Genomic DNA, 56948 nt, shown 5'->3' with positions numbered 1-56948 from the left:
TTATATTTGATGCCGGCCTCTTTGAGTTGCTCTTCGGTTTTCCCGATCGTTGCAATCTCCGGATTGGTATAGACCACGCCAGGGACGAGGTCATAATCAACATGACCAGCTTTGCCGGCGATCAGCTCAGCGACCGCTGCGCCATCATCTTCGGCTTTGTGCGCCAGCATCGGCCCAGCAATACAGTCGCCAATCGCCCAGACGCCCGGCGCCACTTTGAAATGTTCCGTGGTTTCGATCACACCGCGCTTGTCGGTTTTGCCGCCAACATTTTCGAGGCCGAGTCCTTCGGTATAAGGACGGCGGCCAACAGCAACGATGACAATGTCTGCATCCACGCTCTCGGCGTCACCGCCAGCGGCTGGTTCCATAGTCAGTTTGAGCTTGGTTTTTAGCTTTTCAACGCTGGTCACTTTGGTGCCGAGCTTAAAGGTCAGGCCTTGCTTCTTGAACGTACGCTGGGCTTCTTTGGCCACCTCATTGTCCATGCCAGGCAGGATCCGGTCGAGATACTCAACCACAGTCACTTCTGAGCCAAGGCGCGACCAAACGCTGCCCATTTCAAGACCGATTACACCGGCGCCGATCAGGACGAGCTTTTTCGGGATCGCTTTCAGGCCGAGCGCGCCAACATTCGACACGACCCGCTCTTCATCAATGTCGATGCCGGGAAGCGTGGACGGCTCAGAGCCCGTCGCGATGACGATATTCTTGGCCGACACGGTTTGGACTTTTCCATCCTTGCCAGTGACTTCGACTTGGCCTGGGCCAGCGATCCGGCCTTTGCCCTGGATATGGTCGACTTTGTTTTTCTTCAAAAGGAAAGCGACGCCTTTGGTCAGACCGTCCACGGCATCTGCCTTTTGCGCCATCATTTGCGGCAAATCGATTTCGAGTTTGCCGGTCTTGATGCCCATATCAGCAAAGTCATTCTTCGCTGCGGCGTAGAATTCAGACGCGTGGAGCAGCGCCTTAGACGGGATGCAGCCGACGTTCAAACACGTGCCGCCGAGCGTATCTTCCTTTTCAATACAGGCTGTTTTCAGCCCCAATTGTCCTGCACGGATTGCGCAATTGTAGCCGCCTGGGCCACCGCCGATAATTACGACGTCATAGGTGTCTGCCATGGGATGTTTTGCCTGCTTCAGCTCGCCAGTAGAATCTGGCGGCAACCTAGTGTCGTCGTCGGCAAATGCAATCTAAGAAACGCCCTAAGCGCGGCGGAATGTCAGAATAAGAACAGACAGTGTGATTGCAGCGAGGCCGAAGATCACTTCATCAAGCCACAGTCCAGAGTCTGTTCCCGACGCCGCCATCAAGCCGCCGAGGATAGCAAACAGCACCGATCCAATTGTCGCGGTGGTTCCGCCAGCCTTGAGATTGAATACAACCAATGCCCCGCCAATCGCCATAATCGATGCGCTGACGATCCGGATGATGCTGGTTGGCGGGTTAAATAGCGCATTAGACAGATCGCTGCCGCGCTCAACAATCGTCATCACCGGGTGCACACCCTCCCAGCCAAGCCATAGGCCAAGCCCGAGCATCACAATTCCTGCAAGTCTTCTCAGCATATGAAATCTCCGCGCGACTCTAATTGTGACGGATTTGTCATCCAATTGCAAACAAAGGGACAACTGGACAAGACGTTTTAGAGGCGGCTTTGTGGCAGATTATTGGCGACGCTGTCGGGCGCGCATTTTTCGGCCCTCTGCGGCGAAGTGTGCACGCTGTCTTGCGATGGCGGCTGGAACCGGGCGGCGATAATGAATTTGCCGTTCCTTTATTTGCGTAGGATCCACAGGCGCTTGAACATAGATCACTTGTTGGCCGGCTTGAGTTTCCATGGGCGACGCGGTCGGTTGAGCGCGCTTTTTGCAAAGTTCCCAAACCGCAATGCCAAGCAGGACAGCACCGGCTGCAGCGCCAGCAACCGCGCCTTCTCCAGCGCTTGGATCTTGCCACCAGCCAGGTTCAAAATCGACGAGAAAAACGCACGGAAATCCAGCAGCGACGCCCATAAAATACCAAAGCCGCGCGGCCCGCTGTTTATTGCCCAGGCTGAGCGCGGAGGCGTAGAGGCATAGCGCCGCCAAAAAGTATGGCGCACCATAGACGATCCCGAGCTCTCGCCAGTCGATCCCGGTCAGGCCAGACATCGCATCATCTTCGAGCATAAAGCCGGCAAGCATCATGAGACTCGGCCATCGGATCGCTGCCATTGCACCAAAGGCAAAGGCAATTGCGTATAACGCGATTAAAAGAGCAGTCAGTCGTCGTGGCATATTTTCTTAATAGGCCGGTAAAATTGATATGCGATGAATATTGTCGAAGGGATTTGAGCAATGTTCCGACAAAGTCCACCTCAAGTGCCGATGGCGCTCATGTTTGGCGGAGTTATTCCGTTTGCGTCTTCGGCTGGCGCGATGTTCGTGTTTCGAACTGATCTCGCCTTGATGAACCTCGCGGCCCTATGGTTGCTGGTTTATTCGGCGATTATTCTAAGCTTCTTAGGCGGTGTCCGCTGGGGAGCAGAGATCGCTAAACGCGAACGACCGCGATTTGCAGAGCTTGGCCCATCTGTGCTCGGCGCTTTGGTCGGCTGGGGCATGGTTATGGCCGGCTTCCAGCACGGCATGCAAACTTGGCTATTTGCCGGAATGGGCGCGGCTTTTGTGCTGCATTATCTTTATGACACGATCTCGCCAGAACTGCCGATCTGGTATCGCCGCATGCGCCTGTGGCCGACGCTTGGCGCCGTGTTCTCTCTGGCGTTTGCTTATTTCCTACTTACTCAGCAGGGATAGCGATTTTCGATTTTGGCAGGCTGATCCCAGCGGCGCGAAAACTCAGCGCGGCAAGGGCGAGCGAGATCACAGCGTTCCAACCGGCCATTGAAAGGCCGTAGCGCCCCTTCCATGGGTCATCCGTGCAGGAGGGTGCTCCCTGGCGCTCATTCAAGTTGGAGAGATCGATGGCATTCATATCAACAAGATTTGCAGTGCAGCCGCTGGGCGCTGGCCAATATTTATACTCGACCCCGGCATGATAGGCGGCAACCACGGCGCCGGTCAGGAAGACGAGCCCGAGCATTATATTGAACGCCAAGATAAAGCGCGGGTTCTGACGAATTTGCCATAGCAGAAGCGCTGTCACCGTCATCGCCACAACTGCCCAATAGACCTCTCGCTGACGCAAGCACAATGGACAGGGGAGGAGATAAGCGAAACTTTCAAAGGCGTGCGCGGCTCCGAGCATGGCCAGCGACACGCCAAGCGCAATTAGCGGCCAACGCCAGGTTTGCAGAAATGGATCAATCCGCGCCAACATGACTACTAAAATCAGCTGTCGACGCTAAAAAGTCCATGCGGCAACGGAGCACGGGGCTTTACGATTTTGTTATCTTCAAACCTAGGCGCGACCGAGCAATGTGCGGATCAAATCGGTTGCCGCATCAAAGCCAAAGGCCGCTGCCGTCACGAGCAGGCTGACCCAAGCCATGCCGATCAGCATGCCAAGAATGACCAGCCGCCCATCGCGCGACATCAATCCGAAGGCGACAATCGCGACCCCAATGCCGGGCACCGTGTTTGTGCTTGGCAGCGGCACAAGAATAGAGGCGCAGAAGACGGTCAGAAATAGCGCGATCACCCGCTCGCTCTTCTTGCCGGTGAGCCAGGTTAAGCTCGGTCTTGAGATCCGTTCGAGCCAGCCAAACCATTTGCGGCCAAATCCTGACATCCGGGTCAGTCCCGCTTTGTCGATTTTTCGGGCGCCAAATTTTTCCGGGAGCCACGGCTCACTCCGCCCTGCCAACATTTGCAGCGTCAGCGCCATCATTGGCAGTGAAACGATTTGCGGCACCAAATACAAAAAAGGGATCGCACAGGGCAAGGCCAGCAGAAACAGTGCCGCGCCAAAGGCGCGCTCGTCCAATCGGTCGAGAATATAATGCAGGCTGAAGCCGTCTTCAGGGGCTTCGGCGGCCATCGCTTCGAGCGATTGCAAGAAAGTGCGCTGCGGCTGGGGTGTCTCGTTCATACCCGTCTCCGTAGCGAGGTTCATGCCAACCGCAAAGTGGTGATTGACGACAAAGCTCGCCTGCGGCAGTTAAGCGGCCTGCCTAATCTGAGAGCCTCCCTGGCGGAATTGGTAGACGCGACGGATTCAAAATCCGTTTCTGGCAACAGAGTGCCGGTTCGAGTCCGGCGGGAGGTACCATTTTGGGTTGCGAGGCCGGCGTAACTGCGCAGCCTTAAACTTTGTCTGCGTCCCCGATGTCCCAAAAGCGTCAACGGCTAGTCGACCAAGCGCCCGTGATTTCAACAAGCGCTTGGTCTGTTTTTTATTCGCCGAGTTCGGTCGGGTAGGGCGGCGCCTCAGTTGGCACCGTGCTTGGATTTGTTTCAAGCTGACGGAGAATCTCAGCAATCGCAGCCTCTAGTTGGGAATCACGATCTTGATTGGTGAGCGTCGGATCGAGAGCGACTTCGATATCCGGAGCCACTCCTTCATTTTCGACTGACCATTCATAGTCGCGATCAAAGAATCGGAAGTAGGGAACTACCAGGAAGCCGCCATCGACCAATCCAGGATTGGCTGAAATTCCGATCAAACCGCCCCAAGTCCGTGTCCCCATAAGCGTTCCGATGCCCATTTCGCGGAAACTATAGGGCAGGAAGTCGCCGCCACTGCCAGCATCCTGATCAATCAGCATGAGCTTCGGTCCAAACATCGCACCGGCAGGTGTGTTGAACACCAGGCCGTCGCGATCTTTCCAGCCGGAAAGATATGTTCGGCTGAGAACATCGGTAATGTAGTTCGCTGCCTGTCCGCCACCATTTGAACGCTCATCAATAATCATTGCGTCTTTGTCTGTTTGCGAGAAGAACATCCGGTTGAAGAACGTATATCCGGCCCCCGCGGTATTGGGCAGGTATACATATCCAACCCGCCCATCGGTCGCTTCGTCGACCTGTTTGCGATTGGCTTCCACCCAAGCCCGGAGGCGGATGGCGAATTCAGTACCAATAGGCTCCACCACGACGTCTTTGGCATTTCTTCCATTCGCCCGGGATGAAATGGTCAGCACGATCTGTTTTCCAACCGTGCCGCCCAAATGTTCAAAAATATTATCCGTCGCAGAAAGGTTTTTGCCGTTGATCGCGATGATGTAATCGCCTTCGGATACACCGAGTCCCGGCATCGCGAGCGGGCCTTGGAGATAAGGATTCCAATGCTCTCCCGTATAGATTTTAGAAATCTGGTGCCGCCCATTGCGAACTGCGAAATCTGCACCCAGTAAACCGATTTCTGGACCGGAGGGTCGGATAATATCGCCGCCGCCCACGCGATTGTGTCCGACCTGCAATTCAGCGATCATCTCGGTCATTAAGCGGTTCAGGTCTTCGCGACGACCGACATGGTCAAGCAACGGAGCGTAACGATCGTAAATGGCCTGCCAATCAATGCCGTGCAGACTCGGATCGTAGAAAAACTCCTCTTGCATCCGCCAGACATCATCAAAGATTTGACGCCATTCTTTTCGCGGATCGATCCAGAGTTGCAGATTGCTGGTATCCAAAGGCTCTGGTTCAAACTTCTCGCCCAGCGCGCCAAAGGCGAGTGAGCCGTTTGATTTCTGGATCAGGGCCTGTTTGCGATCAGAGCTAAGCGACAGTCCGGTGACGTCTGATCCGATGGAAGCGGCACTTCGGTCTTCGAAATCGAAGCTGATCAGTTCTGAAGATGCTTGCAGCCGTTGCCCGGGCGGCGTGATTTCCGTGCCTGGTTGAACCGCCTTTACGTAATATAGATTACCCGAGTCACCGACTGCGAGGTCAGAGTATTGAGCTTGCTCAACGGGCAATCCTTGAATGCGATTCTTCGCGCCTTCGAGATCATAGACAAGGGTTTCGGTTTCGGTCTCTTCCTCGTCATCCTCGCCCTCATCTTGGGCGGGTTCTTCACCGCTCTTGGGGGCTAAAGGCGACGTCCCATCGGCTGTAAGGATCGAGACATATATCCCCGCACGATAGGGGCGCTCTTGCGTCGACATGTCCAGGCCAACATGGGTCGGGCCCGCATTGGTCGAGGCGGTGAAGAAGAGCAGTTTGCCATCGGCGCTAAATGCCGGTGCGCCAGCATCTGCCATGCCATCGGTGAGCGCAACACTCTGCTTTGATGCGAAGTTATAGAGGTATATGTTGCGGTTAAAGTTCGCTTCTTCGCGCGTATATGCTAGCCATTCTCCGTTAGGAGATGTTGATACTTCGGTCCCTCCAAAGCCCCATTGCCGCATCGTATCTTCAGATATTTGCGTGCGTTCACCGCTATCTGCATTGAGCGAAAACAGGCGCAAATGATTGTCACGGTAGATAATATGCTGACCTTCGCCTCCCCAATCTAAGAGCGAATAGAAATGCGAACCAAGTTCAAACGTGGTCGGTTCTGAGAGGCCGTCTTGGGCTTCAATTACCAGATGCTGCTTGCGGTCTTTTTCGATGATGTAAGCTAGCTTTTGACTGTCGGGTGACCAAGTCGCATCATAAGCGCGGACGCCAGAACTATCGGAAATATTGCGTATAGATCCGTCCTTGGTCGGAACGCTAAACACCTCGCCGCGAGCGGTTACGAGTACGCGTTTCGCCGATTTGGAAAGATCTGCGGCTGTGATCTGACCGGCAACATTTGTCCATTTCGCCTGAAGTTGTGGCAAGTCGGGAGCGACGGACACAGACACATCACTGACAACATTCGTCTCAGTGTTGAGGATTTTCAGAACGCCCCCAGTCTCAAACACAATATTTGAGCCAAAGGCATCCATCGACCGAATATCCCAAACGGCTTCATTCGTGACTTTTGTGATTCCCCCCGTGGCGGGATCGAAACGGTGAATGTTGAAAATTTCCGCGTCACGGTCGGAGAGAAAATAAACACTCTCTCCAACCCAAACAGGTTCTAGATCATTCACGCGGTCGCCAGGAATGTAGGTGACGCGATCGCGGCGTGTATCCATGATTTGGATTGATGGAGTCGAGCCGCCTCGATAGCCCTTCCAACCGGCGCTTCCGCCATAGAGCGCGTTATATCCAGGTCCGAATGGGATCGCCGCGAACTGGCTTCCATTACTATTGTAGGTCCCGCGAAAAATCCGCGCCTGCATTTGTAGCTCAGGCAGTCCGCCGTCGGTCGAGACATGAAATAATTGCGCCGAGCGTCCGTGCAGCCGCTGCCGGGGAGAAACAAAGGCTATTTCAGATCCATCTTGCGACCAATCAACAGCGATATCATTGCCAGGATGGAAGGTATGCCGAGTTGGCTGGCCCCCGTTCACAGCGATTGAATAGACATCCGTGTTGCCTTGATAATTTGCGGTAAATGCGATCCGCGTGCCATCCGGCGAGAAGATCGGACCTGTCTCGTCCGCGACATGCGTTGTTAGACGATATGGGGCGCTTCCATCCCTGTTCGCCGTGTAAATATCTCCGGCATAAACAAATGCGATTTTGTCGCCATAAATCGCCGGATCGCTGAGCAGTTTCGTTTGCGCGGACGCTGAGTAAGTCCCTAGCGCCGCGGTGGCAGCAAGAATTGCCGTGCAGCCAATTTTTTTCATTATTGTGTCTCCACCATCATTTTTTCCAGACTGCCCGGCGGTTCCGCTCGAGTCCATAGCGCACACAAAATCGGGCCGGAGACTGTTCGTCGCGCTTGTTAAAAACTGATCTGACTTAAATAAGCGGGCAAAGGATGTTCTAATGCCTGATACGATGACTACACCCAATTCCACACCTGGCGCCTTAGGCCCATTGCCCAGCAACCATCCAGAGGTGGTGCAAGGGAAAATTGGCGTGCTCCTGGTGAATTTGGGAACGCCGGATGGCACCGATTATTGGTCGATGCGGCGCTATTTATCAGAGTTTCTATCCGATCCACGCGTGATCGAAGTGCCGCAGCCGATTTGGCAATTTATTCTACAAGGGCCCATTCTGACCTTCCGGCCGAGCAAGTCTGGACGAGCCTATCAGAAGATCTGGACCGATGAGGGGTCGCCGCTTTTGGTCTATACCAAACGGCAAGCGGAAAAACTGAACGCCCGAATTGGCGGTGAGCGTTTGATCGTCGATTTTGCCATGAATTATGGCAATCCCAGCATCGCTTCAAAGATCGCGACGCTTAAGGCGCAGGGCTGTGATCGCATTTGCGTCGTGCCACTCTATCCGCAATATTCGGCGACAACCACTGCCAGCGTTTGCGATCGAACTTTCAAAGCGCTCGGCCAAATGCGCTGGCAACCCGCGGTTCGAACCGCTGCCAGCTTTCATGATCAGCCCGTCTATATCGATGCACTTGCGTCAACGATTACTCAGCATCTCGAAACGCTCGATTTTACGCCTGACAAAGTGCTGATGTCCTATCATGGCGTTCCGAAAGCCTATTTCGACAAGGGCGATCCGTATCATTGTCATTGTCATAAAACGACCCGGCTGGTGTCTGAGCGCCTTGGCTGGACTGAAGGCTTCGCAATGACCACATTTCAGAGCCGGTTCGGACCTACTGAGTGGTTGCAGCCCTATACCGACAAAACCCTTGAAGCCTTGCCGGAGCAGGGCGCCAAAAAAATCGTCGTGGTCTCGCCGGCCTTTATCTCAGATTGCCTCGAAACATTGGAGGAGCTCGCCATGGAGGGCCGGGATGAATTTATGGAAGCCGGCGGCGAAGCCTATTCCGTCGTGCCTTGCCTTAATGATAGCGAAGCGGCGATTGACGTGATCGAAGATATTGTCCGGCGCGAAACCGCCGGTTGGATCGCCTAAGCGTGGATGACTGGATCAAAAACGGAAAAGTCCGAGGTCGGATTACTGAAGATGGTGCACTTGAAGTGCGGTGCTTTGGCCTAACCACTCAGGCCAAATATTATAAGCAATTGTTCCGTGAGTTTTTTCGCAAAGATTTTCAGAGGTTGCGTCCAGGTTATGGCGATTACGATGTTCATATCGTGATGGAATATACCGGAGATGCACCCTGGATGGACCTCGACAATCTCGCCAAAGCTCTGCTGGACAGCCTAACCGGAAACGCGTTCGAAGATGATCACCAAGTGGCGCGCCTCTTGGTTGAACGGCGAGTTGGTGAGCGGGAGGGGATCTATATGCGCGTCGCTGAGATGAGCGCATGAGCGCTGCAGGGTCATCAAGAGCGGGGGTTGCAGCTTTTCTGATCGCCATATTCGCAAGCGGTGAGACGCGCCTCGCGGGCCCCTTGAGGGTCCGCTTGCCCGCCAATCCCAAGCTCTAAGTCTTCGGCATACCAGGCGCAGCCAATGTCGTGGCCGATCTCACAAGCGCGTTTAATATAAGTTCGGATCTGCGTCGCGCGATCCTCACCGGCCTCCATATTGATCAATAGGAAGTCGGCGGCTGAGACGCAGAGGTCAGGATTCTGAGCGCCGGCGTCTGGGCAGGCCATGGCAACCGCTTCTAAGGCAAGCTGATTATCCGCTTCACCGCCCACACCGCGGACATAGAGATCAGCGAGTTCGCGACACGATTCGCGTCGACCCAAATTGCAAGAGCGTCGTAAGGCTGAGCGGGCAAATTCGAGATTCTGATCATGCGTCCGACCTTCGATATGATCGCTTGCAAGCGTGGCACACGCGCCAGCATCTCCGAGGTCGCAGGCCTGTCCTGTAAAGGCGACACCGCGCTCATACGCGCCCGTCGTGTTCGCGGCGCGAAGATAGAGCGCCATATTGTGGCACCCTTGAATATAACCGAAGCCGCAAAGCTCTTCCGAGAACGTGAGATAGGTGGAGCCTGAAATCGGTTCCCGACCCTGTCGCGTATTGACCTCATAAACATCCAAGAGCGTGTCGCAGGCGATAGAAGATTGGGTCGTTGAGACATCGAAAAGACAAGCGTCCCGCAATAAGGGGATAGCACGGTCAACGTCGCCGGACGCCATGGATGCCGCCGCGGTGTCGAGCCGGGCGCGCGCTTGTTCCGCGGTTAGATCGGAGGTTTTGATCGCTTGGGGTGTTTGACCGTCTTCAAAACCCGCAGCCGAGTCCGAGAGAAAAGTTGCAGTGTCGGAATCGATCTCTTCTGCCATTTCTTCGGGTTCGGGTGCGTCTGCCTCCGCGGCTTCACTTTCGTTCTCTGGGCTTGTGTTTTCCAGATTTGGATCGATGTCTGCTTGCTCTGCCTCAATTTCGATCTCAGGCTCAGTTTCAAGCGTGGGCGCCTCACGGCACTCTAGTTTGATTTCCGCCCAGACTGCCATGCTCTCGCTTGGTGTCACAGGTAAGGTTTGATAAAACGCTGGCGTCTCCAAAGGGGTCGTCGACACCAATTCCGTCAATTGAGCGTCTATCGCGTTGTCATCGTCTGCGCCGCAGCCCTGGTCGCGAAAACAGTTCTGGATTTGCGCTACAGCATCCTCATCATCTTCGAGGGCATCAAGACCGATCCGCTGCCATTTCATGATGACGATCGCCGCGTAGCGATCTTCCAGTTCAACCAATTGAGGTCCTGAAATCGAACCCCGCAATGCTGTGAGAGCGTCCTGTGTGGTTTCAGCATACCGTTCTAAAGACTCAGGCTCCGGACATTGTGCCGAAGCAGCTGTCGCCGCTGCAAACGCGGACAGAGCTATGATGGACCCTCGTATCAAACGATGACTCTGGCTCAAATCTAAATGTCCCCGAACGTTTCGTGTACGCAACGTATCACAGCGCCAAAACCACAACAAGTTCAAGGGGGATTCTGTGGACATTTTCGCCGCACGGGAATTTTGTTGGATTAGCTCAATCGCTTGAACGGCATAGGAATCGCCGTTGCTGTCGCTTTGGCCACTAATTTTCCATTATTATCAAAGCATTCCGCTTCCATGAAGGCGGCGGACCGACCCCATTTGAGAATGCGGGCTTCGACATGTGCGTCCCCTGGCATCAACCGACGGAGGTAAGAGGTTTTCATTTCCAGCGTCGGCGCCGTCATCGTGACGTTAGACGCGATGATGCAGCATGTGCTCATCGCTTCATCCATCATCGCCGCAATGAAGCCGCCTTGGACAGCGCCGGTTGGGTTGGCGAACATGGCGGGCACGTCAAAATCCATGCGAACGCGCTGAGCCTCTTGGTCAACTTCGGTCAACCGCATGCCAAGCGTATCGGAGCAGGGGGGGCGTTTGCTGCTGTTTTGAAATCGCGCCAGCATCTCGGCGTCTGAAACGCGCGGTTTCTCGTCTTGCTCAGGTTTGGACATGACTATTTGCGGCGGAACGCGTCGAGGCTCACAACGGTATCGCCGCTCTCTTCGCCGGCTTCATCGCTGCTATCAGTTACCGCTTCGCTTTGCTCAGGTGCCGGATCAACAACGCTTGTGTCATCGCCAGCAGCCGCTTTTTCGAAACTGACACCAAAGTTCACCGCTGGGTCAACGAACCGGGTCATTGCAACATAAGGAATCGAAAGATGCTGCGGCACGCGATTGAACTTGAGCACAATCTCGAAATGGCCGTCATGCACTTCGAGGTCCCAATATTGGTGTTGAATGACAATCGTCATCTCGTCCGGGAACTGCTCGATCAAATGGTCCGGGATTTTGACGCCAGGCGCCTTGGTCCGAAACGTGACATAGAAATGGTGATCACCGGGAGGTGCAGAGCCTTTCGCGGCTTGGCGCATGGCTTCACGAACGACGCCGCGCATGGCGGCCTGTGTCAGTGCTTCGTAGCCGATATAGTCGGTCATTATCCGCTCCCCAGTTGAAGGAGACGATTATCTCCTCTGTGCCAAGCCTGCAATCCTGTTCATGCGTGAGGCGAGCCACTTTCTGTGTCTTCCCCAGATGGGAAGTTTGCTGCTTTGGTTAAGCGCCTTCTGCAATGCTTATTACACAAAGCGAAACTCTACGAATTTAAAGTGGAGGCTTCTGTTGCCAGGCGCCTCCGGGCCCCGCCTAAGGCGCTGATGCCCTAGGAGTTAAAGCGGTTTTCCACGCACTGCGTTACGCAGCGAGCAGTTCACCTTCAGCAAAGTTGTCATTAGCAACTATTGTTGAGTGAGCTTCTAACGCAGCTCATGCGGGTGAAAGCATCGTCTTTACACGTCCGTCGATCCTATTTCGCCCCCAAATAACCCGCTGAAGGTGGGTCTTTGGTGGAGGCGCCGGGTACCGCCCCCGGGTCCGAACCGCTTATTACACGCGCGTTTATCACCATAGTTCAAACGAACGGGACCAATATAGTCCGGGTTCGCCTAAGATAAAAGAGACTAGTCCAGCGGTTCGACAATTACTTCGATAACGCCTTCTGTTCGTTCAAGCGTGGCAAGTTCTGCCTGAAGCGCACTCGAATGGATCTCTCGAGTCGTCCGAGCCACCGCGCCGGTTGCGTCTGCGGTTAGGATAGTGAGCCGCAACATCCGTTCTGTGCCGTCTAATACTCCATCTGCCGCGCGCACAGTCAGCTTGCCGACTTGATAGACGCCTTTGCCGGTCAAATAGACGGTCTTCCCTGCGAGCTTCGCGCCATTGACGAGCAGACCAGCGGTTGATGTGACGATGCAGCCGGACAAAAGAACCGCTAGCATGGGGGCGATGATCAAGCCTTTTCGCACGACCTCTCCTTCGAGTGTTTTGCTATCGCGTTTGATCCATTTGTTCTAATCGCGCGCGCCTTAATAGGCGACGAGTGCAGTTACGACATAAATGTTAGAATCTCTTGCTCCCTCGCCCAAAAGCTGCTTTTTGCCGATTATCGATAAAACGGCATTGGGAGACCTGTTATCATGAAAACGACATTGACGGCACTTGCCACAATTTTCGCGCTCGCAGCTTGCGATCAAGTCAGAACGCCAGGCCAGAGCGAAACTGAAGTTACACAGCCAGAAGTCGCCGAAGCGCCAGCCACGGCTGAAGAGATTGCTGCCGAAACAGCACGCCTCAATGATTGGTTCGAAGCTAAGTTTGAAGCTGAACTGCTAGAGAGTCCGATCCAGCTCACGTTTCTTGGCCGCGACGAACGCCAAGGCGAGATCGATGATTTCTCCGAAGCGGCGCTCGATGCGCAACTGGCGCGCACGCGGGCCAATGTGGCAGAACTTCAGGCAGAGTTTGATTATAACAAGCTCAGCCCGGACGCCAAAATCTCTTACGATATTTGGGTCTATCAGGCGGAACGCGCGGAAGCGGCAGATGAGTTCCGTTACAACACATATGTGTTTGACCAAATGCAAGCCATTCACACATTCTTCCCACAGCTTTTGATCGCCTTTCACCGCGTGACCGATGCCGAAGACATGGACAATTACTTGCTGCGCATTTCAGGAAGCGCCGGTGCGATTGATCAACTGATCACGTCATCGAAGACTGTCGCAGAGCGCGGCGTCCGCCCACCTTATTTCGCATTCGACTCTGTCATCGAAGAATCTCGGAAAATTATTTCTGGCGCGCCATTTGATGATAGCGGCGAGGACAGTGATCTTTGGGCAGATGCGCAAGCTAAAATCGCCAATCTGCTCGAGCAAGGCGAGATTGATCAAGCCAAAGCCGATCAGCTGACCGCCGATATTCGGACCGCTTTGGTCGATGAATTGAAGCCTGCGTATGAGCGCCTGATTGCGTGGCAGGAAGAGGATAAAGTCAACGCCTCGCCAGAGGCCCAAGGTGTGAGCGCGTTACCGCTTGGCGTGGCCTATTATAATGAGCGTCTCGCCAATCAGACCACAACCGCGCTGACCGCGGATGAGATCCACGAGATCGGCCTGTCTGAAGTGGCGCGCTTGCGAGCAGAAATGGAAACCATCCAGGCTGATTTTGGCTTTGAAGGCAGCTTGCAAGAGTTCTTCGCGTTTCTGCGTGACACCAAAGATGATGAGCGGCTTTATTATCCAAACACGGATGAAGGCCGCCAAGGCTATATCGATGACGCAACCGCCGCGATTGATGGTATCAAAGCGGTCCTGCCGGACTATTTCGGCATCCTGCCGAAAGCTGACATGGAAGTGAAACGCGTGGAGCCGTTCCGCGAACAGGATGGCGCTGCGCAGCACTATTTCCCATCGACCCCAGACGGCTCACGCCCTGGTGTTTATTACGCCCACTTGTCAGACATGACTGCAATGCCGAAGCGTGAGCTGGAAGTCATCGCCTATCATGAAGGGCTGCCGGGTCACCATATGCAAATTGCCATTCAGCAAGAGCTGGAAGGGGTGCCAACCTTCCGCACGCAAGCGGGCTTCACGGCCTATAGCGAGGGCTGGGGACTGTATTCTGAATGGCTAGCGATCGAAATGCCAAACACCTATCAGGACCCGCTGTCACGCTTTGGGCGCGCCGGATCTGAGATTTGGCGGGCGATCCGTTTGGTCGTCGACACTGGTCTTCACGCCAAAGGTTGGACCGAAGAACAGGCCGTGGCCTATTTCATGGAAAACTCTGCGATCACCGAAGCGCAGGCCCGCTCAGAAGTGCGTCGCTATTTGGTGCTGCCTGGGCAAGCGACCAGCTACAAAGTCGGCATGCTGAAGATCCAAGAGCTGCGCCGTGATGCGGAAGCGGAACTAGGCGATGCGTTCGATATTCGCGCCTTCCATGACACGGTTCTGGGCGGCGGCGCGATGCCGCTGGCGATTCTCGAGCGCCGTGTCGACGAATGGGTCGCGAGCGTAAAAGCGGGTTAAGTCGAGCCTTCAAGGGCCTCGGCCTCGGCCGGGGTCCTTAACTTCCCACATTCTCCAAAGCGCTGAGCGCGGCTTGCACATGTTCGACGAACAGTCGCGCTTTGCCGCGCAATTTGCCGCCGGTCCAAACCACAGAAAGTGGTAGGTCGGCGCCGCGCCATTCGGGCATGATCCGGACCAGCGCCCCTGATTTGACGTGCGGGCAGACCAGCCAATCCGGCCCAATAAAAATCCCAAGCCCGTCTACAGCGCCTTGCAAAAGCGTGTCGCCGGATGATCCTCTAAAGCGGCCATCCATCATGATGCGGTGCTCTTCGCCCGATTCGACATGTTTGAGCGTCCATTGTTGGCCTTGCAAGGATTGACGGAAGACCAGGCCATTATGGTCTTTGAGGCTCTCTGGACAGACTGGGGCACCAAATTTCTCGATATAGCTCGGCGCCGCCCAGATGCCGCGATAGGCCACTAGTAAGCGTTTCGCCATCAGGGCGCTATCGGTGAGTTCGCCCAAGCGAAACGCGACATCGACCCCTTCCGTGACCAAGTCGGTGTAGGTGTCGTCCGTCATCAGATCCATGCGGATATGCGGATACTTTTCTAAGAAGGGGGCAATGGTCGGTGTGATGACGATTTGTGAGAGTGAGTGGGGCGCGCTGACGCGCAACATCCCGACGGGTTCTTGATCAAGTCCGCGGGCTTCGGCTTCTGCGTCGTCGAATTCTGAGAGGATGTCTTGCGCCCGGCCGTAAAATTTCTGACCGGCTTCCGTCAGCGACAAAGCACGCGTGGTGCGGTGGAACAGCTCAGCACCGATTTGATGTTCCAAATCTTGAATGCGGCGCGAGACCGTGGGCTGGCCAATCGACAGATCGGCGGCGGCCCTTGAAAAACTGCCCGCATCAGCGACCCGCAAAAACAGTCTCATTGCGTCTATCCGGTCCATACCCATCAGCTCCTATGCGAAAAATGCATGGGCTATATGGAGGCGCTCTAACTTCTTCAACAAGGGGGGATGCGCCATTTTACGTTCAACGCCGGTCAAAAAGGCCTGCTGACCCTGAAAACCTCCCAAGGAGCCTCAAATGGCTAAATTCACTCTCCACACCTCAAGCACAGCGCCAGAAGGCGCGCGTGACTTTATCGCTGGCGTCGAAAAGAAAATGGGCTTCGTTCCCTCTCTTTACGCTGTCTTTGCGGAAAACCCGACGGTGCTGACCGCTTATACCCAGCTATCTGAGCAGCTCGCGAAATCTGGTTTGACACCGCTTGAGCAGCAGATCGTGACGATCACCGCAAGCGTTGAAAATGAATGCCATTTCTGTGTCGCGGCGCACACGACGATTTCCGAAGGTCAGGGCCTGGATCTGACCGTCATTGATGCGGTTCGCGAAGATCGCGCAATCGCAGATCCAAAACTGGAAGCCCTGCGGATCTTCACCAAAAAAACCGTCATTGATCGAGGCTTTGTTTCAGACACGGATGTCGATGCTTTCATCGCCGCCGGATATGATCGCGCGGCGGTGCTCGCCGTCATTCTCGGCGTCTCGCTGAAAGTGATTTCAAACTACACCAACCATGTCGCCGAAACGCCGGTCAATGAGGCGTTTCAAAAGCATGCTTGGACGCCAAAAACCAAGCGAGAAACCGTCGCGGCTTAACCACTCCCAACCCCATGAATACTGGGCTGCAGAGCATTCTGCAGCCCTTTTTTTTACCGCTGGTTTGAGGGCGCTCACAGATCGCTCACACCGACGTGACTGAGGCTCACACACACGTGGTTCGCAAGTGATGATGCGGCTTCGTAAATAGGGGGCATAGCAAGGAGGACGCAATGACGACCCTGAACGAAACACTCACACCGCAAGTCCAGAACACGGGGCTGGTGTCTAAACTCAAAACTTATGCACCTCACGCGATCGCGGGCATCGCATCCTTGGTGTTTCTCGACAGCCTCCGGTTCAAGTTTACCAATGCGCCAGAAACCCAAGTGATTTTCGGCAAGCTTAATGACTGGGCTGCAAGCTTCGGTGCAGACGGGCTGTTCGCCCAGACCGGTTTGTTTAGCCAATATGTTATCGGCACGGCCGAACTGGTCGCCGCTTCTTTGCTGCTGATCGGCATTCTCCCTGCCTTCCGGCGCTTGCAAGCGATTGGAGCATTGATCGCTTTTGCTGTGATGAGCGGTGCGGTCAACTTCCACCTTTGGACACCGCTCGGGATTGACCCGAACAATGATGGTGGAGGCCTCTTCTTCATGGCGGTCGTGGTTTGGATCACATCCGCGGGCCTAGCCTTCATTCGTCGCAAAGAGCTTGCCGCAATTTTCTCAGGGCTGAAAACGACTTTGTTCCCAGCCCGTTCATAATCCTCGCCCTACCTTCCATATCCTCAGTTTCAGAAAGACAAAACCATGAAACTTCGCACAATCCTCGCCGCCGCCATGATCGTTGCCGGTCCTGTCGCAATCTCAGCGCCCGCTGCCTTTGCCGACAAAGACCCAATCTACACGGCCAAACGCTCAAACCTAGCATTGCAAGGCTATGACACGGTCGCCTATTTCACCGTCGGCGAACCGACCAAAGGCTCGACGGAATACACAACCACTTATCAAGGCGCAGAATTCCGCTTTGCCAGCGAAGACAATCTCAACCTGTTCTTGGCGGATCCAGCTAAATACGCGCCTCAATATGGCGGCTATTGCGCCTGGGCGGTTGCTCAAGGTCAGACAGCCAAAGGTGACGCGCGTCGTTGGGCGGTTGTCGATGGCAAGCTCTACCTGAACTACAATAAAGGCATCCAGAAGAAGTGGGATAAAGACCGCGCGGGCTTCATCGCGAGCGCGGAACAGAATTGGCCGACCGTGCTAAACGATTAGCGTTTCTCCCTGCATAAACCGTCCGTTCTCGGCGCGGTGCCAATCATCCCCCGCGTGGTTCCCCTCCCACGCGGGGGTTTTTAGTGGCCTGAGACCGCGAGAGCCAGGGCACAGCCTTGGTTAATGTGGTTTTCGAAATCATGACGAAGACTTCACCCCATTGAAACGCAAATTCTGCTTGAAGACGCTTTAAGCGGCTTATCTCCGCTCGTTTTTAGGAGGACGAAATGAGAAAATTTGCAGCAATCGCGCTCGGTCTTGGCGTTGCGATCGCACCCGGTGCGGTGGCCGAATCCGAACTCTATGTCACCGGTGGTTTGTCATCATTCGACGCGGATGATGTTGACTTGCAGGCGGTGACCCTGCGCGGCGGCGTCGAGTTTCATGATCTGTTAGGCGCGGAATTTGAAGCGGCTTTTGGGCTCGGCGCTGAACAGATCGATGGCGCAGGCGGCGCCGAAGCAGAGCTTGAAAATCAGTTCGCAGGATATTTGGTTGCGCGCTATCCGGTCATTCCAAATCTCGATGTGCTCGGCCGCGTGGGCTACACGACAGGCGAGTTGCAGACCGCCAATAATGGCGTTTCATCGGATGCAGACCTGGACGGTTTCGCCTTTGGTCTTGGCGGCGAGTATATGTTTACAGAGCAACTTGGTATTCGCGGCGATTATACGCGCGTTGAAGTTGACGATGATGCCCTTGATGGCGGCGTCAACATGTTCTCCATCGCCGGGGTCTATAAGTTCGGACATGTTCGTTAGGGTTTTCGTCCAGAAATTGAGCCCGCTATACAGCTAATATTCTCAACGTCTCTATATTTGTCATTTTCAAAAATAGATGTGTGGAATATTGGCAAAGCATGATTTCTAAATCCTTGTGTTCAGCACAAGGTAGGAGGGTTTCATGTTGAGGAAGTATTCGGCGCTGGTCATAACTTGTCTATGCCTCGCGCCGGTCGCGGTTTCTGAATCGGAATTATACGTTTCTGGCGGCTATTCGCTTTTTGATGGCGAGGGCGCCACGCTTGGGGCCGTGACGGCCCGAGGCGGATTCAAGTTCAATGATTATTTTGGCATTGAAGGCGAGGGCTCCGTTGGCTCGGGCAGTGAAGACGTCGATGACGTCGTTGGCGCTGAGATCGAACTTGGCTCTCAATATGCTGCTTATTTGGTCGGAACTTATCCCCTCTCGGACCGGTTCGATTTCACGGCGCGGGTTGGGTATGGCGAGTTAGACTTCGACGTGTCGGTCGGTGAGCTTTCCGAATCCGCCAAAATCGAAGCCTTTGCGGTTGGTTTAGGGGGCGAGTATTCGCTGACGGACAATTTTGGCTTGAGATTGGATTTCACGCGATTTGAATCGAATGATGGTGAGATTGAAGGTGGCGTCGACGCCTTCACGCTGAGCGGCGTGCTGAAGTTTGGACTTGGGAACTAAGCCCACCGAGTGGTTCTGAGCGCATTTACGAGGTGCGCTCAGCCCAGGTTTTCAAAATATGATGCGCCACGGCCATTGGCGGCGGGGCATAAATGTCTGGGTGGGTGCCAGCGAGAACTTGGCGAGCCTCTTCGCGGGTGATCCAGCGCGCGGCTTCGAGCTCATCCCGTTCGACGGACACTTCGGTGGTTTGCGCTTCGAGAATAATCCCGACCATCAATGATGATGGGAATGGCCAAGGTTGGCAGAATAAATACTCCGCCGAGGCGGGGTCAGCCTTGATGCCAGCTTCCTCTTCAAGCTCCCGTGCGGCGGCCTGTTCTAGGGTTTCGCCAGGCTCGACGAAGCCCGCGAGCGCCGACCAGAACCCTGCGGGCCAACCGGCTTGGCGACCCAGCAAACATTTGTCATCTTTGACCGCCAACATAATTGCCACTGGGTCGGTGCGCGGGAAATGTTCTGCACCGCAAGAGGGGCAAACGCGTTTCCATCCGGCTTCCGTCACCTCGCTCGGCGCTCCGCATTTCGAGCAGAAGGGGTGATTGCGATGCCACTCCAACAAACTGCGAGCGGTTGAGGCGAGGTTGGCTTCCATTGGCGTGAGCCCGGATGCGGCGGCTCGCATATCGGTAAAATCTCCCGCGCCTTGCAGCAACGAGCCTTCAAGTTTGAAGTCGGGCTCCATATTCACGACAAAAATCGGTGCGCCAGCCTTGTCTTGTCCCAGAAAAATGGAATCGCCTTGCGGGCTTAGCCGCTCAACTTCAGGCCCGAGCCAAAGCAGGTTCTGGCCGTTCGGGGCGAGTAGGGGCTGTCCTTTCTGCATTAGGAAGATTAGCGCATTATCGGCGCTCTTGGCTTGCGCCAGCCATTCTGGATTGGTTCGGAAATGTGCAGCCCGGTCAACCGGGGCGCTCGCGAGGGGAATATCATTCGAAGTCGTCATGAGAGTCGCTTTAGCAGCTTCACCCCCCTTGTCACGGGATGACCTAAGGGCGATATAGCCCTCGGAGGCTGGCGGTGGACGAACTTCTCGCCAACCGGGTCAGGTCGGGAACGAAGCAGCCCTAACGAGTTTTCCGTTCGGGTCACTGTCCAGTCTCCACTCCACGTACATCGCGAATATGCAACGAGGCCACCGATAAGGTGACCTCGCGCATCGCATCCCAAGGGGGCTAGAGGGGGAACAACCCGTCACGGCGCGATGAAGACGTTATCCTGGAGTTCGTTGCCGATGCCGGTATTGTCTCGAATGACCTCAGCGAGAGTCGTGTCCCTAACCCGGTCACGTTCGGCGGAAGTCAATTCATTTTCCCACCAAAACCGATCGCCATCTCTTAAGGCTGTAAACTGGCGAACAATAATCGCGTGAAAGAGCTCACCAAGCTGCGATCCTGCGACCGCATCTTCTGCCAGTCCGCCGACCCACAGATCGATTTCATTGACATCGCCATATCGATCGAACAAGGCGTCGGCGAGTTCTGGATCAGAGGTGATTTGACCGAATTGAGTGACAGTCGTCAGTCCCATGGCTTGGCGCATCTGATTATATCCAGGCACCCCATGGTCGCGGCCGCGTTGAATATTCAATGAGGCGAGATCAAGCCCGCCACTTCCCGGCATGCCAAACAAGAAATTACGAATGTCGTCGACGACTTTGGGATCAATTTCTTGGTGCAGCTGCGTGGCAAATCCGCGGAGGATCGGATCGAGATCGCCTTCGCTGGTCAGGATCGAAGGCCCGGCAAAGAACGCGTCACGCAAGGCGATGTGACCGGCTGCGATTTCATCACCGCTCGCGTCGAGCCGCAACAATTGCGGGTTCAGCATTGAATGTCCAAGCCGGAACGCTGCAACGCTGAATTCATTGAACACCGTCGGATTGACGGTCGCGTCATAGCCAGAATAGGCCGGAATGGCATCTGGTCCGATCAGGGCAGGGAGCCATTCTTCAAAAGTAATGATTTGGATTTTCGCGATCACCAAACGCCGCGCCCGTTCATAAATCGCATCGGCACCCGCGTTCGGATCATCATTTAAGAAACGCTCCGCCAGCCGGTTATGCTCTCTGACAAACAGCGTGTGCATGACCGTTAAGCCGAGCTGTTCGTTGGCTCGAATGTCGCCCGCCAAGAACAGGCTCGTCGGATCGCTGACGAACCCGTTCGCATTGGTCAGGCTGTCAGTGTTGAAGGGAAGAAGATTGCCGGTGCTCACCCTGAGAAAAGGCGTTTGTGCTACGCGCAAGGCAGCATTTCGATCTTCATCCGAACCATAGATCATTGACCCATCGATCCAGCTGGTGATCTCGTTTTCCTGTTCGCGCGGATTGCTGGCATCGGTACCCGTGGCATGATCGAAAAGCGCGCGGTTGAATGGAATCACAATTCCACCTGTCGCACTGGGATCAAAATCTGGATCGCCTTCTGGCACGAGAATATCCGCAGACTCTTCGGCGCCATCTGTGAGATCGATGTCATGATCCATGAACTGACCCCATTGCCAGACGAAGTCGGTCCCGTTCACAGTGTTGGCAATTGACGTGCCTTCTGGTTGATCCGAAACGTCATTGGAAACCGCCCGTGCGCTGGGGCGATCGGGGCCTGCTAGTTCTGAAATTCCGTCGGCATAGTCACTGCTCGCGAGGCGTTGGAGGTGTTCGAACGTCGCGCCCCAATTCGGATTGTCTATATTGTTACTCGTGCCATCATAAGTCCGCACTTCGCGGCTCTCAGTCATAGGGCGGTTGCCGTTTCTTTTTCCGCGCGCACGGTCTCGCCGATCATCGGTGTCATCCGGCCGGCCCTGAGGTGAGGGTCCTTCACGCTCAGTGTCACTCACCGAAATGGTAACAGTTTGAGTTGATGCCAGGCCTCGAGAATCGGTGACGGTCAGCCGGAACACAAGGTCACCATCTTCATTTACATTCGGCGCGCGGAACTCTGGCGTCAAAATGGTGGTCGAGCTTAACTCGACCATGGGGCCTGAAACTTGCGACCATTCGATTGTGAATGTTTGACCATTAGGGTCGCTCGCCGAGCCGCTAAGGGAGACGATAGCGCCTTCTGTGACCGATTGACTGGCGCCGGCACTGATGACCGGGGCGGCGTTGATAAAACTATCTTCACCTCCGCTACAGGCCGAAAGCAGGCCTAATACAAAAACTGAGACGATGGGCGTGCGGAGTGACATAGCGATTCCCTTGATCACGATGGGACGAACGATCACATTTTTGAGTGTGTCGTCTAGTGCTCTGAATTATAATTATATTTTATAGCCCAAGATCCGACGGAATAGCTCTGCAAGTACGTTTAAAGATGTTTGTTCAAAATTCTATGGTGACAATGCTAGTGTTTCTTGTGAGTTGCTTGGTCGGCAAAAGCGTCGGTCGGCTTGCCGGTTCCCCCGAGTCCCTGCCATAAGCTTTAACCATGACTGATACGCCTGAGACCCCAGAAGACGAGCCGCGCGATGATGCGACCTTCTCCATGTTCGGAGAGGCTGAAATGGGCGCGCCAAAAGATGAGGGTTATCAAGTCTTAGCGCGGAAATATCGTCCTCGGCTATTCTCTGATTTGATCGGCCAGGAAGCCATGGTTCGGACCTTGACCAATGCGTTCGAGACCGGCCGCGTCGCCCACGCATTCATGCTGACCGGCGTGCGGGGCGTCGGAAAAACGACCACGGCACGGCTTTTGGCGCGGGCGCTAAACTACACGCGCGAGGGGCAGGATGCGCCCAGCATGACGCTCGACCCGCCAGGAGATTTCTGCGCTGCGATCATGGCGGGCAATCATCCGGACGTCTTAGAACTTGATGCCGCGTCTCGGACGGGTGTGGCGGATATGCGCGAGCTGCTTGATGGGGTGCGCTATGCGCCAGTGTCATCGCGCCACAAAGTCTATATCATCGACGAAGTTCACATGCTCTCAACCGCGTCTTTCAATGCGCTACTTAAGACCTTGGAAGAGCCCCCGCCGCATGTGAAGTTCATTTTCGCCACCACAGAGATCCGCAAAGTTCCGATTACGGTTCTATCGCGCTGCCAGCGCTTTGATTTGAAGCGTTTGGAGAGCGGTGAACTGGCAAAACATTTGGCGAAAATCGCAGACCGCGAAGACGCAAACGTCTCCGATGAAGGGTTGGCATTGATCGCGCGGGCCGCCGAAGGTTCTGTTCGGGACGGGCTATCGATCTTGGACCAAGCGATTGTTCAGGCCCTAGATGGTGATCAAGTGACCGGCGAACGCGTCCGCGACATGCTTGGACTAGGCGATCGCTTGCGGCTGCTCGATGCGTTTGAGTATGCCATCCAAGGTGAAGCGCAGAAAGCCGTCGACGAAGTTGCAGACCAAGTTCGCGCCGGTGCTGATCCGCTCGTTATCCTCAAAGACATGTTGGAGATAGCCGCGGATATCGCCACCGTTCAGGCGGCTGGAAACAATTATCAATTGCCTGGTCCCGCAGACTGGACCAAGCGCACGCATGAGCTTGCAGCGTCGTTGAGCCCAGCTCAGGCCCAGCGCAATTGGCAAATCCTACTTTCAGGCTATCGCGACACCCAAACCGCGCCGGAAGCCGATACAGCATTGCGCATGGTCGTGCTGCGACTGGTTACGGCGGCGCGCTTGCCGAGCCCTGAAGAAGCCGCGCGGATGCTCAGCGGAGGAGGGGCCTCGGGCGCGACGGGAAAGCCTAATGCCGCGCCAAGCTCGCCTTCGGGCGGATCGCAATCTGTGGTTCAATTGGTGCAACCCAGCGATAGCAAGTTGGCGAGTTTTCGAGATGTCCTTGATCATCTCGATACGCGTAAAGAAGCCCGGCTATGGGGCGAGGCGCGCAAGTATATTCGGGCGGAGAATTTCAAACCTGGCCGCCTGGTGTGTGCTGTGGATCCAGGCGCGCCGCGCGACCTGTTGCGCCGGCTGACCGATTTTCTCGAATATGAAACCGATATGGACTGGGACGTGCTTTTGTCCGACTCCGGGGTGGAAACCCAGAAAGAGAAAGAGACGCGCGAGCGGCAGGAGCAGCTTAACGAAGCAGCGCAGCATCCTGATATTGCTGCCGCCCTGGCCGCCATTCCAGGCGCTGAAATCGTCGATGTTGAGCGCAGTGCCCCTCTTGATCCCACAACGCTGACAGACAATGTCGTACCCCTCAAGCGCAGCTCGAAGGGTTAGAAAGACGAGACGATGACAGACCTCACCAAGATCATGCAACAGGCCCAACAGATGCAGGCCAAAATGCAAGAAGCCCAAGCGCAGATTGAAGAAACAGAGGCCGAGGGCATTGCCGGGGCAGGACTAGTTTCGGTCACCCTCAAGGGCAAAGGTGAACTGATTGCGATTAAGATCGACCCGTCGCTCATGAGTGACGAGGCTGAAATTGTCGAAGACTTGGTCAAAGCGGCGCATCGCGAAGCTCGCAAAAATTTGGACCAAGCGATGGAAAAGGCGATGAAAGAGGCAACCGCCGGGTTTGGCGGTATGATGCCTGGCTTTAAGATGCCGTTCTAGTCTTTCGGATCGTCAGGCTTTTCATTTGCCATCCGATACTCGGTTTCTCGCTCGGATGAGATAAGCGTCTGAACGGCTTCGCTTTCATAGCCCAATTGTTCAAGCGCTCGCGCGGACATTTGCAATCCCGCTTCGATTGCATCGGGGATCACGAAGGTCGCACCCGCTTTGTAAAGCAATTGTGCATGATCAGCGTCGCGCGCGCGGGCGAGGATGGGCACGTCGGGCCGCGAGTGTCGCGCCGTTTTGACCATGTTTTCCGCGCTTAGTTGATTGTCTAGCGTGACCACCACCATGCCAGCGTGGGCCAGCCCAGCTTTTTGCAAGACTTCTTCCCGTCCGCCGTCGCCAAAATAAATTTGCCGCCCCAAGGCACGTTGTATGGAAACGGTTTTTGGATTGGTGTCGAGGGCGACGATTTCGGCCTGCTCGCGTTCTAAGATGTGAGCGACAGCGCGCCCAACCCGCCCCAGGCCCGCGACGATCACATGGCCTTCATTGGCGCTGAAATCGCCTTGCGCTTGGCCAACTGACGGCGGTTTGGCGAACAGATTTGCGAGCCAGATGCCGAGCCGCCAGCTGGCTGGAACAATCAGCATAGAAAGCGCCGCAATCGCGGTGATGATCGCAGAGGTTCCGGCAGCGATGGATCCGGCAGCCAAGCCTGCACCGACAATCACAAAGGCAAACTCGCCCGCGGGCGCCAGTAAGAAGGCGGTTTCGACAGAGGTCGCTTGGTCGCCTGAGAAAATCCGAATGGCGATGAAGGCCAATAACGCTTTGATCGCGAGCATTGCGGCCAAGCCGCCAAGCACGATTTGCCAATTCTCGAGCACGACCGACAGATCGATCGCAAGCCCAACCGTCATGAAGAACAATCCGAGCAAAAGTCCTTTAAAGGGTTCAAGGTCGATTTCGGTTTGGTGTTTGAACTCGGTCTCACCGAGCAATAGCCCCGCCAGAAAGGCGCCAAGCGCGAGCGAGAGGCCGGCATTGTAGGTAATCACCGATGCGCCAACGACGGTGAGCAGCGTAATTGCCATCAGGAAATCGCGCCCGCCTGCATTGATCGCGAGACGGAAGAGATGCCGCAACAAATATCGTCCAATCGCGAAAATCACGATCAGTGCCAGAAGGCCGTTGAACAGCGCCTGGAAGAGCACGGTGGAAAGGTCGGCCTCGCCGCGGCTGGCGGTAAAGCCGACGAAAATCAAAATCGGCGCGACCAAAATATCCTGGAATAAAAGCACACCAAGGGAGCTTCGTCCGACCGGCGTTGCGGCGCGTTTGTTCTCGATCATGAGCTGCATCACAATCGCGGTGGATGAGAGCGCTAGCGCCAGGCCTATGATCGCTGCTTCAGTGGCCGGCAGCCCTAGCAGGAAGAGCCCATAGCCAATCACCACAGCGCTCAAAATCGCTTGAACGGTGCCTGCGCCGAACACGGTTCGTTTCAACGCCCAGAGTTTCTGAAACGACAGTTCCAAGCCGAGCAAGAACAATAAGAACAACACTCCAAGCTCAGCCAAAGGCGCGGCCGCGGCGGGGTCAGAAATCGTCACATATTCGAGGATGGGAACGCTGTTGCTAAAAGCGCTAAACCCGCTTGGTCCAAGCGCAATGCCCGCCAGGATGAAACCAACGACTGCTGGGAGTTTGGCCGCCCGCAAGACTGGCACTACGAGCCCGGCCGCGACAAAGAACACCAATGCGTCTTTGATCAGTGCCTCTTGGCCCCCATGCACCATCACGGACTCCTCTCATTGATCTCGCATAATGAGATGTTAGCCCGTTCGCCCCGTAGAGGAAGGGGTTTCGCGACCAACAGGGCAAAAAGCCCGCTTATGCCGTCTCAAGCGCCGTTTCTAGGGCGTCGCGTAACGCTCCGCGCGCAGTTTTGCTGAGAGACTGCTCAAACAGGGTCAGATGCTGCTCCACAGCGCTGCGAACAGCGCCCGAACCGATGTCACTATCGCGGCCGCTCTCACGCAAGAATTCCAGATGATAGCGCAAGATCAGGATGCTATTGGTGGCGAGAGATGGAATGAGCGCGGGGTCGAGGTCCAGGTGGTTCTGCTTCACCATGCTGTGAAAGAAGGTTTGAAACTGGCTCTGCGTGTCGCGATAAATCCCAGGCAAACGCTGGAGCAAATTGTCAGTATGCTCGCCATAATCGGCTTGGTCGCGGTACAGGAAACGGTAGCGACGGATTTCCGACATCAGTGCGAGCAGCATGTCAGCATATTGCTCAAGGATCGCATCCGGATCGCTGGGTAGCAAAGCAAGCCGCTCTTCGACATCAACGAGAAAACGTTCCGTAATTGCTTCAAGCAGGCTCCGCTTGTTTTTGTAGTGATACCATAAATTGCCTTCGGCGATGCCGCACTCAGAGGCAAGCTCTGCCGTTGTGACATTGCCGAAGCGGCGCGCGTTGAACAGTTCGCGCGCCGTGTTGAGGATTCGATCTTTCGTTTTCATTATGCCTTCGCGTGCAGGACCACCGGGACGTTTGTATAACCCATCACAAAATTGGAGAGCACGCGCTCAGGCTTTCCAACCAATTCAACCCGATCGAACCGATTGAGGATTTCCTCCCACAAGATCCGCAATTGCATTTCGCCAACGCGGTTACCCATGCAGCGATGGACACCAAACCCAAACGATAGATGACGCCGCGCATTTGGACGATCAATCCAGAACCGGTCTGGATCTTCAATCACGGTTTCATCGCGGTTGCCGGAGATGTACCACATCACGACTTTATCGCCTTTTTTGATCTGCTTGCCGCCAAGTTCTATATCTTCCAGTGCCGTGCGGCGCATGTGGCCGAGCGGGGTTTGATATCGGATAATTTCCGACACCATGTTTGGGATGAGCGATGGATTGGCTTTGAGCTTCGTAAATTCATCAGGGTTTCGGTTTAGCTCGACGATTCCGGCGCTGATTGAGTTCCGAGTTGTGTCGTTTCCGCCAACGATCAATAGGATAAGATTGCCGAGAAATTCCTGCGGATCATTGACCATATCCGCGGTCTCTGGATTGTGCGCGAGCAGCGATATGAAGTCGAACTTCTTCGGTTGGGCGGCGCGTTCTTGCCAGAGGCGGGCAAAATAAGCGTAACACTCCTCGAGCGTTCGCATACGCTGATCCATATCGACCTCGATACCAACGGTTTCAGACGTCGTCGCGACATCGGACCAGTAGGGTAGAAGATGACGATCCTCGAACGGGAAGTCGAACAGGGTGGCGAGCATTTGCGTGGTGAGCTCTTTTGACACCAGCTCGACCCAATTAAATTCCTCACCTACAGGGAGACTATCTAAGATCGTGCAAACCCGCTGGCGAATAAGCGCCTCGATGTCGGACAATTGCGAGGGTGCGACGGCGGGACTGACCGTCTTACGTTGGACGACATGTGTGGGACCGTCCATGGCAATGAACATGGGCGTTTCCATACCCTCCGGCGCGTCGCCAATAACAATATCGCGGTCGGATGAAAAGACTTTGTGATTGGAGTCGACCGCAACAATGTCTTGGTACTTGGTGATCGACCAGTACGGACCGAATGGGCTGTCTGGGCAGTAATGGATGGGGTCCTCATTTCGCAGCCGGCGGAAATACTCGCCCTGAGCATTGGCTTCAAAAATTTCAGCTTTTGAAATGTCGAGTGTCGCCAAATCGAGGCTATAAGGATCGGGGATCCCGGCTACGTCCCACGTGTGCGCTGTGTCGGCCAATGTTTCCTCCAATTTTTATGATTAGGGTAATAACCCTAAAAACTGGATTTGCCAAGATGAAAGCAAGCTCTTGCCTCTTGCGCCGAGTCCGACACATTAGCGCGCATGAGCAAATCGTCTGCTGGACCAGAAATTCAACGCATGATCGATCTGATTGCGCGCTTGCCGGGGCTAGGGCCGCGATCAGCGCGTCGGGCAGCCTTGTTTCTGCTCAAGCGGCAAGACGCCTTGCTGCGGCCAATGGCGGACGCCCTGGCAGACGCAGCGGACAAGATTGAGCAATGCAAAACCTGCGGAAATTATGACACGCTGCAGCCGTGTGCGGTGTGTCAGGCCACCGGGCGAGATGATGGCCTGATTTGTGTGGTCGAAGACGTTCCGGACCTCTGGGCGCTGGAGCGCGCAGCGGCGTTTCGCGGGCGGTATCATGTGCTGGGCGGCGTGATGAGCGCGCTCGACGGCGTCGGTCCCGAAGACCTAACCATCGGCATGTTGATCGACCGGGTGAAGCAAGGCGGTGTGCGAGAGGTTATTCTGGCTCTAAACGCCACAGTCGATGGGCAAACAACTGCACACTATGTCGCTGAACGGCTTGAGGGTCTGGGTATTGAGGTCACGCGCCTCGCGCACGGCGTGCCAGTTGGCGGTGAGCTCGACCATTTGGACGATGGCACTTTGGCCACCGCCCTTCGCTCACGGCGTGGTGTTTAGCTGGCTTTTTCGACGCGGTAGATAATGCCGTCCAGCATATTGGTCGCGACATAGATCGCGTCTGGTGTCGAGATCACATCCCGGAACCCGATTTGCAGATCGTCGAGCAAGTCTTCGGTCTCACCAATGGCGCCATCCGAAGTCACATCAACCCGAACGATTTTTTGTCCAGACGGGCCGTCCATGGCGCCGATCAGAAGATCACCTGACCAATCTTCGAAGCCGGTGGTGTCGACAATCGCCATGCCAGATGGGGCGATCGATGGCACCCATTTGACTTCAGGTTGTTCCATGCCGGGCGCTTCAGTATCGTCGGTGATGATCGTACCATCATAATTGATGCCATAAGTGATGGTCGGCCAACCATAATTATTGCCGGGCTCAATCACATTCAGCTCATCGCCACCTTTCGGACCGTGCTCATGTGCGATCAAGAGACCCGCACCCGCATGATAGACCATGCCCTGCACATTGCGGTGGCCATAAGACCAAACAGTCGGATTGCCTTCACTGCTGGAAAACGGATTATCAGAGGGGATGGATCCATCCGGCATGATCCGCGCGATCTTGCCGTGCAGATTGGTTGGATTCTGCGCCTCTTCCATATAGCGATACCCATCACCAAGAGAGATCGCCATCGAGCCATCCGGTAAAAACGCCATCCGAGAACCATAGTGGTAAGTTGTTTCCCGCGGAGCGCCGATGAAAATTTCGGTCACGTCTGTAAGGCCACTCGCATCCTCAGCGAGCGTCGCAGAGATCACCGCTGTGGTGTTTGTATCGCCCATATCTTTGGAATAGCTGAGATAGAGCTTGCGATTTGTTTCAAACGCCGGATCGAGCGTAATCCCCAGAAGTCCGCCTTGTCCCTCGACGAGAATGTCACTTGGCAAGCCGGTTAGAGGCGCTTCAACTAGGCTATCGTTTTGGATCAGGCGCAGGCGTCCCTCTCGCTCTGTGACCAACAGGTCGCCATTCGGCAGCGCGGCCATGCCCCAAGGAAACTCGAGCGTTTCGGCGATCGGAACGAGTTTCAAACCAGAGCTCGAAACAATCGAGCCATCCGCTTCTGGCGGCGGTGGATCGGCTTGTCCCCCGCAGGCAGCCAAACTGGTAAGGGCGAGAATAGAAAGACTTGAACGCAGCACCTGAAAAATCTCCTGCAATCACTGTTCGCCTCTACATAGCGATTTGCGCCGCAAATGAAAGAAGGGCGACCCATTGGGCCGCCCTTTCCCTCTCTCCCCCGTGCATCACGAGGGCCCCTATTGTGACTACCAGGTCTTAGAACTTGGTTCTGAGCGTCACGCCATAGGTTGCTGGGTCCTGAACGAATTGACCTCGCGCACCTGAGCGAAGCGGAATGCTAAATGTTACATTCTTTGTTCGCTCATCGGTGATGTTCTTACCCCATAGTTCAATCGCCCAACGTTCGTCCGGTGATTGCACGCCGAGACGAAGATTCACTTTTGTGTTGGAGTCTTGAATGTCACCCGCTAACGGCACGCTGAAATCCGATGTCGAAACCGCTTGCGTGGTCGTTCGACGATCAGATTCATATCGGGCTGATCCTGTCAGGAACAGATTTGCCCGACCGTCCATGATCGGCTGCTCCCAAGTCCCTCCGAGGAGGACGACCCAATCCGGAGCATTGGTGAGTGAGTTGCCGCAAAGAGCAGCAACGTTCGGGTCGAAGCCCGGATCAGTGGCATCGACGATTGCGCAATCGCTAGGATAGCGAGCGTCCGTGTATGTGACACCCAAAGATGCGCCAAAGTTGTCCGTCAATAGGGCTTGAGTTTCGACTTCAAAACCGCTTGATTTGGCGGTTGGCACGTTGAATGTCACAAACCGGACGCCGGTAAATTCCAGCACTTGGAAGTCTTCCATTTCCTGGTGGAAAGCGGCGGCATTGAAGACACCGCGTCCGTCAAGGATGGAAGCTTTCATACCGATTTCGTAGGCATCCACTTTCTCAGAAGCAAAGCGCGGATCTGCGCCGCCAGAACCAGCCGAAGCATCCAGGTTAAACCCACCTGATTTAAATCCGTGAGTGACGCCCGCATAGAAGTTGACATCTTCATTCAGCTCATAGCCGGCTTTCACAGTGTAGACGAGTTCGTCATCCTCGAACTTAAGGTCGAACTCTTGTCCCAACAGGGCGAATGCAAATGGGTTCGCAGCTGCAGCAGGGCTGAGCGTTTGCAAGCGATCAAGGGTCGGAGCCGCAAACACGAAGCAGTTCAACGCAACCGCATTCCCCCCGACATTTACCGCACCCGCGCCCAGAACGCCGTCGACAGCAGCTTGCACTGCAAGTACGTTCGCAAAGTTGGCGAAGGTCCCGAGACAGGCATTGTGCTGACCATCGATCTGGTCGAATGAGCCGTCTTTTGATTCATCCACATAGCGCAATCCAACCGTAAGATTGAATTGATCGGTCAGTTGCAAAACGTTGTGAGTAAAAATCGAGATCGACTCAGCGTCTTGGCTGAATTCGTTATGGGCAAAATCACCAGCTGAAGATGCGCCACCCGCCAAGGCGGTGAGCGGATCGTTCACACCCGGTCCATAAAAGCTCGCGAAGAATGGGTTCAGTCCAGCCAGAGCTGTACCGCCACTAACAGCAGGTTGGAATTGATCCAGCAATGTCAGAGTGCCACCGGATCGGATCTCTTCCTCGGAGTAATAAAGACCCACAAGCCAGTCGAGACGATCATTGAATGCTACGCCCTGAAACCGCGCTTCGTGCGATTTCGTGATGACTTGCGTACGACCTTCGATATCATTTCCAGTCGCCCGCGCCTGTTCAGATGGTCCTGTCGTGAAAATTCTCAGGCCGGTATAATCATCATCTCGGAATGAGCCGGCTGACTCATAATCGCGATAAGATCCGATATATGTGAAATCAGCAAAGCCGAAATCCTGCTCATAGGTTAGAGATGCGCCCCATTGTTCGAACGGGTTAAAGTTCCCTTGTCCATTGGAGTCATAATCATCCGGGTCAGGACCGCCAATATTTGGCGCACCACCGTCCGCGGGCAGTCCGAAAAGCGGGAATGCTGTCACCGGCGCTTCATTGTGCCAAACAGCGTCGCAACAACGGTCATCACCGTCAGCATAATCTACGATGAAGCGAATTTCACCATAGTCACCGGCGTCATATAGTGCCTGACCACGCAGCGTCATGCGATCACGGCTGCCGATATCGTCACCATTGATATTGGTGAGGTAGCCATCGCGCTCGCGAAGGGCGCCTGATACTCGAACGCCGAATTTATCTTCGACGATTGGAATGTTCAGTCCGCCTTGGACGTTCCTAAGGTCGTAATTGCCCGCGGTCACGTTCGCGAATCCGCCAAAGCTGCCCAGATCAGGTTTCTTTGTTCGGATGCTAAGGGCACCTGCTGATGTATTGCGCCCGAACAGTGTGCCCTGCGGGCCGCGCAGAACTTCAACCTGCTCAACATCAAGCAAGTCGGCCAGAGCAATACCAGGGCGAGAAAGGTACACACCGTCGAGGAATACGCCGACGGCGCTTTCCAAGCCAATATTGTTACCCGTGGTGCCGACGCCGCGAATTCGCAATGTCGTGCCGCCTGATTCCGAGTTAGACGAGTTCATGTTGAAGCTTGGTGCCACATTGTCCAATGACGTAATGTCGGCAACGCCGGCGCGTTCGAGATCTTCAGCACTGACCGCGGTTACCGCGATTGGGACATCTTGGATGGTCGCGCCATCACGCCGTGTCGCTGAAACCTCGATTGTGTTCAATCGACGTGCTTCAGCCTCGCCCGATTCGCTATCTTCTTGAGCAAAAGCCAGACTAGTTCCTAGACTCATTGCAGCGAACGAAGCGCTCGCGAACAAGGCGTACTTCGAGCGTCTTGATACTTTCATAAATTAACTCCTCCCTCGGTGCCGGCTTTTGCGGCTCGAGATATTATTGCGTTTCCTCGTGGGCTTCCCATGTTGTCTGGGAATGCCTCACCAACCATGTCAGAGGCAGGTGTGACACTTTGTCAACAAGTTACGTAGGGGACGATCTGTTTGACGCAGCTGAGTGTGACATTTGTTACACGGGCAATTATGTGAGATGCGAGCCGGGAGAGGCCGCGAAACGGAGGCAAAGAGAAGAATAATGGCCGAGACGTCTGCCCTAGTGTTGTTTTCTGGAGGACAAGACTCAACCATTTGTTTGGCTCACGCCTTGGCGCGTTATGATCGAATTGAAACCATTGGATTCGACTATGGGCAACGGCATTCCGTGGAGCTCGATTGTCGGCTCAATATCCTTGCAGCCTTGCGTGAAAGCTTCCCGGCTTGGCACGCAAAATTAGGCGACGATCATGTTTGTGATCTCTCTGTCTTAGGCGATATCAGCGAAACCGCGATGACATCGGAAACCGAAATCGAAATGGCTGAGAACGGCTTGCCGAATACGTTCGTGCCGGGGCGCAATTTGCTGTTTTTGACTTTGTCTGGGGCGCTGGCTTGGCGCCGCGGGCTGTCGACGCTTGTTGGCGGCATGTGCGAAACCGATTATTCGGGCTATCCAGATTGTCGGCGCGAGACTCTTGATGCACAGGAGCTGGCCCTGTCGCGCGGCATGGATCGGCCGTTTACGATCGAGACGCCTTTAATGTGGCTCGATAAGGCCGAAACTTGGGAGTTGGCCGAAGACTTGGGCGGTCAAAAACTGATCGATATCGTGATTGAAGAAACGCATACATGTTATATCGGCGACCGCACTCATCGTCATGAGTGGGGATATGGATGTGCAGACTGCCCGGCATGTGAACTTCGCGCGAATGGGTATCTGAAATGGCGCGCTAAGGTTCCCGCATGAAAATCTATTCGGTTAAAGAGGCTTATGTGACTTTGCAGGGCGAAGGCGCGCAGACCGGACGTGCGGCCGTGTTTTTGCGCTTTGCCGGCTGCAACCTGTGGTCTGGTCTCGAGCGCGACCGGGCCAAAGCGGTCTGCAAGTTTTGCGACACAGACTTTGTCGGTACCAATGGCGAGAATGGCGGAAAGTTCTCGGGCGCGGGAGCGCTTGCGGCGCACGTCAAATCTGTTTGGGAGGCAGCAGCTCCCGAAGGCGGCGCACCCTATGTGATCTGCACCGGTGGCGAGCCGTTATTGCAGCTCGATGCCCCTTTGATTGCTGAACTAAAGGCCGCGGGATTTGAGATCGGCGTGGAAACCAATGGCACGCTGGCGGCGCCTGAAGGTCTTGACTGGATCTGTGTGAGCCCGAAAGCCAATGCCCCGCTAAAGCAAGTGTCTGGGAATGAGCTAAAACTTGTTTTTCCTCAGGATGAAACCGAAGCGCGGCCTTCACAATTTGAAAGCTTGCAGTTTCAACACTTTTTTCTGCAGCCTAAAGATGATACGGCGCACGCCCAGAACATCGCGGCCACCGCCGCTTATTGTATGAAGCACCCAAAATGGCGATTGAGCTTACAAACACACAAACTGATCGGTCTGCCGTAAAGGTCGAGGGCCAGGTTTTCGAGATCACGAAAGCGGTCTCGTTTGAAGCGGCTCATTATATGGGCGGTAAACCCGAAGGGCATCCCTACCGCAATGTGCATGGCCACTCCTTCCGCCTCGAGGCCACGGTGGCTGGCAAGGTGAAGCCTGGTGAAGAATGGGTGCAGGATTTTTCCGAGCTCGCGGCCGTCTTAAGCGAAACCGCAAACAAGCTCGACCATTGCCTGCTCAACGAGATTGAGGGATTGGAAGTACCGACGCTGGAGCGGATTGCCGTCTGGGCCGCGAACGACTTAAAGCCGAAGCTTCCAGGTCTCAAAACCATCGTGCTCGCCCGTCCAAGTTTGGACGAGCGATGCGTTCTCGTGGTTAGCTAAGCGCTAAACGCCGACGGGCCCGCCATCGGCTTTGCGAATGGCCAGCACGGTTGGGCGCGGCGGGACATCCTCTTCGAAATCCGGCCAGCGGGTGGTCGGCGTCTCAAATGTGGCGCCGTCACCGTCACCAGGGTGTTGGACAGATAGGAATAGCGTCTTCCCATCAGCGGTGAAGCGCGGCCCGCAGACTTCGGCACCGATGGGAGCACGGAAGAAGGCTTTACCAGTCCCGCGGCGCTCCCCTTCGGTTTCCATAGCCCAGATGCCATCAGAGGCGCCTGTGCTTTCATTGCCATCTGTCGCCACCCAAAGGCGCCCTGATGGATCGACGGCGCAATTGTCTGGGCTGCCAAACCAGCCTTGATCGCTGGTCAGCGGATTCCAGGTCGCGCCAACTTCCGCAATGTTCGGGTCGCCGCATTGAACCAGGATTTCCCAGCGCGATTGGGTTGCGGTGAAATCGCCGTCTGGCTCAGTGATTTGGATGATGTGGCCAAAGCGGTTTTCAGCACGCGGATTAGCGGCGTCAATTTCGTCTTCTGTTCGGCGGCTATTATTGGTTAGCATCACCCAAACGGTGCCAGCCTCTGCGTTTGGCTCGACATCTTCTGGGCGGTCCATCGGTGTTGCGCCAAGCAAGTCACCCGCCAGTCGAGCATCGATCAGCACATCCGCTTGCGAGTCGAAACCGTTCTCAGGAGTTAGCAGGCCTTCGCCAAAAATCAGCGGCATCCACTCGACCCAGCCATCTTCATCAAAGCGAGCGACATAAAGCGTGCCATCTTCGAGCAAGCTTAAATTCGCTTCTCGATTGTTCGGGTCGAACTTGTTTTTTGAGACAAATTTATAGACGTAATCGAAGCGCTGATCATCACCCATATAGACGACAACATGTCCATTCGGGGCGACAACGCTTTCAGCGCCCTCATGTTTAAAGCGACCAAGCGCGCTCCGTTTTTTCGGCGTTGAGCTTGGATCCATGGGATCAACTTCAACCACCCAGCCAAACCGGTTCGGCTCGTTTGGTTCTTTGGAAATGTCATAGCGGGAGAAATGACGGCCCCATTGATACCAGCCGCCCGCGACGCCAAAGCGTTTGTGGTTTTCCGCTTCGGGATGATCTTCCGCGATCGTTCCGATGAAATACCCGTTGATGTTTTCCTCGGCCATCAAATAGGTGCCCCAAGGCGTGATGCCGCCGGCGCAATTGTTCATGGTTCCAGATACTGTCCGGCCCTCAGGGTCTTCTTGAGTTTGTACGCGGGCATGACCGGCGACAGGGCCGGTGATTTCCATCGGCGTCGTATGGGCTGTGATGCGGCGATTGTAAGGGCTGCCGACCACGGGTTTCCAGCCCTCATCCGTTCGTTTGAGCTCAACCACGCTGCCGCCATGCGCTGCCATCTCTGTGAGGCACACTTCGCGGGTCATTGAGGCTGGATAGGTCGCGGCGATCCCAGGCTGCATCAGTAGGCTCGAGACATATTCATGATTGACGCACAGCAAGCCGCGTTGCGCGCCATCGGTTTCGGCCGGAAGCTCAACAAAACCGAGATAGTCATTATTGTACCCGAACTGACGCAGCTGTTTGGCTTCGCTTTGGTCCATCGGATCAAATGCTGGGCTGTCATCGAACAGAGGATCCCCCCAGCTGATCACCTGATCAGAAACATAGCCATTTGGCACATGGTGGGTTTGGTCCATGCCGCGGGTGATTTCTTCAAAGTTGAAGGCGGCTGCTTGTGGCGCTTCAGGCGCCTCTGCGATGACCGGGGCGGCCTCGGTGGTGGTGCAGCCTGAGGCGATCAATCCCGTCGTTGCAGCCATGCCGCCTAGGAATCCGCGCCTGCTAAGGCGCGCCTCGATGATGTCGCCGATCGTTCGCGCACCTTTTGCAATGCGTGGATTGGAGGTTTTGTTTTCTGAATGATCCATCGTCACGGCTCCCGAAGCGGCTTTGCGCCATCATTACCAGGCTTGTGCAAAAGTTATAAGGACCGCGCAGAGGTCTATTGTCGCAGCACCTTAATTTTTGCGGGCTTTTGATCGTCTCGCGAATGAGCGTATAAACCTCATAATGTGGGAGGGCATCAAATGGGCCGGTCATTAAATACAGGTATCTGGATCATTGCGACGGGCGTCATTATCGCGCTCCTTTACATTGGACGAGAGATTTTCGCGCCTTTTGCGCTGGCGGTTTTCCTCTTCCTGATCGTTGAGGGGTTCGCGCGCTTCATCGATGAACGCTTGTCGCTGCTCAATCGCGCCTGGGCACGAGGCGTTGCAATCCTGGTCGTGATCGGCGGTTTCATCGGATTTCTCGCCATGATGGCTCGCGGGATCGGTGAGTTTGGTAGTCAGGGTGATGCCTATCTTCAGCGCATCAACGGCCTGATTGAGGCCATCTATACATCGCTGCATCTCGGTAATGCGCCGACGCTAACGGAACTCGTCTTCAATGAATCTGGTCAGGCCTTTTTGGGCACGATTGCTTCGGCAACGAGCGGACTCACGGGGGATCTTGTCTTGATCCTAATCTATGTCGCTTTCCTGTTTATGGCCCAATCAGCATGGCCAGGAAAACTCGATCGCGTCTTTTCTGATCCGGACCGAAGACAGCAAGTGAAACATGTCGGCGACGATGCCCGGCGCGGGATCGAAACCTATTTGTGGACCCAAACCGTGATCAGCGCGATGATCACGGCGCTCACCTATGCGACACTGCTCGCGCTTGGGGTTGAGAATGCATTGTTTCTCTCGACGCTCATTTTTGTCCTGAATTACATCCCAACCATCGGTTCGATCGTCGCGGCCTTGGTGCCGCCACTCTTCGCGCTTGTGCAACCGGAGATTGCTGGCTGGATCCCTGGAGACGCGCCAAATAATAGTTACGTGTTTGCCGCTTTGGTCTTCGCAGGCGTGAGTTTTTGGCAGTTTTCCATCGGCAATTTTGTGCAACCTCGGATTATGGGAGACACGCTAAACCTGTCGGCCTTAGTGGTGCTTTTAGGGTTAGCGATTTGGGGCGCCATCTGGGGCATTCCTGGGATGTTCTTATCGGCGCCCTTAACCGTGTTGATGATGATTCTCTTCGCCCAATCCCCATCGACACGTTGGATCGCCATTCTACTCTCTGCAAATGGAGATCCATTGTCGCGCGAATCTACTACAAATTTAGTAGATGACGCGAGTGAAACACAAACGCTCCCGGAATAGTTACAGAATTGGATGAATTTTCTTCTTGGCTAAAAGCTATGAGCAATCCATATAGTGCGGCGTAGGGACAAATAAGTCACATCGTAATCTGGCCTCCGCGTGCGTCCCCCCACCCAGCCTGCGGATGAGGCCAGTAGAGCCCGCCGAGCAAGTCCCTGCACGGCGGGCTCGCTCGTTATTGGTGTGCGGTTCTGTTAGCTTGCGGCTTGGACGAATTTTCTCACGGCATCTGCAGCAAGCGCAAATTGTGCGAAACTTGGCTGGCTGCCCGTGTATTTCTTGAGATCCTGTAACAGCTCGCGGCGCGGGCCGTCATGCGTCTGCGACCACGCGTTGATAGACTCCGCTTTCAGCGACAATTTTGTTGCTTCCGCTTGCAGGCCTTCAAGCTCGCGCGTCAGTCCGCGCGTCGCGAGCCGGTCCCAATACGGCATATCTGAGATCGCCTGTTCAGCGGCCGATCGGAGGCGATCGAGTGAAAGCGAGTCTCCAACTGTGATATAGGCCTGCGTAACCTCACTTGGGGCAGCTGTGCTGTCCTTGGACAGACGGTGCATCAGCGGCGTATCCGCCATGAGTGTGGTGCGAACAGTTCGGTCTGCGAGCTGCGGCGGAACCTTGTCGCGTGAGAGATGTTTGACGCGGCGTTGGAGGACGGCCTTCATATAGGCGGGCAGGGTGTCCAGTTCGATGGCGCTCAGAGCGTCAGCATTTGGTGCGAGCGCGGTGATGGTTTGGACAATCGAACCAGATTGACCGAGGCCGAGAATGCCATGCGTGTACCGTTCAAGCGCGCCGGACAGAGTTGCATGCAGCGCCATTTGTCTCGCGGCCGGAACTTGATTGTCCAAGGCATCAATGTCGGTTCTCAGCGCGGACGCATCAAGCAGGGCATAAGCGGCTTCAAAGGCTTCGATAATCTGAGCATTGCGCGCGCCCGTTTGTTCGCGCAGGCGGAGCATGAAGACCGGTCCGGCAATATCGATGATGCGATTGGCGAGTACAGTCGAAATGATTTCACGCTTCAGCCGGTGCGCTTGCATTACATCGCTATAAGTTCTGAGCGCCTCCGGGAAATAGTTTTGCAATGTGTGCTGGAAGTAAGGGTCATCAGGCACCTTAGACGCGACCAAGTCATCGAACAAAACGATTTTCGTCCACGCCATAAGAACCGCGATTTCAGGTCGGGTGAGCGGTCGTCCATCTTGTTTATACTGCGCCATTTCCGCTGTGCTCGGCAGGCCTTCGACCTGGCGATCTAGGACGCCGCGTTGTTCAAGCCGGATCATCAGCCGCTCAAGCGCATCATGGTCGCGAGACGCTGAATGCTCCGCGAGGCTCAGCGCGCCGGTTTGCGCATAATTGTGCGCGAGCACATGGTCCGCCACATCATCGGTCATCGAAGCGAGCAGGGTATTGCGTTCACCGCTGGGAAGTTTGCCGCGGCGGATCGCTTCAGTGCAGAGGATCTTGATATTGACCTCGTGGTCTGAACTGTCGACGCCGGCTGAATTGTCGATTGCATCAGAATTGACGCGCACTTTGTTGAGCCCAGCTTCAATCCGTCCAGCTTGGGTCACACCAAGATTGGCGCCCTCGCCAATGACTTTTGCTTTTAGTTCGGGGGCGTTGATCCGCACCACGTCATTTGCGCGGTCGCCAGCGTCCGCATGTGTTTCTGCGCTGGCTTTGATATAGGTGCCAATTCCGCCAAACCATAGCAGTTCGCAGTCGGTTTTTAACAATGCATGGATCAGTTCATTCGGTGTCACTTGATCGTCGGACAAGCCCGTCATAGCTTTAATCTGCGGGGTGAGATCAATTGATTTCGCGCTGCGATCAAAGATGCCGCCGCCTTCGCTGATCAGGCTCTGATCGTAGTCGAGCCAGCTTGAGCGCGGCAGGTCGAACATGCGTTGGCGTTCGTCCCAAAGCCGCTCTGGATCCTGCGGGTCTGGATCGATAAAAATGTGCATATGGTTGAACGCCGCCTGCAATCGAATCTGCTTGGACAGCAGCATGCCATTGCCGAACACATCGCCGCTCATATCGCCGCAGCCGATGACAGTGAACGGCTCTGATTGGATGTCTTTTCCAATTTCGCGGAAGTGGCGTTTCACTGCCTCCCAGGCGCCGCGAGCAGTAATGCCCATTTTCTTGTGGTCATAGCCAGCGGACCCGCCGGAGGCGAATGCGTCGCCAAGCCAGAATCCGTACGCCATGCTGATTTCATTCGCGATGTCCGAGAAGGTGGCAGTGCCTTTGTCTGCAGCAACAACGAGATAAGGATCATCACCATCATGGATGACAGTCCGGCTCGGGTTTTGAACCGCGCCGTCGATCAAATTATCGGTCAAGCCAAGCAGGCTGGTGATGAACGTTTTGTAGGCTTCGACACCCGCGATCCGGATGGCGTCTCTTGATCCGCTCGCCGGGAGCTGTTTTGGGAAGAATCCGCCTTTCGATCCAACCGGCACGATGACCGCATTCTTGACCTGTTGCGCTTTCACCAGGCCAAGCACTTCGGTGCGGAAGTCATCGCGGCGATCGGACCATCTTAGGCCCCCGCGAGCGACTGGACCAAACCGGCAATGAACCCCCTCGACTTGCGGGGAGTCGACAAAGATTTCGCGATACGGTTTTGGGTCCGGAAGATCGACCAGCTCGCGGCTGGCAATCTTGAAACTGATAAAAGGCAGGCTTTGCCCATCAGGGCCGATTTGGAAAAAATTGGTGCGCTGGATCGCGCCGATCAAGTCCGCCAGGCGCCGGATGACACGATCATGGTCCAACGAAGGCACGGCTTCGAGACCCTGCTCGATTTGTTTTTGCAAGTTTCGGGTTTTGGCCTCTCGGTCGCCTTGAAGGTCGGGATCAAACCGGCTTGTAAACAAGCTGATGAGCTGACGCGCCAGGCTTGGGTTCGAATTGAGGGCCTCGATTTGCGTTTGGCGCGCCGGATCTAGGCCGGACTGGTGCCGATAGGCACACAGTGCGCGGCATAGCGCGGCTTCTCGCCAATTTAGGTGCGCCGTGAAAATCAGCGCATTAAAGCCGTCATTTTCCGCTAGGCCGCTCCAGACGGCCACAAAGGCGTCTTCGAAGGCTTCGTTGATGTCTTCCAATTTGACGCCATCTGCCCCTTCAAGCCTCATGCTCAACGCATGGACCCAATATTCTTCGGGTGCGTCCGAGACTGGCTTTTTGGCAGGGGTCACCGGATAGCCGGTTTCAAAATCCACGAACAGTCCCATACGCTCAAAGACGGGGACACAGTCGGACAGGGCAATGGCGCCGCTGCGGGAATAGATTTTAGCTCTAATCCGCCCATCCGCGTCACCGTCCCGATGATAAGCGCGTAGGCCAACCGGAGAGTCGGCGTTGAGCCGAGACAGCATAGCGACGTCGAGCATCGCTTCTTCCGGAGAAAACGCTTCGCGATAGCCCGCATTGAATGAGTCCGCGAAAAGCTCTGCCTGCGCCCGCCGTTCAGCGTCTAAATCATGATCGTGGATGGCATCCCGGAAACGGTCGGTCCAGCGGCGCGCCATCCGCGCGATTTGCCGCTCGAGCTCTTCCGGATCTGGGCGAGGACCATCCTTGGGAAGGGCGGTTTGAAACAAGACCCGGACCATGGTGGCGCCATCGAAACTGGGCTGGAAACTGCTCATATGGCCGCCCCAAGCCTCCTCAATCGCCTCGGCGATATGGCGGCGTAGGTCAGTGTCGTACGTCTCGCGCGGCACGAATACGACGGTGCTGACAAAGCGGTTGAACCGATCGGCCCGCGTGAAAACACGGACGCGCGGTCGAGCGACGAGGTCCAAGACGCCTTGCATGATGGGTGCAAGCGTTTCTGATTTTGTTTGGATCAGCTCGTCTCGAGGCCAACCTTCAATAATGTTCGAGAGGGCTTTCTCATTGTGGCTGCCTGGAAGCACGCCAAGAATGTCGAGCACGCGTTCCATCCGCCGCCGCAAGAGTGGAATGTTCCGAACAGATTCATTGTAGGCTTCAGCGGTGTAGAGACCGAGAAACCGCGTTTCGCCCACCACTTGGCCGTCTGCGCCATAATGTTTGACGCCGACATAGTCGCAAGCCACCCGGCGATGGACCCGGCTCATCAGGGTCGCTTTCGCCATAATTAGCGTTTCGGGCTCGGCCAAAAACGCTCCAATCTCTCTTGTCAGGAGCAATGGCTCGGCGCCGCGATTGAGCACGTTTCGGGTTTCATCGCGCATCAGGCCGAGATTCGAGCCTTCAACCATTTCCGGTTCTTCCGGCAGAACTTTGCCGTCTGCACCGGTCGGAAAATCATAGCTGCGAACGCCCAAGAAAACGAACCGTTCTTGGCCAAGCCATTTTAAAAATTCGAGCGCTTCATCCTTGTAACGGGCGGAGATGTGCGTGCAGGCGGCGAGTCGCTCGATCTCTTCGGCCATCCGCGCGCGCATTGTTTGATAATCGTCGGTCGCCGCGGTGACATCATTCAGCGTGGCTTGGGCCTCTGCCAGCAAGCGCGTTTGTTCGGCCTCGCTGAGATTCGGCAAATGGATTTGGATGAGGGAGTGGGCTTGGCCTTCATGCTCTACAATCGGGTGGAACAAGCTCAGGACTTCGAATCCGAGATCTGCGCACGCGCCCAATAGGGAATCGACGAGGAAGGGCCGATCTGGACCAACGACTTCTAGCAAATACTGCCCAAACCAATGGGGATCGACATCCTTGGTTGGGCGCAGGCGCACGGACGCGCCTTCGGTCGTCAAAAACCAATCCCATAGGGTCTTACCAAGCGCTTCGATATTTCCACGAGGGATTTTTCCGCGCGCTTCAGCTGGCACTTCGTTCAGCATTTGAGAGATGCAAGACTGTACCGGGTCTGAGTTATTGGACGTGGTGTGAGAGCGATCTGCCATAGGTATTCATCCCAAAACGAGAGCCCTTCCTTAAGGGAAATCGAATCCTGTCTCAATCAAAAGCATAGCAGTTTTTGACCCCGAACTGTTGACTGCGGTGTCAAAGGCTGGCGCCGCCATACAGACATTTGATCAAAATTCCCGTCAGGAAAGGATTTCGTCAGAATTTTACGTTCAAATGCGCTCTATGAACGACGGGACACACGTTCGAAAATGCATCGCTATGGCGGCGCGGGGAGATTCAATTTTGCCTGATCGGCGAATAGGATTAGGGCGAGGCGCATGAAACGGCTTTGGCATTGGCCCATCGATCCGCTGGGACGGACCGTTCGCTTGCTTATGGGCGAAAAAGGCTGGGCCTTTGAGTCGATTGAGATCCGGCCTTGGGTGTCTGATCTTGAGCTCGCAGCGCTTGCACCCGGCGCGAGTGCACCAGCTTTGTTGGACACAGATGCCGAGGTCAAAACCTCAGCCGTCGGATCGCTGGCGATTTGTGAATATATTGAAGAGGCGCAGCAAAGCCCGCGGCTTCTTCCATTTACCGCGATGGAAAAAGCTGAAGCTCGGCGTTTATGGCAATGGGCGGAAGAAAGCTTTGCCGGAATCAATAATACGTTGCTTTCAGAACGCGTGACCCAATGGGTGAAACGCGATCGCTCGCCCGATAGTTTGGCCCTGCGCCAAGGGGCGCACGCGCTCAAAAACCGGATGACATTCCTCGATGCTCTGGCGGGGGAGCGGTCTTATATTGCGGGTCGCAATCTGAGTGTTGCAGATTTAAGTGTGGCCGCTCATTTGTCCTCCTATGACTATTTTGGCGATGTGCCTTGGGATCAGACGCCGGACCTCAAAGCGTGGTATGCGCGGATGAAATCGCGGCCGAGTTTCCGCGCGCTGTTAGAAGACCGGGTCGGCAATGCGAAACCAGTCAAACATTACACAGACCTTGATTTCTAGCGCACGCGCGGGATGAAGAGGCATGTCGCTGGAAACCTTCCTCAAAACCCAGGCCGCAGAGCTTGGCTTTGATGCCTGCCGGATTTGCCGGGTCGATGAGGCGTGGCAAGCGGGTGAGCGTTTGGAAGCCTTTGTCGAGGCCGGATATCATGGCGATATGGCCTGGATGGAAACCACATTAGAGCGACGACGCGCTCCGACCGCGATGTGGGGCGAGGCAAAATCGGCGCTTGTTGTTGGGCTGAATTATGGTCCGGATCGAAACCCAATGGAGAATTTGGAGCGGCGAGGCGAGGGCAATATCTCGGTCTATGCGCGCGGCAAGGACTATCACGACATACTCAAAAAACGTCTGAAAGCGCTGGCCCGTGCGTTTGTTACGGAGGCAGGTGCGGACGTCAAAGTGTTTGTCGACACAGCGCCGCTGATGGAAAAGCCTCTGGCCGCAAAAGCTGGGCTCGGTTGGCAGGGCAAGCACACAAATCTGGTCTCGCGCGAGCTTGGCTCTTGGCTGTTTCTTGGCGTCATGCTTACCGATGCCGCGCTCAACAAAGACCCAAGCGAGGTGGATCATTGCGGGTCGTGCCGGGCCTGTCTCGATATTTGCCCGACTAGGGCTTTCCCCGAGCCCTATAAGCTCGATGCCAGACGCTGCATTTCATATCTCACCATCGAACATAAAGATCCCATCCCGCATGAGTTTCGCGCGGAAATGGGAAACCGGATTTATGGCTGTGATGATTGCTTATCTGTGTGTCCGTGGAACAAGTTTGCCAACACAGCGAATGAAAGCGCGTTTTGGGCCAGGGCGGAGCTGAAGGGGCCTGGCCTTGATGAGCTTGCCGCACTCGATGATGAGGGTTTTCGACAAGTCTTTTCCGGCTCTCCCATCAAGCGGATCGGGCGGGACCGGTTCTTGCGCAATGTCTTAATCGCCATTGGGAATTCAGCTGATCCGGCATTGATAGACCATAGCGTGATCCCGCATCTTAGTGACGAAAACCCAGTGGTCCGCGGGGCCGCGATATGGGCGCTGGGGCGCCTTGATTTCGCCCGGTTCGAAACCGAAAAGGCCGCGCGCTTTGGCGCCGAGGCAAATGAGGATGTGCGGGCAGAATGGACGCAACCGATCGAGCTCAATCCATGAATATGGGGCGGTGGCTATGGCGGGCCGTCAAATTTTTGACGGGCCTGGTCGTGACGGTTCATGTCTATGCGTTGATCTTGTTCTTGGTACCGCCACCAGGGACCGCGAATATGGCTGGCCGCGTTATCCAAGGCACACCCGTGTATCATACTTGGGTGCCGATAGAGCGGATCTCACCCCACCTTATCCAAGCGGTGATTGCCGCCGAGGACACCAAGTTCTGTGATCATTCCGGCATTGATTTGGACGCCATTCAGGATGCCTTGGATGAGCGCGAGCGACGCGGGCGTCTCCGCGGGGCGTCGACGCTAACGCAGCAGACCGCTAAAAACGTTTTCTTTTGGAATGGTGGCGGATTTGTCCGTAAAGCTGGGGAGAGCTGGATGGCGCTTTTCATTGACGGCTTTTGGGGCAAGACGAGAGTGATGGAAGTCTACCTCAATGTCGCTGAATGGGGCGACGGCCTCTATGGCGCCGAGGCCGCGGCCTATGGACGGTTCGGAAAGCCAGCGAGTGACCTCACTGCCTTTGAGGCCGCACGTTTGGCCGCTGTCCTGCCCAGCCCGAACAAGTGGCGGGTCAATCAAGCCGGGCCTTATGTTCGCCAGCGCACCGCGACCATCCAGGCGCGCATGGGCGTTGTTCGTCGGGATGGCTTGGACGCGTGTGTGCTAAAGTCTAATTGAGTTCTGAGAGGCGGATGGCTTCACGCACGTCGCCGCGTAGAACGAGAAGATCAATATTTTCAGGGTCATAGCTGAGCGCAGCTTCCATATCTGCTTTGGCAGCACGAAGATTGTCGCTCGCGAGATGCGCTCGCGCTCGCAATGAAAGCGCTTCTGCATCGCCTGGTACTTTCTCAAGCGCAATGTTCAAATCATCCACGCCTTCGATCCAGCGCTCTGTCGCCAAATACGCCGCGGCGCGATCTTTGTAGATTTCTGCGTCATTGCGTTCCAGCTTCAGCGCATCAGTGAGGGCGACGATGGCGGCGTCCGGATAATTCGCGCTAAGCCAGGCATTTCCGGCTTGAACGAGATAGGTTGTCCGATCCTCAGCCGAGATCGCGTCTGGCGCGGTGGCCAGCGCTTCCAAACGCGCCGCGCCTTCTTCGAGGCGGTCTAAGGCGAGGAGAGATACCGCGTTACAGTATCGCGCTTTCGGGCGGTTCCCGTTGCTCAGCCAAGCCAGAGAGTCTTCATAGGCTTCTTCAGGCGCGGATTCTGACTTTTCTAAACACGTTTCGAGCCTTACCTGTTCGGCGCGGGCTATATCCGCAGACGCGGTCTGCATCATCGGGAATGCGCCGGAGACTAGGAGGGAGATAAACATGGATGAGCTCTCTTCTAAAGCTATTGTAATGGCGGTAGCGAGCAAAGTGAGGGAGCGCAAATGACAGATCAGTCAGAACCTCTTTTTCTCTTTGGACCGGGTTATTCTGCAACGGCGCTCTCGATGCTCTGGCAGGGACCTGTTTATGGAACAGTTCGATCCGAGCAGGGCCGCGTCCGTCTCGCAGACACGCGAATAGAACCGATCTCAATTGATGATCATCCATCCATCCTTGAGCGATTAGACGCGGCGCATTTGCTGATTTCAGCGCCGCCGAGTGAAACCGGGTGTCCCGCGCTCGCCATGCTGGGCGATCAGGCTAAACGAGCGGCCAGCGTCACCTATCTTTCGACAACGGGCGTATATGGCGATTTGGATGGCGGCTGGGCGATGGAATGGTCCGCGATCAATCCGCAATCGGATCGAGCAGAGCGGCGCGTATTGGCAGAGCAGGGTTGGCACAAGGCGCATAAGCGTGTGCGGATGGTCCGCTTGCCGGGGATATACGGCCCCGGGCGGTCAGCGCTTGAACGGGTCAAAGCGGGCAAAGCGCGGCGCATCGTGAAAACCGGGCAAGTCTTCTCGCGCGTGCATGTCGATGACATTGCCTCCGGCCTGCATGCTCTATTGAGGTCGAGTGCCTTTGGCGCGTTCAATCTGTGCGACGATTACGCAGCGCCGCCGCAAGACGTGATCGCGCTTGCCGCCGATCTTCTCGGCGTGGCGCCGCCGCCCGAAATCAAGTTTGAAGACGCCGATCTGTCACCCATGGGGCGCAGTTTTTATTCGGAATGCAAACGCGTTTCGAATGCGCGGATTAAGGCCGCCACTGGCTGGCGACCCCAATATCCAACCTATCAGGCAGGTCTATCTGCGATCGCCAGCGATATGGCTTAGCTGGTCGCGCCGCCCATAAAGCCGAGATCGGTTTGGTTGAAATTATTCAAGTTCGGCAGCGATGAACGCAGCTCCGAACTGTCCAATCCGAACCACGACCCCATGGTCGCGGCATATTGCTCGACCGATGTTGTTGGGATCAGCCGGCCCCGAGAGCGGGTGTAGGAATTACTATCGACATCAGCAAATGGCACCTCGCCATACAGGCGTTTGCCTTGAACACCGCCGCCGGCAACAAAATGGTGTCCGCCCCAACCATGGTCGGTGCCATTGCCATTATCGATCACAGTCCGGCCAAAGTCAGATGCGGTAAACACGACGACGTTGTCCCACTCACCAATTTCGATCATCGCTTCTCGGAATGATGAAATCGCCGCGGCGAGCTGGGCATGCAAGCCGCCAATGCTGTTGGCCTGGTTGCTGTGGGTGTCGTAGCCGCCAGTGGACACGTAGAACATCTGACGTGAGACGTTTAGGAATTGGCGGATCTTGATGGTCTCTGCAACCGAGCGCATCTGGCGCGAGACGCGATCGTCTTCAAATTGCGCGGTGAACGGCGTCGCATTTTCCTGAGCTTGCGCGAACTGCGCTGTGTTATCGACCGCTTTTGCGGTTGCGGTGGCGATATCTTGCTCAAACACATTCTGACTTTGGAAATCGCGTTTCGCGAGGAAGGTTCGAATTTTATCGCGCGCGGCATCGTCGCCATCATTATAGCCGAGCAGGCCGCGATTATTGTACAGATTTGGTTCGGCGATACCGCTAGTGCCCACTTTAAATTGTGTGACATCTTCACCTGCCAGGAAGACATCGTTTGAGCTCGTCGCAATGGCCGAGAAGATGCGGTTTTGGTTCGGCGCCGAGGCGACGACACGATCCATAAACCGGCCGCCCCAGCCGCGGCTGACGCCTTCAACCCCAAACGACATCCATGTCGATTGCTGGTCATTGTGCGAGAAAAGCCGCTTTGGAAGGATCGCCGAATTATTATCCATCGCGACGCGGGTGGTCGGCTCGATCAATGGGCCAACATTGCCGACGACCGCCAAGTCTCCGCTCTCAAACATGGAATGAAGCGGTGCCAATTCTTGCGGCATGGCAAATTGGCGGCCACCAAAGTCACCCGCATTGTCGAGATTCATCTGCAGCAAGTTCGCGCGATTACGCGTTGAGGCTGAAGAGTTTGAATTATACGCGCCGAAGAGCCCGCTGCGGACAGTGCGCAGCTGATCATAGGAGGCCTGATCATAGGGAAGGATTGTATCCGCTCCATCCATGCCACCTTTCAGGAAGATACAGACCATGGCCTTGTATCCGCCAGTATCGGCGGCCCAAGCATTGTTTAGCCCCAAATTGGTCATCGAACCGAGGCTGGTTGCAAACCCAGCCGTACCGAGGCCTGCAAGGACGTGGCGACGAGAAATATTGGCCATTTTAATCTCCTTCAGACCTACCAAGTGACCGCGTAAGACGGCGAGTTGAGCACCAAGGCGACAGCGGTTTGCACCACGTCCTCTTGGTCAGCAGCGGTATTTTCCGCACTATTAGTTCGGATTTCGACGGTGCTAATAATGTCGACAATGTCGGCTTTTTCAGCGTCCGCCATTCGGCCGCCCGTCAACAAATCATCAAGATGATCGACCAAAGCGGCTGGCGTGCCGACGAGAGCAAGCTCGTCACTATAGTCCGGAGTGTAGGTATCAATATCGCGATCGCGTTGCGAGGCGCGGTCAAAAGCAAAATCGGTCATGAAGTTTAAATAGCCGACCGAGCTGCTCTCATTGACGATTTGGAACTCTGGCACCGTGATGTTGCGGTCCCCAGCGTTCGTTCCGGGCGCAATATAGCCTGGACGGTAGAAGTTAAACACAGACGGTGAGCGGAAGGCCTGCTGACCGAGCGCACTCTCTGAGCTGCGTGTGTCGCGCAGACGGCGTTCATTGCCGGCATCCACGCCGCTGACATCGAAGGCGCGAGCCCAATGCGTGAAGCGCAAGATCGGCTCCCGCACTTTCCCGCTCGTAATCACCGCGCCATTGCCTGGCTCCACGAAGGTCGTGTCGTCGAGAAGCACCGCAGCGAGCGTCGCTTGCAAATCGCCGCGCTGTCCAGATCCAAAATTGCGTCCGCCATCGGCGGTATAGCGGCCGGTTTCAAACGCCGTTGCGACACGCTGTATATAGGCAGGCGACGGGTCTGATTGCGTGAAACGCTGAATCAGTTGGCGAGCCAAGAAGGGCGCAACATTCGGGTGCTCGAAAATCGTGTCGAGCGCTCGATCAATGGTTTCCGTACCTGGCGTGCCTTCAGGGATTGTGGTCCCGAGGAAGTTTTTCTCGAGCTCTGAATGCTGCTCGGGATACATTTCCATCGGATTGATGCCGCCATCTTGCGGTTCTTTCCAGAAATCACCGCCGGTCCAAGACAGGCCGGTAAAGACGCGGGCGAGACCTTCAATATCGTCATTGGAATAAGTCTCTATTTGTTGGCCTTGCGCGTCCAATTTAGGCGAACCGTCCATGTTCAGCTCGATCAGGCCAATTGAGAAGAGCTGCAGGATTTCGCGGGCATAATTCTCGTCCGGCATCCGGCCCTTGTTCGGATCGCCCTTGCGATTGGCGAGATAAGTTAGCCATTGTCCCATCGCGGGTGAATAAGTGACTTCTTCCAATAGGTCGCGGTAGTTTCCGAGCGCATTTCGGATCAGAATGTCTTGATAATAAGCGCGGGTCGGTTGGTCTGAATCGGCGGCATCGGAATAAACTAAGATTTGAGACAGCGCGAACGCCATGCGTTGCCGGACTTGATCATCTGCGGTGACGATATGATCCCAATAGAGTTCATTGATGCGCTGACTTTCCAAACGCCCATCTGAATTGCGCGGTTGGGCGAGCAGGGTCGGCATCGTCAGCGATGTGCTTTTGGAAAACTCTGAGGCCAGCCAATCTGCAGCATCTTCACCATTCAGCGAGGCAATCTCGCTTTTTGAGCCCCCAAAAGTGGCGCGGGCTAGAAACCGCGAGGCTTCAAGCTCACTATCAATCTTAGAAGCAGGTTCAGCCGGCGCACCTCCGCCTCCACCACCGCTACCGCTTCCACCGCCGGGCGTGCCGGGCGGCACCGAAGATCCGCCACCGCCGCCGCCACACGCGGCGACAAACAAGCTGGCAGCAATGATTATTGATGCTTTTGGAAAGCGATGCGCGCTCATTAGACTGTCCCTCATACTCACTCAAACGTTCGTACTAGGGGATTAGATCGCCACTAAAAGCTAAGTCTTTGTAACGCAAATCGGTCCATTTTGGGGCGCGATTCAAAGCCTTGTTAAGTATAAGTTTTTCCGAGACGCCTTGAATCAAATTTAATCAAGCAAGATCCGGATTCGCTTAAGATTCTTCGGTTTTAGCGTCCTGATTCGCTCACGGCGCAATGATCAGTTTGCCGACGACTTGGCGATTTTGGAGCGCGCGAAAGCCCTCAATTGTCTGCTCTAAGGGCAGGGTGGCATGTACATAGGGCCGTGTTTTGCCTTCGCGCGCCCAATCCCAAATCTGTTTGACATTCTCTTTTCCGCGGTCGGGGAATTGCCGCCCATATTCGCCCGCTCGCACGCCCACGACGGAAAAGCCTTTGATTAGCGGCATATTTGTCGGCACGCTTGCGATCCGCCCAGAGGTGAAGCCGATCACCAGCAATCGTCCGTCAAAGGCGATGCATCGAACGCTTTCATCGAAAACGTCCCCGCCGACGGGATCATAAATCACGTCCGCGCCGCGCCCATTCGTCAAATCTTTGACCTGTGTGCGAAATCCGTGTGCGGTGTTTATCGTATGATCAGCGCCATAGGCTTTGACTTTGGCGAGCTTCTCATCGCTGCCGCCAGTCGCAATCACCGTCGCGCCGAGCAATTTGCCAACATCCACAGCCGCCATGCCAACCCCGCCGCTGGCACCATGCACGAGCAGCGTTTCACCGCCTTGCAACCGGCCGCGGCGAACCAGCGCGACATAGGCTGTGAGATAAGCTGCGGAATAGGAGGCGGCCTGTTCGAAGCTCATTGAAGCGGGCTTTTTTTGCAATCCTTCGGCGCTGACAAGTGCATAGTCTGCAAAGCCGCCAAATCGGGCGCCGCCGCAAACCTCATCGCCAAGCTGAAACTGTTCAACCCCGTCGCCAAGCGCATCAATGGTGCCGGCCATATCCATGCCAGGGGTGAAGGGTGGCTCGAGCTTGAGCTGATACTTGCCCTGACAGAGCAGAAGGTCTGGGAAATTAATACTCGCCGCATGAACTTTGATGCGGACCTCACCTGGGCCGGGTATTGGCGCGTCGACATCGCGAATTTCGACGCCCGAGAAATCATCTGACAATGTATGGCAAACGAGCGCCCGCATTATAGGCTCGCATAGGCATCACGGACCATGCCAGCGATTTCGAGACAGGCTTCGCGCGCCGCGGGCGCAATGCCGGTGAAGGCGGTGAAGCCATGCGCCAGACTGTCATAGCATTTAAATGTGACGGTGACGCCGGCATCCTCAAGCTTCTTGGCATAGGCTGCGCCATCATCCACCAGGGGATCAAATCCCGCGGTCGCGATGACCGCCGGGGGAAGACCTTCCAGACGGGTTTCCAAAGCCGGCGACAGCAAGACATTGGCGCGATCAAACCCTTCAGGCAGATATTGCTGCATGAACCAGTGCATTGTGTCGGTCGAAAGCGGATAGGTCTCTGCGTAGGTGGTGGCTGAGCCAAATTCTGAGATGAGATCGGTGGCCGGGTAGAGTAGGAGCTGGAGCTCTGGCTTGGGCATGCCGCGCCGCGTTGATTCTTGCGCGATGATGGCGCTGAAATTGCCGCCCATACTGTCGCCACCAATCGCCGCTCGACCAGCTGGCGCGCCATAGGATTCTGCATTTTTCAATGTCCAATCATAGGCGGCGATACAGTCTTCCAATCCGGCTGGGAACTTATGCTGCGGCGCGAGGCGATAATCGACGGAAACAATGGGGCATTGCGCGATCTTCGCGACCATTGTGCAGAACGCATGACAGGCTTCGACATCCAAAATGACGCCGCCGCCCATATGCCAATACGCCATCATGGGCGCGTCTGGATTTTGCTGCGCAGGCCGGTAGATCCGAACTGGGATCTGATGGGTCCCTTGGCCCGGGATTGTCGTGTCTTCCCAAGACACGCCAGGTTCGGGCTTTGCCGCAAACATCGCAAGGCCTTCAATCGCCGCTGCTTGCGCCACTTCTGGTTCCATAGAGGACATTGGCGGCTGTTTCGCTGCGCCATGGGCTAAAAACTGAAAATCTGGATCGAGTGTCCGCCCGCCGAGCACGACAGGGGCGCCGCCTGCCATCTTAACTTTCCAGCTGGCCGGAAGTTTCAGCAGTAATTTTGCGATAGTCGCCTGCAAGCTCATAGCTGCGGCCCTCCCAAACTCGTTTATTGTCTGGGGACTAGTCTGACCTAGTCGCTCGATTTGGCAAGCGCTTCGATCCCGGCAAGGGTGACTTTCGCGGCGAATTCAGTGGCTATCTTCGGGTCAACAGGGCGTCGTTGCAGCATATGATCGCCCATTTCGCGCGCCATTCCTATCGCTGCGGCGGTGATATAATCGATATCGAGATGACCGAGGCCAATCTTATCCATCGCAATCTCAAGGTCAGCAGAAATCTCTTCTGAGACCGTTTGCATTTCCGGGGTATCAATCCGGACGCCGATCAAGCTCATATGCGGGGCGCCGCCTTGAATCGCGTCATCATTCTCTTCTGCCAAGAATGAAAAATAAGCGCCAAAAGCAGCATAGAGATAGGTCTCAAGATCCTTGGCCTCTTCCCGCACCTTTTGCAGCAAAGGGCGGAACCGTTTGACGCTGTCATTTGCGAGCGCTTCGAAGACTTCTTCTTTGGATTTGAAGTAGTTGTAGAACGTGCCGCTGGCGAGATCGGTCTCTCGGATAATGTCGCGAATATTGGTGGCGTCATATCCGATCCGCGCAAAGACCACCCGCGCGGCATCCAAAATCGCCCGTCGATTGGCTTCTTTGGCCCGTGCACGTTTGCCCATTCGGACTTCCGGATCGATCGTCACCGTCATAGAATCTCTTTTCCCTCAACGCGCTATAGTGTGCTCAGATTGATGACGGAACGTCAACTTTTTGTTTGCAGTGCATCGTCGAGTTGAAGTCGGCGACGGACCGTCAAGAAAACGCCCCACAGCGCGCGGAGCAAGATCAACGCCAAAATGCCCAGCATTGGTTCGCCTAAGGCGACCATCGCAAAAGCGCCGGCAAAGATCCCAAAATGGAGGATGATGATCCGGCCATACGGCGCCATCATTTCTTTATCAATTGTGGTTTCGCGATACTGCCCGCGCAGGATATAGTCTTGGACAAAGAGAATGATCTGAACACCGATAATCGCGAGCACGAAAGTGGGCATATTCGAGCCTGAGGCCAGCGCTTGATCAATCAATCCAAAAGGCGAGGGAAAGCCCGGATCTGTCTCGTTTGAGAGATTGGCGAATACACTCACAAACACGCCATGTACGAAACAAAACATGCCATAATGGAAGAAGAAAAACGGACCCAGAAAAGCCATGCCGAATAGGCCGATAGGGCCATCCCGCATGCTCGTCGCAGTCATCTTAGCCAGCGTCACAGCGCCGATGATCAGGTTTTCAAGCCAGTATAAAAAGACCAGGGCCACGGCTCCCCAGCCCATGGTCAAAACGGCGATGATTGGGAACAGATCGACCGCTAGGATGAGCCAGGCGATGGGGTCGCGATAGGTGCGGGCGAGTGTGTTGGGATCCAGGAAATTGAGCAAGCGATCATCCCCTCAACAATCAGCTAAGACCATCCAATCCGGTCCATCTTGGAAAGTCCAGCGGGTTATGCGCGGTCAGGCCCCAAGATTTTTGGGGCGTATTATAATTGCCGGTTAGAATTTCATAATGGACATGCAATGCCGTCGCGTTTCCGGTTTCGCCCATCAGGCCGAGCGGTTGGCCGAATCCGATTTTCTGACCCGCAGCGAGTCCCTCGGAAAAATAGGCAAGATGCCCATAGCGCGTGTAGACGCCATTGCCGTGATCGATGAGGACTTGGCGTCCAAACCCGGTTTGGGTACTGACTTCCAAAATGCGGCCCGGCGCAGTGGAATAGACGGGAACCGCCGGGCGCGCCTGCAAGTCGATGCCTTTATGCATGCGTCCAAACCGAGGCCCGAAGCCTGAGGTCATACAGGCGCCATTGGTCGGTGCGGCGGCGAGAATGAGATTGTGGACGACGACCAGCGCATTGTATTCCAAAATCCGGCCTGATCGATCTGTATCGGGCCGGTTTGAGAATGAGGGGGTGCAGGCATAGAGATAATAGTCCGGCTGAAACGGGCCTTGCGCGGCGCGCGGACCATCAGGGATTTGCGAAGGCGGCGCGCCCACCGGCGCATTTCCCGATTGCGGATAATAGACAACTGGCGGCGGCGAAGCGCATGCGAACGCACCGGCAAATGCCAGTCCGAGTGTGAGTCTTCGCATGCTCTGCTCCTAGAATATTATGCTGTCACCCGAGCCCGCTTCCGGCCCTTTTCTATTTCTTGATGCAGGTCTCTTACATAAGTGTTGAAATCGACCTGCATGGTGTGACGCGCCGCCTGATAGAAATGTCCCATATGGGTTTTCTCATCGGCGATGGTGATCCGGTCCATTTCGGCATGATCTGGGAAGGCGTACTCGCCCGCGATTGCCGCGGCCGCGAGTTTTGACTGTTGTTCCGCAAAGTTCACCAGAGTCGGCAGAGGCTGCGCGAGGGCCAAGAAGAACAGGTTTTCATAGCCCGGTTTCACCATCCGCTTGAACAGCGGCAAGCGGTTTTCGTTTGGGGTCAGCTCAGGATCATCAAAGAAGGGGAAGGAGACTTTGTATCCCGTCGCCCAAACGATCGCGTCGATTTCTTCTCTGTGACCATCTTTGAAGATCACAGCATTCGGCTCGAACCGGTCGATAGCGCCTCGGGCGGTGATGTCGCCGCAGCCGACCCGGGTTAGAAACTCGCCCGACACAGACGGGTGAGCATCGAGCGGCTCATGATCTGGTTTGGGCAGGCCAAAATCTTCTGGATTGCCGATCTCTTTTTTGATTTTCGAGCGGGCGAGGGCGCGGCCGATACTCATTGGCATCCAGCTTGGCAGCACGGCTTTGTCTGCGGGTTGTCCGCCCAGATATTTTGGCAGCACCCAAACGCCCCGGCGCATAGAGATGATCAGCTTCTCGGCGATCGGGCGCTGAGACAGTTCCGAAGAGATATCCATCGCCGAATTGCCGGCTCCAACCACAAGCACGCGTTTGCCGCGGAAGTCGTACGGATCGAACGGATCTTCATAATGATGGCTGTGTATTTGATAGCCAGTGAATGTGTCCTGACCCGGATAATCATCTGGCGTGCGCGGATCCCAGTGATGTCCATTGCCAACGAACAGCCACTGATACGTTCGGGTTTCACCTGTCGACAGTGTCACATCCCAATCGCCATCCTCGCGGCGAACCGCCTTGTCGACGCTGGTATTGAACGTGATCGTTTCGCGCAGGCCAAAATGATCCACATAGTCATGGAAGTATTGCAGTAGCTGGCTGTGATGCGGGAAGTCCGGCCAGTCTTCTGGCACTGGGTAATCTTCGAAAGCGAGGCGCCATTTTGACGTGTCGATGTGCAAGCTTTGATAGCAAGACGACATGCCATTGGGGTTCTTATAATACCAATTGCCGCCAATATTGTCCGACATCTCGAAACAGTCATAAGCCACGCCATAATCCTTGAGACGCTTAGCCATTGTGAAGCCACTGCAGCCAGCCCCAATGATGCAGGCTTTCCCAGCTTTTGCCGCATCGAATGCCATGTCTGCTCCTCCCGTGAGGTTACCGGTTTTCTTGGATTGAAGAGATGGTATAGCCGTTGACGTGAACGTCAATTTACGACGGCGCGTCAACTTAAGAGGTCGTCATGGACGAAAGCATCGCCAGTCTGGACAAACGCATTGAACTGATGCGCCAGCATATGGATGGCATGACCCAAATTGTACCTTGGGCGCGAGAAACGGGGTTTAAGGTCACCCGGGTTGAGCGCGGCCAGGTCTGGGGCGTTCAGCCTTTTGCCGAACACTTGGTGGGTGATGTTGAAGCGCAGGTCATCCATGGCGGCGCGATTACCACCTTGCTCGATAATCTTAGCGGCATGGCCTGTGCCGCATCGCTCGAAGAATTTCGATTTGTCGCAACGCTCGATTTGCGCATCGATTATATGCGGCCCGCCGACAGCGGGCGCGATATTATCGGCGAGGCAGAATGCTACCATGTCACCAAATCCGTCGCCTTCACGCGGGCTTGGGCCTATCATGAAAGTCGCGACAAGGTGATTGCCACCGCTCAAGGCGCCTTCGCGATCAACAAGCCGCGTCCAAAAGCCAGCCTTGGGGTGCCAGAATGAGCGAGACCCTCAGCCGCGGCGCTCAACTTGAGAGCTTTTTGTCGAACGTCCCGATCGTGAAAACACTCGGCATGCGGTGCGATATTAAGGGTGATGACATGACCACTGTCTTGCCCTTTCAAGACAAGCTGATCGGTAATTTTACGATCAAA

General features: G+C 55.4%; 51 protein-coding genes, 1 tRNA gene and 2 other RNA genes (2 of these 54 only partly in view). 24 read left to right on the top strand and 30 right to left on the bottom strand.

The window, feature by feature from the left end:
* The 3 genes from lpdA to MY069_RS05965 form a co-directional block, all read right to left on the bottom strand.
* On the bottom strand, positions 1-1127 hold the 5' portion of the coding sequence (lpdA, locus tag MY069_RS05975; protein ID WP_482796157.1) for a dihydrolipoyl dehydrogenase. The gene continues 277 nt to the left of window position 1, outside the view; 1127 of the gene's 1404 nt are visible here — the first part of the coding sequence; the start codon lies at positions 1125-1127; its stop codon lies off the left edge, out of view.
* 84 nt (positions 1128-1211) lie between these two features.
* On the bottom strand, positions 1212-1574 hold the full coding sequence (locus MY069_RS05970; RefSeq protein ID WP_482796156.1) for a hypothetical protein: 363 nt from the start codon (positions 1572-1574) through the stop codon (positions 1212-1214).
* A gap of 99 nt (positions 1575-1673) precedes the next feature.
* The gene (locus tag MY069_RS05965; protein ID WP_482796155.1) at positions 1674-2195 is read right to left on the bottom strand and encodes a hypothetical protein; all 522 of its coding nucleotides are present in this window, start codon (positions 2193-2195) and stop codon (positions 1674-1676) included.
* A gap of 150 nt (positions 2196-2345) precedes the next feature.
* Here MY069_RS05965 and MY069_RS05960 point away from each other — a divergent pair, with 150 nt between their 5' ends.
* Entirely contained in the window at positions 2346-2807 is a 462-nt protein-coding gene (locus MY069_RS05960) for a DUF3429 domain-containing protein (protein ID WP_482796154.1), read from the top strand.
* Here the strand turns inward: MY069_RS05960 and MY069_RS05955 are convergent.
* Together MY069_RS05955 and MY069_RS05950 are read right to left on the bottom strand one after the other, a co-directional pair.
* Complete coding sequence (locus MY069_RS05955) at positions 2791-3330, bottom strand: disulfide bond formation protein B (protein ID WP_482796153.1); 540 nt, start codon at positions 3328-3330, stop codon at positions 2791-2793. The genes MY069_RS05960 and MY069_RS05955 overlap by 17 nt on opposite strands.
* A gap of 81 nt (positions 3331-3411) precedes the next feature.
* The gene (locus MY069_RS05950) at positions 3412-4041 is read right to left on the bottom strand and encodes an exopolysaccharide biosynthesis protein (RefSeq protein ID WP_482796152.1); all 630 of its coding nucleotides are present in this window, start codon (positions 4039-4041) and stop codon (positions 3412-3414) included.
* A 93-nt stretch (positions 4042-4134) separates the two neighbouring features.
* On the opposite strand from MY069_RS05950, the gene MY069_RS05945 reads away from it, so the two are divergent.
* Positions 4135-4221 (top strand) — tRNA-Leu (locus MY069_RS05945).
* Between the two features lie 124 nt (positions 4222-4345).
* Here the strand turns inward: MY069_RS05945 and MY069_RS05940 are convergent.
* A complete protein-coding gene (locus tag MY069_RS05940; RefSeq protein ID WP_482796151.1) occupies positions 4346-7618 on the bottom strand; it encodes a S41 family peptidase in 3273 nt (1090 codons plus the stop codon).
* A gap of 142 nt (positions 7619-7760) precedes the next feature.
* On the opposite strand from MY069_RS05940, the gene hemH reads away from it, so the two are divergent.
* Together hemH and MY069_RS05930 are read left to right on the top strand one after the other, a co-directional pair.
* Positions 7761-8819 carry a ferrochelatase gene (hemH, locus tag MY069_RS05935; RefSeq protein WP_482796150.1) on the top strand — a complete coding sequence of 353 codons (1059 nt, stop codon included), beginning with the start codon at positions 7761-7763 and terminating at the stop codon, positions 8817-8819.
* 2 nt (positions 8820-8821) lie between these two features.
* Positions 8822-9181: a RusA family crossover junction endodeoxyribonuclease gene (locus tag MY069_RS05930; RefSeq protein WP_482796149.1), complete on the top strand. Its 360-nt coding sequence runs from the start codon at positions 8822-8824 to the stop codon at positions 9179-9181.
* A 14-nt stretch (positions 9182-9195) separates the two neighbouring features.
* Here the strand turns inward: MY069_RS05930 and MY069_RS05925 are convergent, their stop codons facing one another.
* The 5 genes from MY069_RS05925 to MY069_RS05905 all read right to left on the bottom strand — a co-directional run bounded on the left by MY069_RS05925 (position 9196) and on the right by MY069_RS05905 (position 12622).
* Entirely contained in the window at positions 9196-10524 is a 1329-nt protein-coding gene (locus MY069_RS05925; RefSeq protein ID WP_482796148.1) for a tetratricopeptide repeat protein, read from the bottom strand.
* A gap of 278 nt (positions 10525-10802) precedes the next feature.
* Positions 10803-11267 carry a PaaI family thioesterase gene (locus MY069_RS05920; RefSeq protein WP_482796147.1) on the bottom strand — a complete coding sequence of 155 codons (465 nt, stop codon included), beginning with the start codon at positions 11265-11267 and terminating at the stop codon, positions 10803-10805.
* Positions 11268-11269: 2 nt separating this feature from the next.
* A complete protein-coding gene (locus tag MY069_RS05915; protein ID WP_482796146.1) occupies positions 11270-11755 on the bottom strand; it encodes an SspB family protein in 486 nt (161 codons plus the stop codon).
* Between the two features lie 170 nt (positions 11756-11925).
* Positions 11926-12277: a transfer-messenger RNA gene (gene ssrA / locus MY069_RS05910) on the bottom strand.
* Positions 12278-12622, bottom strand: a complete 345-nt coding sequence (locus MY069_RS05905; RefSeq protein ID WP_482796145.1) for a hypothetical protein — start codon at positions 12620-12622, stop codon at positions 12278-12280.
* A 171-nt stretch (positions 12623-12793) separates the two neighbouring features.
* Between MY069_RS05905 and MY069_RS05900 the strand changes: the two genes are divergently transcribed.
* The gene (locus MY069_RS05900) at positions 12794-14686 is read left to right on the top strand and encodes a DUF885 domain-containing protein (RefSeq protein ID WP_482796144.1); all 1893 of its coding nucleotides are present in this window, start codon (positions 12794-12796) and stop codon (positions 14684-14686) included.
* Positions 14687-14723: 37 nt separating this feature from the next.
* Here MY069_RS05900 and MY069_RS05895 read toward each other — a convergent pair whose 3' ends face one another.
* Positions 14724-15611, bottom strand: coding sequence for a LysR family transcriptional regulator (locus MY069_RS05895; RefSeq protein WP_482796143.1), 888 nt, complete (start codon positions 15609-15611; stop codon positions 14724-14726).
* A 157-nt stretch (positions 15612-15768) separates the two neighbouring features.
* On the opposite strand from MY069_RS05895, the gene MY069_RS05890 reads away from it, so the two are divergent.
* From MY069_RS05890 to MY069_RS05870, 5 genes are all read left to right on the top strand, one after another.
* Positions 15769-16344, top strand: a complete 576-nt coding sequence (locus MY069_RS05890) for a carboxymuconolactone decarboxylase family protein (protein WP_482796142.1) — start codon at positions 15769-15771, stop codon at positions 16342-16344.
* A gap of 173 nt (positions 16345-16517) precedes the next feature.
* Positions 16518-17051, top strand: coding sequence for a hypothetical protein (locus tag MY069_RS05885; protein ID WP_482796141.1), 534 nt, complete (start codon positions 16518-16520; stop codon positions 17049-17051).
* A 75-nt stretch (positions 17052-17126) separates the two neighbouring features.
* On the top strand, positions 17127-17561 hold the full coding sequence (locus MY069_RS05880; RefSeq protein ID WP_482796682.1) for a YHS domain-containing (seleno)protein: 435 nt from the start codon (positions 17127-17129) through the stop codon (positions 17559-17561).
* A gap of 227 nt (positions 17562-17788) precedes the next feature.
* Entirely contained in the window at positions 17789-18322 is a 534-nt protein-coding gene (locus MY069_RS05875; protein ID WP_482796140.1) for a porin family protein, read from the top strand.
* A gap of 142 nt (positions 18323-18464) precedes the next feature.
* A complete protein-coding gene (locus MY069_RS05870; protein WP_482796139.1) occupies positions 18465-18998 on the top strand; it encodes a porin family protein in 534 nt (177 codons plus the stop codon).
* 25 nt (positions 18999-19023) lie between these two features.
* On the opposite strand, the gene nudC is transcribed toward MY069_RS05870, so the two are convergent.
* Positions 19024-19944 carry an NAD(+) diphosphatase gene (gene nudC, locus MY069_RS05865; protein ID WP_482796138.1) on the bottom strand — a complete coding sequence of 307 codons (921 nt, stop codon included), beginning with the start codon at positions 19942-19944 and terminating at the stop codon, positions 19024-19026.
* 63 nt (positions 19945-20007) lie between these two features.
* Between nudC and ffs the strand changes: the two genes are divergently transcribed.
* Positions 20008-20105: signal recognition particle sRNA small type (ffs, locus tag MY069_RS05860), an RNA gene on the top strand.
* Positions 20106-20192: 87 nt separating this feature from the next.
* Here ffs and MY069_RS05855 read toward each other — a convergent pair.
* Positions 20193-22190: a peroxidase family protein gene (locus tag MY069_RS05855; protein ID WP_482796137.1), complete on the bottom strand. Its 1998-nt coding sequence runs from the start codon at positions 22188-22190 to the stop codon at positions 20193-20195.
* A 239-nt stretch (positions 22191-22429) separates the two neighbouring features.
* Here MY069_RS05855 and MY069_RS05850 point away from each other — a divergent pair, with 239 nt between their 5' ends.
* On the top strand, positions 22430-24181 hold the full coding sequence (locus MY069_RS05850) for a DNA polymerase III subunit gamma/tau (RefSeq protein WP_482796136.1): 1752 nt from the start codon (positions 22430-22432) through the stop codon (positions 24179-24181).
* Between the two features lie 12 nt (positions 24182-24193).
* On the top strand, positions 24194-24517 hold the full coding sequence (locus tag MY069_RS05845) for a YbaB/EbfC family nucleoid-associated protein (RefSeq protein WP_482796135.1): 324 nt from the start codon (positions 24194-24196) through the stop codon (positions 24515-24517).
* On the opposite strand, the gene MY069_RS05840 is transcribed toward MY069_RS05845, so the two are convergent.
* From MY069_RS05840 to MY069_RS05830, 3 genes are all read right to left on the bottom strand, one after another.
* Complete coding sequence (locus MY069_RS05840; protein ID WP_482796134.1) at positions 24514-26265, bottom strand: cation:proton antiporter domain-containing protein; 1752 nt, start codon at positions 26263-26265, stop codon at positions 24514-24516. The two genes, MY069_RS05845 and MY069_RS05840, sit on opposite strands and share 4 nt — an antisense overlap.
* A 94-nt stretch (positions 26266-26359) precedes the next feature.
* The gene (locus MY069_RS05835) at positions 26360-26995 is read right to left on the bottom strand and encodes a TetR/AcrR family transcriptional regulator (protein WP_482796133.1); all 636 of its coding nucleotides are present in this window, start codon (positions 26993-26995) and stop codon (positions 26360-26362) included.
* A complete protein-coding gene (locus MY069_RS05830) occupies positions 26995-28254 on the bottom strand; it encodes a cytochrome P450 (RefSeq protein WP_482796132.1) in 1260 nt (419 codons plus the stop codon). The genes MY069_RS05835 and MY069_RS05830 overlap by 1 nt, the downstream gene beginning before the upstream one ends.
* A 105-nt stretch (positions 28255-28359) precedes the next feature.
* Between MY069_RS05830 and recR the strand changes: the two genes are divergently transcribed.
* A complete protein-coding gene (recR, locus tag MY069_RS05825; protein WP_482796131.1) occupies positions 28360-28965 on the top strand; it encodes a recombination mediator RecR in 606 nt (201 codons plus the stop codon).
* On the opposite strand, the gene MY069_RS05820 is transcribed toward recR, so the two are convergent.
* Both MY069_RS05820 and MY069_RS05815 read right to left on the bottom strand, forming a co-directional pair.
* Positions 28962-30113: a PQQ-dependent sugar dehydrogenase gene (locus MY069_RS05820; protein ID WP_482796130.1), complete on the bottom strand. Its 1152-nt coding sequence runs from the start codon at positions 30111-30113 to the stop codon at positions 28962-28964. The two genes, recR and MY069_RS05820, sit on opposite strands and share 4 nt — an antisense overlap.
* Before the next feature lie 136 nt (positions 30114-30249).
* Positions 30250-32865: a TonB-dependent receptor gene (locus MY069_RS05815; protein WP_482796129.1), complete on the bottom strand. Its 2616-nt coding sequence runs from the start codon at positions 32863-32865 to the stop codon at positions 30250-30252.
* Between the two features lie 241 nt (positions 32866-33106).
* Between MY069_RS05815 and queC the strand changes: the two genes are divergently transcribed.
* From queC to MY069_RS05800, 3 genes are read left to right on the top strand one after another with little or no spacing between them, the layout of a single operon-like run.
* A complete protein-coding gene (gene queC / locus MY069_RS05810; protein ID WP_482796128.1) occupies positions 33107-33814 on the top strand; it encodes a 7-cyano-7-deazaguanine synthase QueC in 708 nt (235 codons plus the stop codon).
* A complete protein-coding gene (gene queE / locus MY069_RS05805) occupies positions 33811-34461 on the top strand; it encodes a 7-carboxy-7-deazaguanine synthase (RefSeq protein ID WP_482796127.1) in 651 nt (216 codons plus the stop codon). Before queC ends, queE begins: the two co-directional genes overlap by 4 nt.
* Positions 34416-34838 (top strand): 6-carboxytetrahydropterin synthase, encoded by a 423-nt coding sequence (locus tag MY069_RS05800; protein WP_482796126.1) that lies wholly within the window; start codon positions 34416-34418, stop codon positions 34836-34838. The genes queE and MY069_RS05800 overlap by 46 nt, the downstream gene beginning before the upstream one ends.
* A 3-nt stretch (positions 34839-34841) precedes the next feature.
* Here the strand turns inward: MY069_RS05800 and MY069_RS05795 are convergent, their stop codons facing one another.
* Positions 34842-36773 (bottom strand): PhoX family protein, encoded by a 1932-nt coding sequence (locus MY069_RS05795; RefSeq protein WP_482796125.1) that lies wholly within the window; start codon positions 36771-36773, stop codon positions 34842-34844.
* A 159-nt stretch (positions 36774-36932) separates the two neighbouring features.
* Between MY069_RS05795 and MY069_RS05790 the strand changes: the two genes are divergently transcribed.
* On the top strand, positions 36933-38054 hold the full coding sequence (locus MY069_RS05790; protein WP_482796124.1) for an AI-2E family transporter: 1122 nt from the start codon (positions 36933-36935) through the stop codon (positions 38052-38054).
* A 194-nt stretch (positions 38055-38248) separates the two neighbouring features.
* Here MY069_RS05790 and MY069_RS05785 read toward each other — a convergent pair whose 3' ends face one another.
* Positions 38249-42970: an NAD-glutamate dehydrogenase gene (locus MY069_RS05785; protein ID WP_482796123.1), complete on the bottom strand. Its 4722-nt coding sequence runs from the start codon at positions 42968-42970 to the stop codon at positions 38249-38251.
* A 282-nt stretch (positions 42971-43252) separates the two neighbouring features.
* On the opposite strand from MY069_RS05785, the gene MY069_RS05780 reads away from it, so the two are divergent.
* The 3 genes from MY069_RS05780 to mtgA are packed head-to-tail and all read left to right on the top strand — an operon-like array spanning position 43253 to position 45760.
* Positions 43253-43927, top strand: coding sequence for a glutathione S-transferase family protein (locus tag MY069_RS05780; protein ID WP_482796122.1), 675 nt, complete (start codon positions 43253-43255; stop codon positions 43925-43927).
* 22 nt (positions 43928-43949) lie between these two features.
* On the top strand, positions 43950-45074 hold the full coding sequence (queG, locus tag MY069_RS05775; RefSeq protein WP_482796121.1) for a tRNA epoxyqueuosine(34) reductase QueG: 1125 nt from the start codon (positions 43950-43952) through the stop codon (positions 45072-45074).
* A complete protein-coding gene (gene mtgA, locus MY069_RS05770; protein WP_482796120.1) occupies positions 45044-45760 on the top strand; it encodes a monofunctional biosynthetic peptidoglycan transglycosylase in 717 nt (238 codons plus the stop codon). Before queG ends, mtgA begins: the two co-directional genes overlap by 31 nt.
* Here the strand turns inward: mtgA and MY069_RS05765 are convergent.
* Positions 45753-46406, bottom strand: coding sequence for a hypothetical protein (locus MY069_RS05765; RefSeq protein ID WP_482796119.1), 654 nt, complete (start codon positions 46404-46406; stop codon positions 45753-45755). The genes mtgA and MY069_RS05765 overlap by 8 nt on opposite strands.
* Positions 46407-46466: 60 nt before the next feature.
* On the opposite strand from MY069_RS05765, the gene MY069_RS05760 reads away from it, so the two are divergent.
* Positions 46467-47303 carry a Rossmann-fold NAD(P)-binding domain-containing protein gene (locus MY069_RS05760; protein ID WP_482796118.1) on the top strand — a complete coding sequence of 279 codons (837 nt, stop codon included), beginning with the start codon at positions 46467-46469 and terminating at the stop codon, positions 47301-47303.
* On the opposite strand, the gene MY069_RS05755 is transcribed toward MY069_RS05760, so the two are convergent.
* The 8 genes from MY069_RS05755 to MY069_RS05720 all read right to left on the bottom strand — a co-directional run bounded on the left by MY069_RS05755 (position 47300) and on the right by MY069_RS05720 (position 56209).
* Positions 47300-48736 carry a DUF1501 domain-containing protein gene (locus MY069_RS05755; protein ID WP_482796117.1) on the bottom strand — a complete coding sequence of 479 codons (1437 nt, stop codon included), beginning with the start codon at positions 48734-48736 and terminating at the stop codon, positions 47300-47302. The genes MY069_RS05760 and MY069_RS05755 overlap by 4 nt on opposite strands.
* Before the next feature lie 17 nt (positions 48737-48753).
* On the bottom strand, positions 48754-50514 hold the full coding sequence (locus tag MY069_RS05750; protein WP_482796116.1) for a DUF1800 domain-containing protein: 1761 nt from the start codon (positions 50512-50514) through the stop codon (positions 48754-48756).
* 208 nt (positions 50515-50722) lie between these two features.
* Positions 50723-51697, bottom strand: a complete 975-nt coding sequence (locus MY069_RS05745; protein ID WP_482796115.1) for an NADPH:quinone oxidoreductase family protein — start codon at positions 51695-51697, stop codon at positions 50723-50725.
* Positions 51697-52731: an alpha/beta hydrolase gene (locus tag MY069_RS05740; RefSeq protein WP_482796114.1), complete on the bottom strand. Its 1035-nt coding sequence runs from the start codon at positions 52729-52731 to the stop codon at positions 51697-51699. The genes MY069_RS05745 and MY069_RS05740 overlap by 1 nt, the downstream gene beginning before the upstream one ends.
* A 47-nt stretch (positions 52732-52778) precedes the next feature.
* Positions 52779-53408 carry a TetR/AcrR family transcriptional regulator gene (locus MY069_RS05735; protein ID WP_482796113.1) on the bottom strand — a complete coding sequence of 210 codons (630 nt, stop codon included), beginning with the start codon at positions 53406-53408 and terminating at the stop codon, positions 52779-52781.
* 53 nt (positions 53409-53461) lie between these two features.
* Positions 53462-54139: a DUF6498-containing protein gene (locus tag MY069_RS05730; protein ID WP_482796112.1), complete on the bottom strand. Its 678-nt coding sequence runs from the start codon at positions 54137-54139 to the stop codon at positions 53462-53464.
* 19 nt (positions 54140-54158) lie between these two features.
* Entirely contained in the window at positions 54159-54851 is a 693-nt protein-coding gene (locus tag MY069_RS05725) for a M23 family metallopeptidase (RefSeq protein ID WP_482796111.1), read from the bottom strand.
* 17 nt (positions 54852-54868) lie between these two features.
* Entirely contained in the window at positions 54869-56209 is a 1341-nt protein-coding gene (locus tag MY069_RS05720; protein ID WP_482796110.1) for a flavin-containing monooxygenase, read from the bottom strand.
* Positions 56210-56313: 104 nt separating this feature from the next.
* Between MY069_RS05720 and MY069_RS05715 the strand changes: the two genes are divergently transcribed.
* On the top strand, positions 56314-56796 hold the full coding sequence (locus tag MY069_RS05715; RefSeq protein WP_482796109.1) for a PaaI family thioesterase: 483 nt from the start codon (positions 56314-56316) through the stop codon (positions 56794-56796).
* Positions 56793-56948: the 5' end (the start) of a PaaI family thioesterase gene (locus MY069_RS05710; RefSeq protein ID WP_482796108.1), read on the top strand. The gene runs 282 nt beyond the window's last position; 156 of the gene's 438 nt are visible here — the first part of the coding sequence; it begins with the start codon at positions 56793-56795; its stop codon lies off the right edge, out of view. The genes MY069_RS05715 and MY069_RS05710 overlap by 4 nt, the downstream gene beginning before the upstream one ends.

The organism is Hyphomonas sp. ske169, assembly GCF_056850855.1.
Note: the sequence above shows the minus strand (reverse complement) of the source record. Positions and strands in the feature narration are given on the sequence as shown.

Excerpts from the sequence above, each read along its gene's own strand:
- mtgA (WP_482796120.1), top strand. The coding sequence starts at position 45,044 with ATGGACGCAACCGATCGAGCTCAATCCATGAATATGGGGCGGTGGCTA.
- MY069_RS05895 (WP_482796143.1), bottom strand. The coding sequence starts at position 15,611 with ATGAGACTGTTTTTGCGGGTCGCTGATGCGGGCAGTTTTTCAAGGGCC.
- MY069_RS05800 (WP_482796126.1), top strand. The coding sequence starts at position 34,416 with ATGGCGATTGAGCTTACAAACACACAAACTGATCGGTCTGCCGTAAAG.
- MY069_RS05740 (WP_482796114.1), bottom strand. The coding sequence starts at position 52,731 with ATGAGCTTGCAGGCGACTATCGCAAAATTACTGCTGAAACTTCCGGCC.
- MY069_RS05965 (WP_482796155.1), bottom strand. The coding sequence starts at position 2,195 with ATGATGCTTGCCGGCTTTATGCTCGAAGATGATGCGATGTCTGGCCTG.
- MY069_RS05750 (WP_482796116.1), bottom strand. The coding sequence starts at position 50,514 with ATGAGCGCGCATCGCTTTCCAAAAGCATCAATAATCATTGCTGCCAGC.
- MY069_RS05840 (WP_482796134.1), bottom strand. The coding sequence starts at position 26,265 with ATGGTGCATGGGGGCCAAGAGGCACTGATCAAAGACGCATTGGTGTTC.
- MY069_RS05970 (WP_482796156.1), bottom strand. The coding sequence starts at position 1,574 with ATGCTGAGAAGACTTGCAGGAATTGTGATGCTCGGGCTTGGCCTATGG.
- nudC (WP_482796138.1), bottom strand. The coding sequence starts at position 19,944 with ATGACGACTTCGAATGATATTCCCCTCGCGAGCGCCCCGGTTGACCGG.
- MY069_RS05795 (WP_482796125.1), bottom strand. The coding sequence starts at position 36,773 with ATGGATCATTCAGAAAACAAAACCTCCAATCCACGCATTGCAAAAGGT.
- MY069_RS05850 (WP_482796136.1), top strand. The coding sequence starts at position 22,430 with ATGACTGATACGCCTGAGACCCCAGAAGACGAGCCGCGCGATGATGCG.
- queE (WP_482796127.1), top strand. The coding sequence starts at position 33,811 with ATGAAAATCTATTCGGTTAAAGAGGCTTATGTGACTTTGCAGGGCGAA.
- MY069_RS05785 (WP_482796123.1), bottom strand. The coding sequence starts at position 42,970 with ATGGCAGATCGCTCTCACACCACGTCCAATAACTCAGACCCGGTACAG.
- MY069_RS05815 (WP_482796129.1), bottom strand. The coding sequence starts at position 32,865 with ATGAAAGTATCAAGACGCTCGAAGTACGCCTTGTTCGCGAGCGCTTCG.
- MY069_RS05835 (WP_482796133.1), bottom strand. The coding sequence starts at position 26,995 with ATGAAAACGAAAGATCGAATCCTCAACACGGCGCGCGAACTGTTCAAC.
- MY069_RS05960 (WP_482796154.1), top strand. The coding sequence starts at position 2,346 with ATGTTCCGACAAAGTCCACCTCAAGTGCCGATGGCGCTCATGTTTGGC.
- MY069_RS05765 (WP_482796119.1), bottom strand. The coding sequence starts at position 46,406 with ATGTTTATCTCCCTCCTAGTCTCCGGCGCATTCCCGATGATGCAGACC.
- MY069_RS05735 (WP_482796113.1), bottom strand. The coding sequence starts at position 53,408 with ATGACGGTGACGATCGATCCGGAAGTCCGAATGGGCAAACGTGCACGG.
- hemH (WP_482796150.1), top strand. The coding sequence starts at position 7,761 with ATGCCTGATACGATGACTACACCCAATTCCACACCTGGCGCCTTAGGC.
- MY069_RS05900 (WP_482796144.1), top strand. The coding sequence starts at position 12,794 with ATGAAAACGACATTGACGGCACTTGCCACAATTTTCGCGCTCGCAGCT.
- MY069_RS05845 (WP_482796135.1), top strand. The coding sequence starts at position 24,194 with ATGACAGACCTCACCAAGATCATGCAACAGGCCCAACAGATGCAGGCC.
- MY069_RS05880 (WP_482796682.1), top strand. The coding sequence starts at position 17,127 with ATGATCGTTGCCGGTCCTGTCGCAATCTCAGCGCCCGCTGCCTTTGCC.
- queC (WP_482796128.1), top strand. The coding sequence starts at position 33,107 with ATGGCCGAGACGTCTGCCCTAGTGTTGTTTTCTGGAGGACAAGACTCA.
- MY069_RS05920 (WP_482796147.1), bottom strand. The coding sequence starts at position 11,267 with ATGTCCAAACCTGAGCAAGACGAGAAACCGCGCGTTTCAGACGCCGAG.
- MY069_RS05950 (WP_482796152.1), bottom strand. The coding sequence starts at position 4,041 with ATGAACGAGACACCCCAGCCGCAGCGCACTTTCTTGCAATCGCTCGAA.
- MY069_RS05755 (WP_482796117.1), bottom strand. The coding sequence starts at position 48,736 with ATGGCCAATATTTCTCGTCGCCACGTCCTTGCAGGCCTCGGTACGGCT.
- MY069_RS05915 (WP_482796146.1), bottom strand. The coding sequence starts at position 11,755 with ATGACCGACTATATCGGCTACGAAGCACTGACACAGGCCGCCATGCGC.
- MY069_RS05855 (WP_482796137.1), bottom strand. The coding sequence starts at position 22,190 with ATGTCACTCCGCACGCCCATCGTCTCAGTTTTTGTATTAGGCCTGCTT.
- queG (WP_482796121.1), top strand. The coding sequence starts at position 43,950 with ATGTCGCTGGAAACCTTCCTCAAAACCCAGGCCGCAGAGCTTGGCTTT.
- MY069_RS05890 (WP_482796142.1), top strand. The coding sequence starts at position 15,769 with ATGGCTAAATTCACTCTCCACACCTCAAGCACAGCGCCAGAAGGCGCG.
- recR (WP_482796131.1), top strand. The coding sequence starts at position 28,360 with ATGAGCAAATCGTCTGCTGGACCAGAAATTCAACGCATGATCGATCTG.
- MY069_RS05760 (WP_482796118.1), top strand. The coding sequence starts at position 46,467 with ATGACAGATCAGTCAGAACCTCTTTTTCTCTTTGGACCGGGTTATTCT.
- MY069_RS05940 (WP_482796151.1), bottom strand. The coding sequence starts at position 7,618 with ATGAAAAAAATTGGCTGCACGGCAATTCTTGCTGCCACCGCGGCGCTA.
- MY069_RS05780 (WP_482796122.1), top strand. The coding sequence starts at position 43,253 with ATGAAACGGCTTTGGCATTGGCCCATCGATCCGCTGGGACGGACCGTT.
- MY069_RS05870 (WP_482796139.1), top strand. The coding sequence starts at position 18,465 with ATGTTGAGGAAGTATTCGGCGCTGGTCATAACTTGTCTATGCCTCGCG.
- MY069_RS05715 (WP_482796109.1), top strand. The coding sequence starts at position 56,314 with ATGGACGAAAGCATCGCCAGTCTGGACAAACGCATTGAACTGATGCGC.
- MY069_RS05790 (WP_482796124.1), top strand. The coding sequence starts at position 36,933 with ATGGGCCGGTCATTAAATACAGGTATCTGGATCATTGCGACGGGCGTC.
- MY069_RS05885 (WP_482796141.1), top strand. The coding sequence starts at position 16,518 with ATGACGACCCTGAACGAAACACTCACACCGCAAGTCCAGAACACGGGG.
- MY069_RS05875 (WP_482796140.1), top strand. The coding sequence starts at position 17,789 with ATGAGAAAATTTGCAGCAATCGCGCTCGGTCTTGGCGTTGCGATCGCA.
- MY069_RS05720 (WP_482796110.1), bottom strand. The coding sequence starts at position 56,209 with ATGGCATTCGATGCGGCAAAAGCTGGGAAAGCCTGCATCATTGGGGCT.
- MY069_RS05725 (WP_482796111.1), bottom strand. The coding sequence starts at position 54,851 with ATGCGAAGACTCACACTCGGACTGGCATTTGCCGGTGCGTTCGCATGC.
- MY069_RS05955 (WP_482796153.1), bottom strand. The coding sequence starts at position 3,330 with ATGTTGGCGCGGATTGATCCATTTCTGCAAACCTGGCGTTGGCCGCTA.
- MY069_RS05745 (WP_482796115.1), bottom strand. The coding sequence starts at position 51,697 with ATGCGGGCGCTCGTTTGCCATACATTGTCAGATGATTTCTCGGGCGTC.